Raw genomic sequence first — 57,054 nt, 5'->3', positions numbered from 1 at the left:
CTTATTTTGCAAACGTAAAAACTGCGGCCGATTCAGCCCTTACAAACTGGTTACGCCCTTGCGCCTTGGCGTTGTACAACGCCTGATCCGCCGCTTCGATCAATCCCGGCAAGTCATCCAGTTGCGCGCCTGCTGCCATCGCGATGCCAATACTCACGCTCAGGCGCCCGAACGGGCTGGCACCATGCGCGATGTTCTGTTGCTTCAGGCGGTCGAGGATGAGTTGCGCCACCACCGCGGCGCCGTCAGTGTCGGTGTCCGGCATGATGACGCCCATCTCCTCGCCACCGTAGCGCGCCAGCAGGTCTGAGGGACGTCGCACACAGTCCTGCAGCACGCGGCCAACGGTCTGCAAGCAAGCATCGCCGGCGACATGCCCGAAGGAGTCATTGAATAGCTTGAAGTAGTCGATATCGATCATCAGCAATGCCAGCGTGCTGCCGTCGCGTTGTGCCCGTCGGGCTTCCATGGCGAGGCTTTCGTCGAAGCAGCGCCGATTGGCCAGACCGGTCAGAGAATCCTTCATTGCCAGCAACTCAAGCTGACGATTGGATGAGAGCAGTTGCTGCTGCGTACCGCGCAACTGGTCCTCGGCCTGGGTACGGCGGCGGATATCCAGAATCAGAAACCAGCCGATCAGACTGGTCAGCCCGAGCAGCCCGGCCACCACCACGGCCGAGAGCCACGCCTCCATGCGCCACGCGGCCAGTGCTTCGCGCTTGCCAAGAGCGACAGTGGTGATCAACGGCAGCCGATCACTCTTGCGGAAGGCGTACAGCCGCTCAATGCCGTCCAGGCTAGAGGTAAACGACGCGGTGCCGACTGAGTGATCGACCAGATACTTCGCATAGATGGGCGACTTGGAAAAGTTGCGCCCCATGTCCTGCTCGCGAAATGGGTAGCGAACCAGCAACGTGCCATCGGTATAGGACAAGCCGATGGCGCCCTCCTGCCCGACATCGAGCTTGCCAAACAGGCGCAGGAAGTTTTCCACCCCCAGTGTCACCGCCACCACGCCGGCAAACTCGCCGCGAGCGTCGTTGAAGCGGCGGCTGAGCGTAATCACCCACTCTTGATTGGAGCGGCTCTGAATCGGCGGGCCGATGAACGTCTCGCGGGAAGGGTTATCGCGATGATGGATGAAATAGGCGCGATCACTGTTGTGCGCCCCGGCCGGAATCGGCCGGTTGGACGACATCAGCCAGCGTCCCTGAGTATCGTAGATGGTGATGCCGCTGAGCTGCGGCATCAACGGTTCCTGGCGCTTGACCAAGGCGCTCAGCCGCTCAATCTGCGCGGGGCCACTGCCCTCGGTTTCCAGACGTTCGACGAGGCCGAGCAACAGCAATGAACTCTGGCGAACGATACCTTCGGAGTAAGTCACCAAGGCCTGGGTCAGGTTCAAGCCATGGACGTTGACGTCCTCCAGTGCGCGCTCTCGAGAAGCCAATACTTTCCACACCGTCAATGACGCGAGGGAACAACCGATCACCCACAACAAAAGCACAACCAGATGAGTATCACGCTTCACATTGCTACCTTTGGGAAAGTCCGGTTTTCCGTTGCAGCGACTCATGACCGCCTCTACGGCTGCCGACTCAGGCGCTTGCCGCGAGCAAGGATACAAGCAGTCATGAAACGTTGCATGAGAACCTCTTCTCAAGCACCAGGTTATTTGCAATTGAGGAAATATTCACCGGATTCACCGCTGTGTACGCACGATGGCGGATGCGCAACGAATAACTTGTACGATGTCTTACCACGATGCTTTACTACGTCTCCCCCAACAAAAATAAAACCACGGAGATTGCTACATGGACTCATCCCTGTCCGCCAAGCCTGAAAGCCTCGACCGGGCGCAAGGCAATACCCGCCGCAGCTTCCTGAAAAAGTCCCTCGCTGTTTCCGCCACGCTCGCCACCGTCGGCAGCACCGCGCTGACCCGGATCTCCGAGGCCGCCGAGCCCTTGAGCCAGCGCTACCCTGACCCACTCATACACATCCTCGACGACAGCTTCCTCGAGCTGCGAGTTTTCAATGCCAGTGTTGAAAAGCTCGCCACCGGCATGCGTTGGGCCGAAGGACCGGTCTGGATCGGTGATGGCCGCTATCTGCTGGTCAGCGACATCCCCAATAACCGCATCATGCGCTGGGACGAAATCACCGACGCCTTCACCGTGTACCGCGAACACTCGAACTTTTCCAACGGCATGTGCAGGGATCGCCAGGGTCGCCTGATCGTGTGCGAAGGCTCCACCACCACCCGCGAAGGCCGTCGCATCACGCGCACTGAATCCAACGGCACGATCACCGTGCTGGCCGAGAGCTTCGACGGCAAACCCTTCAACTCGCCCAATGACATCGTCTGCAAACGTGACGGATCACTCTGGTTCACCGACCCGCCCTTCCAGACCGGCAACAATTACGAAGGCCACAAAATCACCCCATCCCAACCCCACGCCGTATACCGCATCGACGGCGAGAGCCAAAAAGTCACCCGGGTCATCGACGACCTCAACGGTCCCAACGGCCTGTGCTTTTCTCCCGATGAAAAAACCCTGTACGTCGTGGAAGGTCGCGCCAAACCCAATCGCCTGATCTGGGCGATTGCCGTGAAGGACGACGGCACACTCGGCGAACGCCGCAAGCACATCGAAGGGCTGGATTATGCAGCGATCGACGGCATCAAATGCGACGAAGCAGGCAATCTGTGGTGCGGCTGGGGCGGCAATGGTGACCCTAGGGCCGATCTGGAAAAACTCGACGGCGTGCGCGTTTTCAATCCGCAAGGCAAGGCCATCGGGCACATTTCGTTGCCAGAGCGTTGCCCGAACGTGTGCTTCGGAGGACGGGAAGGAAATCGGTTGTTCATGGCCGGCAGTCACTCGATCTATTCGCTGTTCGTAAACACCCGTGGGACCACGTTTTCGTTGTAAAAAAGCTCGTCTCGCGACGGTTTCGCGAGTATCGACACAGCGACGCCTTCTAGCTGTTCGCTCTTCATGATTGATCAAACCTGCGTGTGTGAGCGGGGAAGTCCGATAGCCCTCACCGAGTGGCTATCGGCACGACATTAGGGGCGCGCGCGCTGTGCCCGGCAGTTTTCCCTTCGGTTAATAGAACCCCTCCCGGTGAGAGGGGTCTGCTGTTGCATCACTCTCGGGAATCGATCCAATGTCCGCGCAACGCAGCCTTGTCATACTCGCTCGGGGAGGCTACGCCGCTCGAGGAGTGCTTTATCTGATCATCGGGATTTTCGCATTGCTGGCAGCCCATGATTCGACAAAACCCAAGGACAGCCACAGGAGCCTCGAAGCCTTGCTGGCTCAGCCATTTGGCTATTTTCTGGTGGGGCTTGTGGTGGCCGGTCTGCTCGCTTTCGCGGCGTGGCGTTTCCTGCAAGCGACCCGCGATGTCGACCATCACGGCAAGCATCTCAAAGGTCTGGTGATTCGCGCTGGTCTGTTTGCCGGCGGCCTGGTCAATGGCGCTCTGGCATTCTTTGCACTGGGCTTGCTCGTAAGCGGTATCAGAAGCTCGGGCAATTCCGGCGGGCAGACCAAAGACTGGCTGGCCCATCTCTTGTCCTGGGAATACTCGAATATGTTGGTGTACCTGATCGCGCTCATTCCGCTGGGTGTCGGAATCGCTCACATCATCAAAGGGTGGAAGGCGTCCTTCGAGAAATATTTCGAGGCCGACGAAGAGGTCATGCAGTACGTCCGCCCGGTGTCCCGGTTCGGCCTGATCGCCCGTGGCGTCGTGTTCATGGAAATTGCATTGCTGCTGGCCATCAGCGGTTCCACGTATCAAGCCATGAATCCACCGGGCATGAAGGAGGCCCTCGACGCCCTCCAGAATCTGCCGGCGGGATGGCTGATGTTGATGGTGATGGCCGCGGGACTGATTGCGTTCTCGGTTTACAGTTTCTCTGAAGCTTGCTGGCGCAAGATCAATATGGATGTGCCGGGCGTATCGAGACCGTAGGACGTCGCAAAATGGTCGATTGCCAAGAGCAAATGGCGCTCATCCAGCACGTGGTCGAAATGGCCGCGAATGTGCGCCCGGCCCCACACAACACCTGATTCTTCGTTAGCCGATTCGTGAACGCTTCAGCGTCTCGCTCGGCAACTCCTTGAACAGCGTCCGATAGCTACTGGAAAACCGCCCCAGGTGCCAGAACGACCAGCGCATCGCCACCTCGGCGACGGTGGTTTCCGTGGGCCTGCGCTTGAGCAATTCACGGTGGGCGCTGTTCAGCCGCCGCAGGCGCAGCCAGTGGCTGGGCGTCATGCCGGTGTAAGCCTTGAACGCTTGTTGCAACTGACGCAACGACACGCCGGCGACTTGCGACAGCTCCAGCAGATTGACCGTGTCCTCCGGCGAATCAGCCGCCCATTCGCCGACACGTTTCATGATGGTTCTCTCTTCCGTGCGTCGCTGCAATCCGCCAACGTCCAGGCACACGCGGGCGTTGTCGAGGATGAACAGACAATCATCCAACAGCTGTTTTGTCAGACTGTCTTTATCAAGTGGATCAATAGCTTGCGACAACTTCGTGAGAGTCGAGCTTAACCAGCGGCTGAACAAGGCGTTCTGTCCGCAGTTGAGCTGGGTCATGAACAAACCCTCGAGTTTTGCCACATCCAGACCATGCTGACGGACAAATTCGGGACCGAACACCACCGCAATTTCCTGGTAATTCTCCGGGGTGATCCAGATGTTGCGGCTCTCTTCATTGAGCAGATACAGCGCGTTGTCGCTGCGATCAAAACAGAACGCCAAAGCGCCCGACGGCGCGCTGAAATTCTGCTCGACGCGGGTGTTCATCTGCTCTTCATAGACCTCGACACCCTGCAGATCCAGATAGCGGATCTGCCCGGCGAAATGGCCTGGAGACATCTGTTGGTAATGCTGGACCCAGCCCGGTGTGGCACGGACTTGCTCGGCGACATCGGCGGTGTTGAACGCTTGGACGTGTAGCGGATTGCACGTTGTCATGGGGTGACCTTGCGCACTCTTTTGGTGCGCTTTGGTGCTGCTTAAAGTGGATAGATGGAACCGCAGGGCTCGCCCAAGATAGTCGTCAACGCGCCACAGGGGAAGGGGCGGAAGATGAAACCCGCCCTCCCCGGCGTCTATAAAACCAATAACGAGGTCTTTATGAATGCCCCTTTCGATCAGCTGTTCACATGGCTGAAAGATCACAAGATTACCGAAGTGGAATGTGTGGTCAGCGACCTGACCGGCATCGCTCGCGGCAAGATCGCACCGACCAACAAGTTCCTGCATGAGCGAGGCATGCGCCTGCCGGAAAGTGTGCTGCTGCAAACGGTAACCGGGGATTTTGTCGACGACGACATCTACTACGACCTGCTTGACCCGGCCGACATCGACATGGTCTGCAAGCCCGTCGCCGATGCGGTCTATGTGATTCCATGGGCAATCGAGCCGACCGCCATCGTCATCCACGACACCTTCGACAAGTTCGGCAACCCGATTGAACTGTCGCCGCGCAACGTGCTGAAGAAAGTCCTGCAGCTGTACACCGACAAAGGCTGGAAGCCGATTGTCGCGCCGGAAATGGAGTTCTACCTGACCCAACGCTGCGAAGACCCGGACTTGCCATTGAAGGCGCCGCTGGGCCGCTCGGGCCGCGCAGAAAGTGGCCGGCAGTCGTTCTCCATCGATGCCGCCAACGAATTCGACCCGCTGTTCGAAGACGTCTACGACTGGTGTGAACTGCAAGGTCTGGACCTCGACACGCTGATCCACGAAGACGGCCCGGCGCAGATGGAAATCAACTTCCGTCACGGCGATGCGCTGGACCTGGCTGACCAGATCACCGTGTTCAAACGCACCATGCGTGAGGCCGCACTCAAGCACAACGTCGCCGCAACCTTTATGGCCAAGCCGATTGGCGATGAGCCGGGCAGCGCCATGCACATTCACCAGAGCGTGGTGGACATCGCCACCGGCAAGCCAGTCTTTGCCGGTGAAGACGGGCAAATGAGCGAGCTGTTCCTGCATTACATCGGTGGATTGCAGAAGTACATCCCGAAGGTGTTGCCGATGTTCGCGCCGAACGTCAACTCGTTCCGCCGCTTCCTGCCGGACACCTCCGCACCGGTCAACGTTGAATGGGGCGAAGAAAACCGCACCGTCGGCCTGCGTGTGCCGACCTCCAGCCCGGAAGCGATGCGCGTGGAAAACCGTCTGCCGGGCGCCGACGCCAACCCGTATCTGGCCATCGCGGCAAGCCTGCTTTGCGGTTACATCGGCATGGTCGAAGGCATCGCTCCGAGCACCGCCGTACAGGGCCGCGCCTACGAACGCCGCAACCTGCGCCTGCCGATCACCATCGAGGAGGCGCTGACGCAAATGGAAGAATGCGAAACCGTCGCGCAATACCTGGGCGACAAATTCGTCCGTGGCTATGTCGCGGTGAAACGCGCCGAGCATGAAAACTTCAAGCGCGTGATCAGCTCGTGGGAGCGTGAGTTCCTGATGCTGAGCGTCTAACCCGAGTCTGCACCATCCCGGTGGGAGGGGGCTTGCTCCCACCAGGGATTAGCGAACCACCTGAAAAATCCAACAATTTAAGAGGTGTTGAAATGCGTCTGTTGAAAACCATGATTCCCGCCGCTCTGGCCCTGATGTGCAGCGCCGTAGCAAACGCCCAACCCCAGGTCAGCGTTTACAATTGGACCGACTACATCGGCGAAACCACCCTCGCCGACTTCCAGACCCAAACCGGGATCAAGGTGATCTACGACGTTTTCGACTCCAACGAAACCCTCGAAGGCAAGCTCCTTGCCGGTCGCACCGGTTATGACGTGGTCGTACCCTCCAACCACTTCCTCGCCCGTCAGGTGAAGGCCGGCGCGTTCCTCAAACTGGATCGCGAACAACTGCCGAACTTCAAGAACCTTGATCCGAAACTGCTTGAGTTGCTGGAGAAGAACGACCCGGGTAACGCACATTCGGTGCCGTACCTGTGGGGTACCAACGGCATTGGCTACAACGTCGACAAGGTCAAGCAAGTGCTGGGCATCGATCACATCGATTCCTGGGCCGTGCTGTTCGAGCCTGAAAACCTGAAGAAACTCACCCAGTGCGGCGTATCGATGATGGATTCCGCCGACGAAGTCTTCCCCGCCGTGCTCAATTACATGGGCATGGACCCGCGCAGCGAAAACCCTGAAGACTATAAAAAGGCTGAAGCGAAACTGCTGAGTATCCGTCCGTACATCACCTATTTCCATTCTTCGAAATACGTGTCCGACCTGGCCAACGGCGACATCTGCGTGGCCTTCGGTTACTCCGGCGACGTGTTCCAGGCCGCCAACCGGGCCAAGGAAGCCAAAAACGGTGTAAACATCGCCTACACCATTCCGAAGGAAGGTGCCAATCTCTGGTTCGACCTGCTGGCCATCCCGGCTGACGCCGGCAACCCCAAGGAAGCCCACGCCTTCATCAATTACCTGCTCGATCCGCAAGTGATCGCCAAGGTCAGCGCGTCGGTCGGTTATGCCAACCCGAACCCGGCCGCCAAGCAGTACATGGATCAGGAACTGGTCAACAACCCTGAGGTTTATCCTTCTCAGGCCGTGCTGGACAAACTCTACATCTCCTCTACCCCGCCCCAGGCCATCATGCGTCTGATGACCCGGTCCTGGAGCAAAGTGAAGTCGAACAAATGAATCAACACACTCAGGAGCACGCCCGCTCCTACTACGCCGCTTCGGCTCGGGCGAGCACAGCCTATCCGCTGCTGGACGGTGACTTGACCGCCGATGTTTGCGTGATCGGCGGCGGATTCACCGGGGTCAATACCGCCATCGAACTGGCGCAGCGCGGGCTCTCGGTGATCCTGATCGAAGCGCGGCGCATCGGTTGGGGCGCCAGCGGGCGCAACGGTGGCCAGTTGATTCGCGGCATCGGCCATGAAGTCGAAGGCTTCGCCAGGTATGTTGGTCAGGACGGCGTGCGTTATTTGCAGCACGCCGGCATTGATTCGGTTGAACTGGTGCGCCAGCGCATCGGCGACAACAACATTGAATGCGACCTGCGCTGGGGCTTCTGCGAACTGGCCAACACCCCGGCGCAATTCGAAGCCTTCAAGGCTGAGCAAGTCGAACTCGCCGAACTCGGTTACGCCCATAAGACGCGCCTGGTCGAGGCTGAGCAGATTCGCCAGCAAGTGGTCAACGCTGCCGGGTATGCCGGCGGCCTGATCGACATGGGCTCCGGCCATCTGCATCCACTGGATCTGGTGCAGGGTGAAGCACGCTTGGCGGCCTCTCTGGGTGTGCGCATTTTCGAGCAGAGCCCGGTGCTGGAAATCATCCATGGCGCCACGGTGCAGGTGCGCTGCGCCAGCGGCACCGTGCGTGCCGGCAGCCTTGTGCTGGGGTGCAACGCGCATCTGGATGAACTCGAGCAGCAATTGAGCGGCAAAGTGCTGCCGGCCGGCAGCTATATCATCGCCACCGAGCCGCTGTCCGAAGAACGCGCCGCGCAACTGATCCCCCACAATCTGGCCCTGTGTGACCAGAAAGTCGGCCTCGATTACTACCGGCTCTCGGCGGACCGGCGTCTGCTGTTCGGCGGTGCCTGCCACTATTCCGGACGTGATCCGGCGGACATCGCCGCCTATATGCGGCCGAAGATGCTCAAAGTCTTTGCGCAACTGGCGGACGTTCGCATCGATTACCAGTGGGGCGGCAAGATCGGCATCACCGCCAACCGCTTCCCGCAGGTCGGGCGACTCAAGCAGCATCCGAACGTGTTCTACGCCCAGGGCTATTCCGGTCACGGCCTGAACGTCACGCACTGGTGCGCGAAGTTGCTGGGCGAAGCGATTCATGCCGGTCACAGCCAAGGCATGGACGTGTTCAGCGGCGTGCCGCACATGACCTTTCCTGGCGGCCCGGCACTGCGCTCGCCGCTCTTGGCACTGGGCATGTTCTGGTATCGCCTGCGCGAAATCCTCGGCTGACAGAACACACAACGCTGTCGCGACCTGATCGTTGCCACGCTCGCTTGGGAACGATCAGGCGCAGGTGAGCTATTCACATTTGCTCTATCGCAAAGCGCTTCTATATTGATGAGGAGCTTTTGCGTTCCTGACGCTCAGTGCCCAATGAATTGAGGAGGACATGGATGAAGTCGTCAGCCACCGACGAGCCGCGAGCGCCAGGCCACGCCCCAGTCAAAACCCGCCGTTTTGGTATTTCACTTGTCTGGATCGTGCCGATTGTGGCGGTGCTGGTGGGTATCTCTCTGGTGATCCATAACGTCATGCAGGAAGGGCCGACCATCGTGGTCACCTTCAAGACCGGCAGCGGGCTTGTTGCCAACAAAACCGAAGTCAAGTATCGCAACGTGGTGATCGGCCAGGTCACAGATGTTGAATTGAGCGACGACCAGAAAAGTGTCAACGCGACGGTCAAACTGGCCAAGCAGGCTGAAACCTTCACCCGCGAAGACTCGCAGTTCTGGGTCGTGCGTCCGCGTATCGGCGCGGGCGGTGTATCTGGCATCGATACCCTGCTCTCCGGCGACTACATCGGCGCCGACATCGGCCAGTCGAATGCCCGGGCGAAAAAATTCCAAGGCCTGGAAAATCCGCCACCGATCACCTATGGCGAACCGGGCAAGCGTTTCATGTTGCATGCCGCGGATCTCGGCTCGCTGGACATCGGCTCGCCGGTCTACTATCGCAAGATTCCGGTCGGTCAGGTCGTCACCTACGCCCTCGACCCGGATGGCAAAGGCGTGAATATCGAAGTGTTCATCCACGCGCCAAACGATGCCTTTGTCACCGAAAACACCCGTTTCTGGAACGCCAGCGGCATTGACGTCAACGTTGGCGCCAATGGCTTTGCGGTGAAGACCGAATCCCTCTCGACCCTGCTGGTCGGCGGCATCGCCTTCCGCGCGCCGGAATACAGCCCCAACGACGTCGCCGCAGCCGATGACAAAGACTTCGAGCTGTTCGCCGACCAGAGCACCGCTCTCGCCCCGCCCAATGGCAAGGCGCAATACCTGAGCCTGCGTTTCGACCAGTCTTTGCGCGGCCTGAAGGTCAATGCGCCGGTGGAATTCCTCGGCATGGAAATTGGCCGTGTCGTGGCGATCAATCTGGATTTCGACGCGAAGAAACGCACCTTCCCGCTGAACGTCGGCATCGTCATTTATCCGCAGCGACTGGGCATGGCCTACGGCAAGATGCTCACCGCCTTCAAGCATGATCCCAACGACGAAGCTGCCGGTATACGGCTGATCGGCACTTTCATCGAAAATGGCCTGCGCGCCCAGGCCCGCAGTGGCAACCTGCTCACCGGGCAGTTGTACATCGCGCTGGATTTCTTTCCGAAAGCCGAGAAAGTCGCGTTCGACCCGGCACAGCGTCCGGTCATGATTCCAACGGTGCCGGGCAGCCTCGAACAGTTGCAGGAAAAACTCGAAGCTGTGGTCGACAAAATCAACAAACTGCCGGTCGACCGTATCGCCAGTAATCTGGACAGCAATCTGGTCGAGCTGCGCAAGGGCCTGACCCAGTTCAACACCAAGACATTGCCCGGCGTGCAGAACACCCTCGCCGACGTCAGCAAGACCTTGCAGTCAGCCAGTTCCACCCTGGCCGAAGATTCACCGCAGCGCGAAAAACTCACCGAAACCCTCGACGAACTCGGGCGCATGTCGCGCTCGCTGCGTGAACTCTCGGATTACCTTGGCCGTCATCCGGAATCGCTGATCCGCGGGCGCCCCGACAACGCCGCGCCACTGGATCTGAAAGGACCGCCACGCAATTGAGCACAGGAGCTACCTCATGGCTGTACCGCTGAAGATCACCGTGCTCGCTGCCTGCCTGCTGCTGGGCGCCTGCCGCAGCGACCCGATCAGCTTTCACACCCTGACCCCGGCGCAACCGGGGCCGGGCCGCAGCGGTTCGGACATCGTCATCGAAGGCATCACCGTGCCGCCGCAAGTCGACCGCCCGCAGATTGTCATTCGCGAAGGCAGCAGTGGCCTGGCGATCCTCGAAACCGAATGGTGGGGCGCCAGCCTCGCCGATGAGTTACGCAGTGCGCTGGTCGATCAACTGAGCAGTGCCGGCGGCCAGCAAAAAGTCTCGGTGCGCGTCGAGGTGCAACGCTTCGACTCGATTCCCGGCCAGTATGCTTTGATGGACGTCAAATGGCGCCTGCGCCCGGCCGGCGCAACCGACAGTGCGCTGCTGACCTGTCGTTCCGTATTGCAGACGCCTTCGGGGCCGAGCATCGACGAACTGGTGACGGCCCAGCAAAACAACGTCAAACGCCTTGCCGCGCACATCACTCAAGCCGCCGGCAGCGCGCGCGGCTGCCCACCCTCTTCCTGACTTCCCCCTCCCAAAACCCGCGTCGATCAGAGATCGAAGCGATCCACCGCACGCCGCCGCTCGTTGTCATCCCGGACATCGTAGTTGGCGGTCGTCTGGATATTGCTGTGATGCGCCAGCTTCTGCGCAATCGACAGGTCGTGTTCCTCGATCACGCGAGTGATGAACGAACGGCGGAAATCGTGGGGCATGATCTTCACGCCGACCTGCGTGCCGCGCTGGCGAGCGATGTAATAGATCGCGTGTTTGGTGATGCGCTCGCGGGTAATGTGGCTGCCCCGGCGAATGCGGTTGAACAGAAAGGCATCGTCAGACTCGCCTTCCTTGAGTTGTGAACGCCGCAGTTCCAGCCAGGCGTCAAGCTTGGCGAACGCCCAGGGCGGCGCGTACTTGATAAGTTGTTTGTTGCCCTTGCCGATGACGGTCAGGCTGCGCTCGGCAAAATCGACCTGATTGAGGTCCAGATCCACCGACTCCGATTTGCGCATGCCGGTGCCGTACAACAGGGCTATCACCGCCGCATCGCGCAACCCTTGCGGACGCGGGTCAGCGGCGCAGACTTCCATCAGTTCATGAATCAGCGTGCGTTTGAGGTTGCGCCCCTGAGACAGCCGCGTGCCGGCAATGCCTTTGACCGAACGCATCTTCAATAAATGGTCCTGGCTGATCAGGCTCATGCGCCACGCTTCATTCATGACGCCGCGCACGGCGTTGACGTACAACGAAGAGGTGTTCGGCGCATAACCGTCGGCGCGCAACGCGGCGACCAACGCCACGACGTCTTCCGGTTGCAGGCCATGCCAGGGAATTTCTTCGATGTCGACGTCTTCGAAGCCGAGACGGTCGGCAGCATCCTGCAAGACATAACGCATGGTCAGTTGGCTGGAAGGCGCCAGGCGCGCCAGATAAAGCGTCAGCGGATTAGTGTTGGACGGGGTGGATTCGGTACTCGACAAGTCAATCAAACGAAACGGCCTTGAATGGTAAACAGTTCAACGAAACAACTAAAAAGTGCAAAGAAACTTATATAAAGAGCAACTCTTGCGAAGGACTTTTCTAATAACAGTACCGATAAACGGAAGAAGTCTGAACGCTGGCTGTATGGCTCACAGATAGATGAATCACCGACCGCTTTTTCATGTTCCTTTCACAAAAACCGGCATAACCTTAATTACAACAGGTTGCCCCGAAAGGCCTACAACCTGCCGTCCGTGGGCATAAAAGTCAATCAGGCATTCCCCGGCCGGTCTCCCAAACCATTGAAATCAAGTGTTTTTCAGACAACTGGCTGAAGGATGGCTGTCGCCTCGAGGTTCTTATGAGTCAAGCGTTTCTGCCGTTTTCCCGCCCCTGTATCGGTCATGAAGAAGTAGCCGCCGTCGAACAAGTTTTACGTTCGGGGTGGATCACTACCGGGCCTGAATGCCAGGCGCTGGAAGAACACTTCGCCGGTTATGTCGGTTGTCGCCATGCAGTGGCACTTTCTTCGGCCACCGGCGGCATGCATATCGCGTTACTCGCATTGGGCATTGGCCCCGGCGATGAAGTCATCACCCCGTCGCAGACTTGGGTGTCGACCGCCAACATGATCACGCTGCTCGGCGCCACAGCGATATTCGTCGACGTCGACCGCGACACGCTGATGACCGACGCCGAACGCATCGAAGCAGTGATAACCCCGCGCACCAAAGCGATCATTCCCGTGCATTACGCCGGCGCTGCATTCGACCTCGATCCGCTGTACGCCCTCGCCGAAAAGCATGGCATCGCGGTGATCGAAGACGCCGCCCACGCTGCCGGCACCCGCTACAAGGGCCGCCACGTTGGCGCAACGGGTACGGCGATTTTCTCCTTCCACGCGATCAAGAACATGACCTGTGCCGAAGGCGCGATGTTCGTCACCGACAACGACGCCCTGGCCAGTCGCGTGCGCAGGCTCAAATTCCACGGCCTGGGGGGCGACGCTTATGATCGCCTGACCGGCGGCCGCAAGCCTCAGGCCCAGGTGATTGAGCCGGGGTTCAAGTACAACCTCGCCGACATCAACGCCGCCATTGCCCTCGTGCAGCTTGAGCGTCTGGACGCCATCAACGCCCGGCGTGCCGAATTGGCCAGCGCTTACCGGCAAAAACTCGAAGGCCTGCCGGTGCAGCCACTCGCCCTGCCCGCCTACCCGCAAACCCACGCCTGGCACCTGTTCATCCTGCGCATCGACAGCGAGCACTGCGGCATGGATCGCGAAGCCTTTATGAAAGGTTTGCAGGAGCAGGGCATCGGCACCGGTATCCATTTCATCGCCACCCACCTGCACACCTGGTATCGCCAGCGCGACCCCGAGCTTTACCTGCCCAATACCGAGTGGAACTCGGCGCGGCTGTGCTCGATTCCGCTGTTCCCCGACATGACCGATCAAGACCTTGATCGCGTGGTCGGCGCCATCGCCACCCTCATGGACAAACGCCTGTGAAACCGTATCCGATCCGCTGCGTGTCAATTGTCATCCCGGTCTACAACGAGCAGGAGAGCCTGCCGGAACTGCTGCAGCGCACCGAAGCGGCGTGCCGGATGCTGCGTCACGACTACGAAATCGTGCTGGTGGACGACGGCAGCCGTGATGCGTCCGCCACTCTTCTGGAACAAGCCGCTGCCCGCGAGGACAGTCCGTTCGTGGCGGTCATCCTGAACCGCAACTACGGCCAGCACGCGGCAATCATGGCCGGTTTCGAACAGTGCAAGGGCGATCTGGTAATCACCCTGGATGCCGACTTGCAGAACCCGCCGGAAGAAATCCCGCGTCTGGTGGCCGAGGCGGAAAAAGGCTACGACGTCGTCGGCACCGTGCGTGGCAATCGTCAGGACTCGGCCTTGCGCCGTTATCCATCGAAACTCATCAACCTCGCTGTACAGCGTTCCACCGGCGTCGCCATGAGCGACTATGGCTGCATGCTCCGCGCTTACCGCCGGACGATCATCGACGCGATGCTCGCCTGCCGTGAACGCAGCACGTTCATCCCGATTCTGGCCAACAGCTTCGCCCGCCACACCACGGAAATCGTCGTCACCCACGCCGAGCGCGAACACGGTGACTCGAAGTACAGCCCGATGCGCTTGATCAATCTGATGTTCGACCTGATCACCTGCATGACCACCACGCCCCTGCGCCTGCTCAGCATTATCGGTTTCGCCATGGCCGGCCTCGGCGTGTTGTTCGCCGCTGCGCTGATCGTATTGCGCCTGGTGTTCGGTGCCGGGTGGGCCGGTGATGGTCTGTTCGTGCTGTTCGCCGTGTTGTTCGTGTTCACCGGTGGCCAGTTCATCGGCATGGGCCTGCTCGGCGAATACCTGGGGCGCATGTACAGCGACGTGCGCGCCCGCCCGCGTTTCTTCATTGAAAAAGTCGTGCGCAGCCACGCCTCCAACCCCGCGCCAGCGGTCATCGTTGATGGTCTCTCCTCTACTTCCACTACCGGTCAGGTTCACTCATGAGCGCAAAAACTGTTGTCTTCGCTTACCACGATATTGGCTGCGCCGGCCTTCAAGCCCTGCTCGACAGCGGCTACGACATTGCCGCCGTGTTCACTCACGCCGATGACCCGAAGGAAAACGCTTTCTACGCCTCGGTCGCACAACTGTGCGCCAGCCAAGGCATCCCGGTGCATGCCCCGGAAGACGTCAATCACCCGTTGTGGATCGAACGGATTGCCAGGCTGAATCCGGATTACATGTTCTCCTTCTACTACCGCCATCTGCTGAGCGAGCCGCTGCTGGCCCTGGCCCGTCAAGGCGCGTTCAACCTGCACGGTTCGCTGCTGCCCCGTTACCGTGGCCGCGCGCCAGCGAACTGGGTGCTGGTCAACGGCGAGAGCGAAACCGGCGTGACCCTGCATCGCATGGTCAAGCGTGCCGATGCCGGCGCCATCGTCGCCCAGCAACGTGTGGCCATCGAGCGCAGCGACACCGCGTTGAGCTTGCACGGCAAGTTGCGCATCGCCGCGACTGATCTGCTGCGTGACACCTTGCCGGCCATGCTGCAAGGCAAAACCAGCGAAACCCCGCAGGACGAATCGAGCGCCAGCGTATACGGTCGCCGTACTCCGGCAGACGGCAAACTGCTCTGGGCAAGACCCGCCGAGCAGCTGTTCAATCTGGTGCGCGCGGTCACTCAACCGTACCCGGGCGCCTTCTGCGCCGTGGGCGAACACACGCTCATCGTCTGGAGCGCCGAGGTGGTCAAGGGCAACGACGGGCAGGCCCCGGGCCGGGTGATCAGCGTCGATCCGCTGCGCATTGCCTGCGGCGAAGACTCGCTGGTGATCCTCTCCGGCCAGCGCAATGACAACGGCTTGTTCCTCAGCGGCCCGCAACTGGCCGGCGAACTCGGTCTGGTCGACGGTTCGCTGCTGCACGGTGCCGAATCCGGGCGGGCGCCACGGCGCACCCGCGTGCTGATCCTCGGCGTCAACGGTTTTATCGGCAATCACCTGTCCGAGCGCCTGCTGCGTGATGACCGCTACGAAGTCTACGGCCTGGACATCGGTTCCGACGCCATCGAGCGTCTGCGCCGCCATCCGCACTTCCACTATGTCGAAGGCGACATCAGCATTCACTCCGAGTGGATCGAGTACCACATCAAGAAGTGCGACGTGGTGCTGCCGCTGGTGGCCATCGCCACGCCAATCGAATACACCCGCAACCCGCTGCGCGTATTCGAGCTCGACTTCGAAGAAAACCTGAAACTGGTGCGCTACTGCGTCAAGTACAACAAGCGCGTGATCTTCCCGTCGACCTCGGAAGTCTATGGCATGTCCCAGGACAAGCACTTCGACGAAGACACTTCGAACCTGGTGGTCGGCCCGATCAACAAGCAGCGCTGGATCTACTCGGTGTCCAAGCAACTGCTCGACCGGGTGATCTGGGCCTACGGCGCCAAGGGCCTGAATTTCACCCTGTTCCGCCCGTTCAACTGGATGGGCCCGCGCCTCGACCGTCTGGACTCGGCACGTGTCGGCAGCTCCCGCGCGATTACCCAGTTGATCCTCAACCTGGTCGAAGGCACGCCGATTCGCCTGTTCGACGGCGGCGAACAGAAGCGCTGCTTCACCGACATCGCCGACGGTGTCGAGGCACTGGCGCGGATCATCGATAACGATGGCGACGTCTGTAACGGCCAGATCATCAACATCGGCAACCCGGACAACGAGGCCAGCATCCGGCAGTTGGGTGAAGAGTTGCTGCGTCAGTTCGAAGCGCACCCGCTGCGCCACAATTTCCCGCCGTTCGCCGGTTTCCGCGACGTCGAAAGCAAGGCGTTCTACGGTGCCGGTTACCAGGACGTCGAACACCGCAAACCGAGCATTGCCAACGCCAAGCGCCTGCTCGACTGGACGCCGACCGTGGAAATGCGCGAGACCATCGGCAATACGCTGGATTTCTTCCTGCGTGAAGCCATGCGTGAAATGGCCGGCCTTTCGCACAAAGAGGCGAGCTGATGCGGGCCGGCCTCCGTATCGACGTCGACACCTTTCGCGGCACCCGTGAGGGCGTGCCGCGCCTGCTGGAAATGCTCGACGAGGCGCAGATCAAGGCCACGTTTTTCTTCAGTGTCGGCCCCGACAACATGGGGCGGCATCTGTGGCGCCTGATCCGCCCGCCGTTCCTCTGGAAGATGCTGCGGTCCAACGCTGCCGGCCTGTATGGCTGGGACATTCTGCTGGCCGGCACGGCGTGGCCGGGCAAGCCGATTGGCCGCGAGCTCGGGCACCTGATGCGTCAGGCCCGCGACGCCGGTCACGAAGTCGGCCTGCACGCTTGGGATCACCACGGCTGGCAGGCCAATGCCGGGCGCTGGAGCGAGGCGCAACTGATCGAGCAAATCCGTCAGGGCGTCGACACCCTGAGCGACATTCTCGGCGAAACAGTCACCTGTTCCGCTGCCGCCGGCTGGCGTGCCGACGCGCGCGTGATCGAAGCCAAGCAAGCCTTCGGCTTTCGCTACAACAGCGATTGCCGAGGGCAACGTGTGTTCCGCCCACTGCTGGCGAACGGCACGCCGGGCACGCCGCAGATTCCGGTGGATCTGCCGACGTTCGACGAAGTCGTCGGCCCCATCGTTTCGGCGCGGGACTACAACGCGTTCCTGCTCGATCACTTCCGTGCGCAACAGCTCAACGTCTACACCGTTCATGCCGAAGTGGAAGGGATTCTGATGGCAGAGGATTTTCGTCAACTGCTGGCCGCTGCGGCTCAGCGCAACATCGACTTCAAACCGCTGGGCGATTTGTTACCCGCGTTCGTCAACACCTTGCCCGTGGGTCGCGTGCAGCGTGGCGCCCTTGATGGCCGTGAAGGCTGGCTGGGAGTGCAAGGCGCATGAGCAAACGCTGGGCGCTGCCGCTCCTGTTATTGACCATCTGCCTGCTGGCTTACCTGCTGCCGTTGAGCAGTCATGGCCTGTGGATTCCCGACGAAACCCGTTACGCGCAGATCAGCCAGGACATGCTGCTCAGTGGCAACTGGGTGTCGCCGCACTTCATGAGCCTGCGCTATTTCGAGAAGCCGATTGCCGGCTACTGGATGATTGCGATCAGTCAGCAATGGTTCGGGCAGAACCTGTTCGGCGTGCGCTTGGCCTCGGCACTCAGTACCGGTCTGAGCGTGCTGTTGTGCTACCTGATCGCGCGACGCCTGTGGAACGAGCCGCGCAAAAGTTTCGCCTGCGCCCTGCTCTACATGAGCTTCACCATCGTCGCCGGTCAGGCCGGTTACGCCAACCTCGATCCGCAATTCACCTTTTGGGTCAACCTGAGTCTGGTGGCGCTGTGGTTTGCCGTCGACAGCACCACCAGCGGCAAGCGAATGGCCGGCTGGGCGGTGCTGGGTCTGGCCTGCGGCATGGGTTTCATGACCAAGGGCTTTCTCGCCTGGCTGCTGCCGGTGCTGATCGCCTTGCCGTGGATGCTCTGGCAGAAACGCTGGCGTGAGCTGCTGATGTACGGCCCCGTGGCCGTCGCCATTGCGATCCTCATCAGCCTGCCTTGGGTGCTTTCTGTGCATGCACAGGAACCGGACTACTGGCGATTCTTCTTCTGGCATGAACACATTCGCCGCTTCGCCGGTGACAATGCCCAGCACGATGCGCCGTGGTGGTTCTACCTGCCGCTGCTGATCGCCTTCAGTCTGCCGTGGGCCGGGTTGTTGCCGGCGGCGTTCAAACAGGCGTGGCAAACCCGCGCGCAGCCCAGCGTGGTGTTCCTGCTGTTGTGGCTGCTGATGCCGCTGGTTTTTTTCAGCCTGAGCAACGGCAAATTGCCGACCTACATCCTGCCGTGCCTGCTGCCGGTGGCGTTGATGCTCGGGAGTGCGCTGGCCGACCGTTTGCGTCTGGAGCAAGGCCAGGCGCTGAGCATCAATGGCTTGCTCAACCTCGCCTTGGGCCTCGGCACGCTGATTGCGCTGGTGTACCTGCAACTGACCAACCCGGTCTACGACCACGAACTGCACAGCCTGGTCCTGGTGTTCATCGCCCTGACCGGCTGGATCATCGCCAACCTGTTGCAAGCCTTCCTGCCCTTGCAATGCTGGGCGGCGCCGGCATTCGGCAGCCTGTTGCTGATTGCCATTTTGCCGGCGGCGCTGCCCAGGTCCGTGGTCGCCAACAAGATGCCGGATCAGTTCATCAAGCATCACGTCACGGAACTGGCGCAGGCCGGGCATCTGCTGAGCAACGATCTCGGTGCTGCTTCCGCCCTCGGCTGGCGTCTGAAGCGCCCGCAAGTCGCGTTGTACAACACGATAGGCGAATTGAAATATGGCCTTGCCTATCCTGACGGCATTCAACAGCGGGTCGATCCCGATCAAGTGCAACAGTGGATGCGTGAAGCGCGCCGCAGCGGTTCGGTCGGCGTGGTGATGCGCGTCAAGGGGCAGGACGAACTGGACGAAATCGACAAGTTGCCAAAGGACGGCGTCCGTTATGAACAGGGCAACCTGGTGATCATGATTCTGCCCAAGGAGGCGTCATGAGCCTGTTGCTGCTGTTGACCGCGTGCCTGCTGATCTGTCTCGGCCAGATTGCGCAGAAATACGCTGTGGAGAGCTGGCGCGGGACAGAGTCTTCGACGGTCGCCAAGCTGCGCTCGCCGTGGCTGTGGCTGGCGTTGTGCGCCCTTGGTTCGGGCCTGCTGGTCTGGTTGCTGGTGTTGCAGCGCCTGGAAGTCGGCGTTGCCTACCCGATGCTCAGTCTCAACTTCGTCCTGATTACCCTGATCGCCCGCTTCGTCTTCCATGAGCCCATCGACCGTCAGCACTGGCTCGGCATTGCGTTGGTAATTGGCGGCGTGATGTTGCTGGGGCAACAGACATGAGTCAGCGCCGTGGCATCACCTTTGCGCTGAGCAGCGTGTCGCTGGTCAGCACAGCGCAACTGGGCATGCGCTGGAGCATGACCCGACTGCCCATGCCGGACCATTGGCTGGCGATAGACAGCCTCGACCTGCGCGCACTGGCCGTGATCATCGCATCGATTTTTGCCTACGCCGTGTCGATGTTCTGCTGGCTCGCCGCCCTGCGCGACCTGCCACTGGGCCGCGCGTACTCACTGCTGAGCATCAGCTACGCGCTGGTGTACCTGCTGGCGGCCAGCCTGCCGTTGTTCAACGAATCCTTCAGTTTCACTCAATCACTGGGCGTGGCGCTGGTCATGCTCGGGGTCATCACCATCAACACTCGCCCGGCTCGTGCGCCCGAATTCAGGAGTGCTCCATGAAAATCACAGTATTTGGCAGCGGTTACGTCGGTCTGGTGCAAGCGGCTGTGTTGGCCGAGGTCGGCCACGATGTCGTGTGCATGGACGTCGACCAAAAGAAAGTCGACCTGTTGCGCCAAGGCCACGTGAGCATCTTCGAACCGGGGCTCGCCAGCCTGGTGCGCGAAGGGCTGGATTCGAAACGTCTGTTGTTCACCACCGATGAAAAACTCGCCGTGCAACATGCTCGAGTGGCGTTCATTGCGGTGGGCACGCCCTCGCGCGAAGACGGTTCGGCGGATCTGCGCTACGTGCTTTCGGTCGGGGACGCGATTGCCCGTCACCGTGAGCAACCGCTGATTCTGGTCGAGAAATCCACGGTGCCGGTGGGCACCGGCGATACCTTGCGCACGCACATCGAAAAAGCGCTGATCAAGGTCGGTCGCCTGCTGCAGTTCGATATCGTCTCCAACCCGGAGTTTCTCAAGGAAGGCTCGGCGGTTGCCGACTGCCGCCGCCCGGATCGCATCGTCATCGGCTGTGAAGGTGATGAGGTGCGCGACGTCATGCGTGATCTGTACGCGCCGTTCAACCGCAACCATGACCGCATCATGTTCATGGACCTGCGCAGCGCCGAGCTGACCAAGTACGCCGCCAACTGCATGCTGGCGACCAAGATCAGCTTCATCAACCAGATTGCCGAACTGGCAGAACACCTGGGGGCCGACATCGAATCCGTGCGTCAGGGCATCGGCGCCGACACGCGCATCGGTTACCACTTCATTTACCCGGGCTGCGGCTATGGCGGCTCGTGCTTCCCCAAAGACATGCGCGCCTTGATCCACAGCGCCGAGGAGGCCCATTGCTCCAGCGACTTGCTGCAAGCGGTCGAGGCCATCAACCAGCGGCAGAAGCACAAATTGTTCGAACGCATCAATGCGTTCTACAGGGGGGATCTGCGCGGCAAGACCTTCGCCCTGTGGGGCCTGGCGTTCAAACCCAACACCGACGACATGCGCGACGCGCCGAGCCGCGTGCTGCTGGAAGCGTTGTGGGCCGCCGGTGCCAGCGTGCGCGCGTTCGACCCGGAAGCCATGCAGGAAACCCAGAACCTTTATCCGAACGAAGCGAAACTGATGCTGATGGGCACCCCGGAATCGGTGTTGCCCGGCGCGGATGCATTGATCATCTGCACCGAGTGGCAACAGTTCAAGGCACCGGATTTCGAGCTGATCAAACAACGTCTCAACACGGCGGTGATCTTCGACGGGCGCAACCTCTACGACGCTGATCGCCTGGCACGCAATGGCTTCCAGTATTTCCCGATGGGCCGTGGCGAATCACGCAAATTGCCGATCCCGCTGCAACAGTGGCCACACGCCTCTGACGTCGCCTGACATCCACAACGGATCTGCGGTGCGGCGGGTTGACCGGTGGCTTGTGCCCGGTGAGGATGGTCGCCGCCCTCAATTATCTTGATCGCTTCCTCGCTCTGCGCGGGAATGCAGCCTGGGACGCTCCGCGTCGCACAATCAGGATCGCAGCCGGAAACAGCTCTGACATGAACATGACCATCCGTCTTGCGCGGCACGCCGACGCGGCCGCCCTCCCCGCCATCGAACGCTCGGCCGCCGGGCTGTTTCGCCTTGATCCGCAACTGGCCTGGCTGGCCGACGCCGAAGTGGCCGACGCCGATTTGCATTGCCAGGCCATCGAGCAGGCCCGGGTCTGGGTCGCCGAGCACGTTGACGGACAACTTTCCGGGTTTCTGCGGGCCGTGACGCTAGATAACCAACTGCATATAGAGGAGCTGTCCGTCAGCCGGCACTTTCAGGGTCAGGGCATCGGTCGCAAGTTGCTGTCGGCGGCCATCGAGCATGCCCGCGCGCAACAACTTTGCGCGGTGACCCTGACCACCTTCGCGGATCTGCCGTGGAATGCGCCGTTTTATCAGAAGACCGGCTTTCAGCGTTTGAATAGCGAGGCAACAAGCGGTTATTTGGTCGACGCCTTGAACGAGGAAATTGCCCAGGGTTTACCCGGTCACCGGCGCTGCGCCATGCGACTGACGCTGCCTTGAAATCAGCCCGTTGCTTTGAGGTCGACGCCCAGCGCCTGAGCGAACGCTTTCACCAGCGGACTGCGCACGGTGTTGTGCCGCAGGATCAGATTGAACGGCGTCATGATGTTGATTCGCTCGGGCAACACCGCACGAAACTGCCCGGCGGCTACCAGCGTTGCTGCGTAATGCCGGGGCAGGAAGCCAACGAAACGGCCAGTCTTGATCAACAACGCCACGGCCTCGACCTGGGTCGCTGACGCAGAAAAACTGTCGTAGCGCGCATAGTTGAGCTTGTCGCGATGGATCGCATAGCGGTGGTTGATGCACTCGTATTCCTGCAAGACGTCACTGCCCATTTGCGCTTCGGGCATGTCGAACAAAGGGTGCCCGACCGCGCAGTAGACCTCCGAGCGCTCCTCATACAGCGGGTAATAGTCGAATTCTTCGCGGCGTTGATAAACCGGAACTATTCCGGCAACCAAGCGCCCCGGAAGAACTGCGTGGCAGCTACTACGGTGCCCAGAACCTGGCAGCGTTGGGTGGTGCTCTGAGTCCAGTGATCTGCGGCTTGCTGTTAATCCACACACCAGCACCGACGATGTTCTACGCACTGAGCGCGTTGACCGCGATGGGTGGCACGCTGTGTTTTCTGAGCGGACGACGCGCCGCTTCAGTTCAAAAATAATGCACTAAATCTGCATTAATATGAATTTGTCAGCATCGACTTTGCCCGGCAAACTGTGCGCGTTCCTCCCCCAATGCTGGAACACTTCGAGGGCTTTCCGGATATGCCGGACAAGTCCTTTTTTTTGCCCGGATTTTGTAGAAGGATCAGTTTTAAATGCTTGCTCGCTGGTTGCCCGCTGCCATCAACACCCGTCCAACCGAATGGAGCCGCGCCGCCATCGGCATGGCGCTGGGCACGCTGTTCAGTGTGTGGTTTTGCGCACAGGTGTTCGGCCATGACGTGGCTTATCACTTGATCGGGCCATTGGGAGCCTCGGCGGTGTTGCTGTTCGCCGTGTCCTCCGGCGCCCTCGCCCAGCCATGGTCGATTCTCGGTGGCTATCTGACGGCGGGAATCGTCGCGCTGCTGGTCGCTCACGTGCTCGGCCGAACCCTCGGCAGCGCTTGTCTGGCGGCGGGCATGGCATTGATTCTGATGTGCTGGCTGCGTTGTCTGCACCCGCCGGCCGGTGCACTGGCGCTGACCCTGGTGCTGGCCGATCCGGCCACCATCGCCATGGACTGGAAAGCCATGGAACCGGTGATGCTTGGCGCCGCCTGCATGCTGCTCAGCGCGTTGGCCTACAACAACCTCACGCGCATTCGCTATCCGAAACGCCCCGCGGAACCGGCGCCGGTGTTGGCCCCGGTCGACAGTCAGGCCATCACCGCCGAAGACCTCAAGCTGGCCCTGGCCGACATGGAAGCCTTCATCGACATCACCCCCGAGGATCTGGAACAACTGATCCATGCCAGCGAACTGCACGCCAAGCGCCGCAGCATTGGCGATGTTTTTTCCAGGTAACCGCGGGATTTCGATCAAGGTAAAAACGCAGACAGCCCCTGCACATATCCCCGTTGTACACGGCAAATTTGCACTGTTACGATCCGGTAACGCTCGCGCGCGAGCTTCTCGAATAAAGACAATAAAAGCAGGGAGTTACTGATGACAGCTCAGGCTTCATCCCCGCGGACACCGTCCATGGATGCGATGCAAAACGACGTGCTGGCCGAGGTTCGCAATCATATCGGTCACCTGACCCTGAACCGTCCCGCCGGCCTCAACGCCATTACCCTCGACATGGTGCGCTTGCTGCAACAGCAGCTCGATGCCTGGGCGACTGACGCCAATGTTCACGCAGTTGTGCTGCGCGGGGCCGGTGAAAAAGCCTTCTGCGCCGGCGGCGATATTCGTTCCCTTTACGACAGTTTCAAAAGCGGCGACACGCTGCACGAAGCGTTCTTCGTCGAGGAATATGCCCTCGACCTGACGATTCATCACTACCGCAAACCGGTGCTTGCGTTGATGGACGGTTTTGTCCTCGGAGGGGGGATGGGTCTGGTGCAAGGCGCCGATCTGCGTGTGGTCACCGAGAAGAGTCGGTTGGCCATGCCGGAAACGGCCATCGGTTATTTCCCGGATGTCGGCGGCAGTTACTTCCTGCCGCGCATTCCCGGTGAGCTGGGGATTTATCTGGGCGTCAGCGGCGTGCAGATCCGTGCCGCCGATGCGCTGTATTGCGGGCTGGCCGATTGGTACCTGGACAGCAGCAAACTCGCGCTGCTCGATGAAAAACTCGACGCGATGGAGTGGCAGGACACCCCTCTCAAAGCGCTGCAAAACCTGCTGGCCAAACACGCCGTGCAAACCTTGCCTGACGCACCGCTTGAGGCTTTGCGCCCCGCCATCGACCACTTCTTTGCACTGCCGGACGTACCGAGCATCGTCGAGCAATTGCGCGCTGTGACGGTTGCCGACAGCCATGAATGGGCGACCAGTACGGCGAATCTGCTGGAAACCCGCTCACCGCTGGCCATGGCCGTCACCCTGGAAATGCTCCGTCGCGGCCGCCATCTGAGCCTGGAACACTGCTTTGCGCTGGAGCTGCATCTGGATCGCCAATGGTTCACCCGTGGCGACCTGATCGAAGGTGTACGCGCGCTGCTGATCGACAAAGACAAAACACCTCGCTGGAACCCGCCGAATATCGCTGCGCTGGACGCGGCGCACGTCGCGAGTTTCTTCCACGGGTTTGATGAGAGCGGGAGCTGAGCCATGCACGATCTCGAACTGACTGAAGAACAAGTGATGATCCGCGACATGGCCCGGGACTTTGCCCGTGGCGAAATCGCCCCTCACGCGCAGGCCTGGGAAAAGGCTGGCTGGATCGACGACGCGCTCGTCGCGAAGATGGGCGAGCTGGGTCTGCTTGGCATGGTCGTCCCCGAGCAATGGGGCGGGACTTACGTTGACTATGTGGCGTATGCCTTGGCCGTGGAGGAAATCTCTGCCGGGGACGGCGCAACCGGCGCGTTCATGAGCATCCACAACTCGGTCGGCTGCGGCCCGGTGCTCAACTACGGCAGCGAAGAACAGAAACAGACCTGGCTGGCGGATCTGGCCAGCGGTCAGACCATCGGCTGCTTCTGCCTGACCGAACCCCAGGCCGGCTCGGAAGCGCATAACCTGCGCACCCGCGCCGAATTGCGCGACGGCCAGTGGGTGATCAACGGCGCCAAGCAATTTGTCAGCAACGGCAAGCGAGCGAAACTGGCGATTGTGTTTGCCGTGACCGATCCGGAGCTGGGCAAGAAAGGCCTTTCGGCGTTTCTGGTGCCAACCGACACGCCCGGTTTCATCGTTGATCGCACCGAACACAAGATGGGCATCCGCGCCTCCGACACCTGCGCAGTGACCCTGAGCAACTGCACCGTTCCCGAGGCCAATCTGCTCGGCGAACGCGGCAAAGGTCTGGCGATTGCCCTGTCCAATCTTGAAGGCGGACGCATTGGCATCGCCGCGCAGGCGCTGGGCATTGCCCGTGCGGCGTTTGAAGCGGCGCTGGCGTACTCGAAAGATCGCGTGCAGTTCGACAAGCCGATCATCGAGCACCAGAGCATCGCCAATCTGCTCGCCGACATGCACATGCAGATCAACGCAGCGCGCCTCTTGATCCTGCACGCGGCGCGACTGCGCTCAGCGGGTAAACCGTGTTTGTCGGAGGCGTCGCAGGCCAAGCTGTTTGCTTCGGAAATGGCCGAGAAGGTCTGCTCCTCAGCGATTCAGATTCATGGCGGGTATGGCTATCTGGAAGATTATCCGGTGGAGAAGTACTACCGCGACGCGCGGATCACCCAGATTTATGAAGGGTCGAGCGAGATACAGCGGATGGTGATTGCGCGGGACTTGAAGAACTACCAGTTGTAATGTGTCGTCCCTTTTCCCTCACCCCAGCCCTCTCCCAGAAGGAGAGGGAGCCGACCGGGGTGTCTGGCTTGTGTATCGACCTGAAAAACCGAGTCGATTATGGATTCAATAAAGCACTTCCCGGTCGGCGCAACGCTGAAAAATCCCCCCAATCAGTCCCCTCTCCCTCCGGGAGAGGGTCAGGGTGAGGGGCTTCAAGCAGGCTCGCGAAGGCGTCAGTCAGTTCAGCGCATTACTTGCCTTGAAATGCCGCCTCACGCTTGGCAATAAACGCCGCCATCCCTTCCTTCTGATCCTGCGTGGCAAACGCGGCATGGAACACCCGGCGCTCAAAACGCACACCTTCAGTCAGGTTCACTTCAAAGGCACGATTCACGCTTTCCTTGACCATCATTGCAATCGGCAACGACTTGCTGGCAATCACTGCGGCCACTTTCAGCGCCTCATCAAGCAACTCATCACTCGGCACAATGCGCGCGACGATGCCGCAGCGCTCGGCTTCCACCGCATCGATCAAACGACCGCTGAGACACATTTCCATCGCCTTGGCCTTGCCCACCGCGCGGGTCAGGCGCTGAGTACCGCCCATGCCCGGCAGCACGCCGAGGTTGATTTCCGGCTGGCCGAATCTGGCGTTGTCGCCGGCCAGAATGAAGTCGCACATCAGCGCCAGTTCACAACCACCACCAAGGGCAAAACCGTTGACTGCGGCGATGATCGGCTTGCGCCGATTGGCCACGCGGTCGCTGTCGCTGAACAGGTCGTCCATGTAAATCTGCGGGTAGGTCAGCTCAGCCATTTCCTTGATGTCGGCACCGGCAGCAAAGGCTTTTTTCGAACCGGTGATCACGATGCAACCGATGTTGCCATCCGCTTCCAGTGCATCGAGGGCCTGGTTCACTTCGCTGACCAGTTGCGCGTTCAGCGCATTCAGCGCCTGTGGTCGGTTGAGGGTGATCAGGCCAACGCGGCCGTGGGTTTCCAGCAGAATCGTTTCGTAAGTCATGGATAAAAATTCCTTCTCAAAGATTGCGCGAAATGACCATGCGCTGAATGTCGCTGGTGCCTTCATAGATCTGGCAAACGCGCACGTCACGGTAGATGCGCTCCAGCGGGAAGTCGTTGAGGTAACCGTAACCGCCCAGGGTTTGTAACGCCATCGAGCAGACCTTTTCGGCCATTTCCGACGCGAACAGTTTGGCCATCGACGCCTCGACCAGTGCCGGTTGGCCGCTGTCACGCAGAGCGGCGGCGTAATGCACCATTTGCCGGGCGACGGCAATCTGCGTGGCCATATCAGCCAAGCGGAATGCCACTGCCTGATGCTCGATGATCGGCTTGCCGAAGGTGTCGCGCTCGCGGGCGTAATCGCGGGCGGCTTCAAACGCCGCGCGGGCCATGCCCACCGCTTGCGAGGCGATGCCAACGCGGCCACCTTCGAGGTTGGCCAAGGCGATCTTGTAACCTTCGCCCTCTTCGCCCAAGCGGTTCGCCACTGGCACTTTTACGTCCTCGAAGAGGATCTGGCAGGTGTCGGAGGCGTGCTGGCCGAGTTTGTCTTCAACCCGCGCGACTGTGTAGCCTGGCGAATCGGTCGGCACAATGAACGCGGTAATGCCGCGTTTGCCGGCGCTCGGATCGGTGACCGCAAACACGATCACGATCCCGGCGTTCTGCCCTGAGGTGATGAACTGTTTGCAGCCGTTCAGCACGTAGTGATCGCCTTCAAGGCGTGCGCGGGTTTTCAGGCTGCTGGCATCGGACCCGGCTTGTGGTTCAGTCAGCGCAAAGGCACCGAGCATGGCGCCGCTGGCCAGCGGTTTGAGGAACCGCTCGCGCTGATCATCGTTGCCGAACTTGAGGATCGGCACGCAACCGACCGAGTTGTGCACGCTCATGATCGTTGAGCAGGCGCCGTCGCCGGCGGCGATTTCTTCCAGGGCCATGGCGTAGGCCAGGTAACCGGTGTCGCAACCGCCCCACTGTTCCGACACGAGCATGCCGAAGAAGCCCAGTTCGGCCATCTCGCCGATGGCTTCCTTGGGGAAACGGTGTTCGCGATCCCACTCGGCGGCGAACGGCTTGAGGCGTTCCTCGGCGAACTGCCGGGCCATGTCGCGGATCTGGGTTTGGTCTTCGTTGGGAATCATGGTGAATCCTTAATTCAAGTCACACCGCCTGTCCCGTGTGGGAGCGGGCTTGCTCGCGAAAGCGGTGGATCAGCACAGTAAATGTTGTCTGATACGACGCCTTCGCGAGCAACCCCGCTCCCACAGTTGGAAATGCGGGTGTTTTAGTAAACGCATTCCACGGCCATGGCCGTCGCTTCGCCGCCGCCGATGCAGATCGCGGCGATCCCTCGTTTGAGGTTTCGCTGCCGCAGGGCTGACAGTAACGTCACCAGAATCCGCGCACCGGACGCCCCAATCGGATGCCCCAGCGCACAGGCGCCACCATGCACATTGAGCTTGTCATGGGGGATTTCCAGATGGGTCATCGCCGCCATGCCCACTACCGCAAACGCTTCGTTGACTTCGAAAAGATCGACGTCACCCAGCGACCACCCGGTTTTCTTGATCAACTGCTTGATCGCCCCAATCGGCGCCACCGGGAACAGGCCTGGAGTGTCGGCGAACGCGGCGTGGCCGTGGATCACCGCCAGAGGTTTCAAGCCCAGTGTCTGCGCCTGGGACTGACGCATCAGCACCAGCGCCGCCGCACCGTCGGAGATCGAACTGGAGTTCGCCGCCGTCACCGTGCCACCTTCGCGGAACGCCGGTTTGAGCGAGGCGATCTTGTCCAGTCTGGCTTTCGGTGGCTGTTCGTCGTTGCTGATCAACACCTGCTCTTTGCCGACGGTCACGGTCAGCGGGACGATTTCGTCCTTGAAGCGACCATCCTTGATCGCCTGCTGTGCGCGGGTGGTCGAGGCAATGGCAAAAGCGTCCTGCGCTTCGCGGCTGAAGTGGTTGGTTTCGGCACAGTCTTCGGCGAAGGTGCCCATCAAACGGCCCTTGTCGTAGGCGTCTTCGAGGCCGTCGAGGAACATCGAGTCGAGCACACGGCCGTGGCCCATGCGGTACCCGGCGCGGGCACGATCCAGCAGATACGGCGAGTTGGACATGCTTTCCATGCCGCCCGCGATCACCACGTCAGCGCTGCCGGCCATCAGCATGTCATGGGCGAGAATGGTGGTTTCCATGCCCGAGCCGCACATTTTGTTGACGGTGGTGCAGCGGGTCGATTTATCCAGCCCGGCGCCCAGCGCAGCCTGACGGGCCGGGGCTTGTCCAAGGCCAGCGGGCAGCACGCAACCGAACAGCACTTCATCGACCGAATCGCTGGCGACACCGGCGCGTTCAACCGCAGCCTTGATCGCCGCCGCGCCGAGTTGCGGCGCGGTCAGGCTTTTCAGTTCGCCCTGAAAACCGCCCATCGGCGTGCGCACGGCACTGACGATAACAATCGGATCGTTGGAAATAGTCATGACAAATCCTCCTTACTTCGCGGCCATGCGCAAGGCGCCGTCGAGACGGATCACCTCGCCGTTGAGCATGCTGTTTTCGATGATATGCCGAACCAGTGCAGCGTATTCGCCAGGCTTGCCCAGACGCGGCGGGAACGGTACGCCGGCGGCCAGCGAATCGCGGACTTCCGGGGTCATGCCGGCCATCATCGGGGTTTCGAAAATCCCTGGGGCGATGGTCATCACGCGGATGCCGAAACGCGCCAGTTCGCGGGCGGCCGGCAAGGTCAGGCTGGCGATTGCGCCTTTGGACGCCGAGTACGCCGCCTGGCCGATCTGGCCGTCGAATGCAGCGACCGAAGCGGTGTTGATGATCACGCCGCGTTCACCGTCAGCGTTCGCCTCTGATTCGGCAATCGCCGCAGCAGCCAGACGCAGCATGTTGAAGCTGCCGATCAGGTTGACGTTGATCACCTGGGCGAAACTGCTCAGCGCATGCGGGCCGTTCTTGCCGAGGATCTTCTCGCCACGGACGATGCCGGCGCAGTTGACCAGACCGTTGAGACTGCCAAAGGCTGCGACAGTCGCTTGCACAGCCGCTTCGGCGGCGGCTTCGTTGCTGATGTCAGCAACCACGCTTTGTGCGCCGAGACGCTGAGCCTGCGCGGCGACCGCTTCGGCGTTCATATCCACCAGCATCACTTTGGCGCCGACACTCACCAGCAATTCAGCGGTGGCCGCACCGAGGCCGGAGGCGCCGCCGGTAACGATAAAAACCTTGTTCTCGATCTGCATGACTGTACTTCCTGATTCAAGCTGAAACGTTATGCGCCGCAGCCTCTTGAGCCTTGGCGATTTCCTGGTTGCGCAAGATAAAGCGCTGCAATTTGCCACTCGGGGTCTTGGGCAATTCACTGACAAATTCGATTTCACGCGGGTACGAATGCGCGGCCAGCCGCTTGCGCACGTGTTGACGCAGTTCTTCGGCCAACTCGGGCGCGGCGCGGTATTGCGCACTGAGCACGACAAAGGCTTTGACCAGTTCGGTGCGCTCCGGGTCCGGTTTGCCGACCACCGCCGCCTCGACCACCGCCGGGTGTTCGATCAGTGCGCTTTCCACATCGAACGGGCCGACGCGGTAGCCCGAGGTGGTAATCACATCATCGCTGCGACCGACAAAACTGATACTGCCGTCCGGGTTCCATTCCACGGTGTCGCCGCTCAAGTAGTAATCGCCGACGAAGGCCTTGGTTGGCGCGCCCTGGTAGCCGCTGAACCAGCACATCGGCGATTGCGGTCGGTCGATGGCGAGGATGCCCGGCTGGCCGACGCCGAGTTCGTTGTAGTGCTCATCAAGTACGACAATGCGATGGCCCGGCGAAGCGAAACCGGCTGCGCCGAGGTGAATCGGATGGTCGAGGCCGTGGTGATTGCACAGCACCATGCCCAGTTCGGTCTGGCCGTAATGGTCGTGAATGACCACATCGAGGTTGTCGGCGAACCAGCGAATCACTTCCGGGTTCAGCGGCTCGCCGGCGCTGCTGACGATCCGCAGCTTGCCTTTGATCGACCTGGCGAACTCGTCACCGCCGGCAATCAGCAAGCGATAAGCGGTGGGCGAACCGGTGAGGTTGGTGATGCCGTACTTGTTGATCACCCGGCAGGTGCTTTCGAGGGTGAACGGGCCATCGTAGAAAGTGATCGGGTGCCCCATCGACAACGGGCCGGTGACGCCGAAATAGATGCCGTAGGCCCAACCCGGATCGGCGACGTTCCAGAACGCATCTTCCGGGCGCAGATCCACGGCGTCGCGGGTGTAGCTCTGGAACGCGACGATGGCTTTGAGCGGCACCGACAGCGCTTTCGACGGGCCGGTGGTGCCGGAGGTGAACATCAATAGGAACGGGTCTTCGCCGGTCAGCAACACCGGTTCGCAGACGTTGGAAAAATTGGCCAGTTCGGCCCAGAAACTGAAATCGCCACGGACAATGCCCTGGCCTTTGCTGCCGCCGACGGTGACGAGGGTCGGGCAATCGGCAACTTCAGAGAGCTTTGGCCGGTTGACCGCGTCGGTGACCACGACTTTGGCGCCGGAACTGCTCAGACGATGTTCGAGGGCTTTGGGGCCGAACGCGGTAAACAGCGGCTGATACACCGCACCGATGCGCCAGGTGGCGAACACGGTGATGAGCAGTTCGATGTTGCGCGGCAGCAGACCGGCGACCTTGTCACCCTTCTGCACGCCTTGGGCAAGGAGGAAATTGGCGAAACGCGCGGCTTTGTCCTGCAGATCGCTGAAGGTGTACGTCGCACTGGCGCCGTCGCGGCCTTCCCAGAACAGCGCAATGCGCCCTGGCAAGGCATGGCGGTCACAACATTCGACGCAGGCGTTGAGCGCCTCAAGCGTGCCGCTGAGTGCGGCATCCACGGTGTGCTGATAGTTGAACTGTGCGGTGGCAGACAAGTAATCGCGCATTGCCAGAATCCCTCTGTGTTTTTATTAGGCTGGGAACCGTTAACAACACAGGGATAGTCGCGCTGCCGGGCTGTGGCGGCAATGGTCAAAGCCATCAAAGTGGCTGACTGGTTTGGCCAGGGTTCAAGTGTTGAGCCGCCTGGACTGGCGCTTTCGCGAGCAGGCCGGGTCAAACAACCTCATTCAGGATCAGCGTGCGATAGTGGCCCGGATTCGACCCCGACCACTTGCGAAACGCCTTGTAGAACGAACTGGCATCGGCAAACCCCAACCGCGCCGCAATCTCGACAAAACTGATCGAAGGCTCCGCCAGCCAGATGATCGCCAATTCCTTGCGCACACTGTCCTTGAGCCCCTGATACGTCTGCCCTTCCTCTGCCAGGCGCCGGCGCAAGGTTGACGCGGACATGCACAATTGCTGCGCCAGGGCCTCGGTTTCCGGCCATTGCTCGGCAGCTAACCGGCGTAGATCCTGCTTGATGCGGCTGGCGAGGCTTTCCGGGTCGCGGTACTTCACCAGAATGTTCGCCGGCGCCTGGGCGAGAAAGCGTTTCAGCTCGTCGGTTGTGCGCTTGATCGGCAGATCCAGGCAATCAGCGGAGAAAATCATCCGCGTGCGGGGGCGGTCGAAACGCAGGTTTTCCGAGAACATCACGCGGTAGTCATCGGTGAAATCCGGTTCAGGGCAGCGCAGTTCAATGGCCAGAATCGGTATGCGTCGCCCCGCCAGCCAACAGGCCACGCCGTGGACAATCATCCAATAGGTGAAATAGGTGAAAGCCCGGCGCGGTTCCGCGTCGTCCTCCAGCAACACAATTTCCGCCAGACTTTGCTGATGCACCAACTGCGCCGGCATGCGCTCCAGCATCAGCGACAGAAAGCCCAGACCGGTATTCAAACCCGCCGCCAGCGTTGGTTGCGCCATCGCACTGCGGCACAGGAATTCCAGGCTGCCGGACTTGAGCTTGCGCGGGTCCATGCCGAAAAATTCGTCATCGCCGCGCCGCGCCAGCAACCGCCAGAGCCTGGCGTACTGCGAAGCCGGCACGCGCGCGTGCGGCGTTTGCAGCAAGCCCGGATCAATGCCGACCTTGTTCAAGACCTCTTCCGTGACCACGCCCGGGGCACAACTCTGCAGCAGCGCTTCACGCACCAGTTGAACGGCGATGGTGTCTTTTTCCGACATGGAACCCAGTGAACCTTGTTGTTTTCGAGGGACTGGCATCTTACCCCAAACACAACGCAGATCCCGTGTGGGAGCAAACCCGCACCCGCAGGTATTCGGGTGAGGCAAAAAATCAAGGTCGGTTCAGCAACTGTTCAGGTTTGTGTCAATGATTGTCATGTGAGAATGGTTGTCATTATGTTACAACTTGTAACCTCTTCGAATGACTTATTGGATGCCGAATGCTCGTTCCCTTTCTGATCATGCTGCGCGAAGGCATTGAAGCCGCGCTGATCGTTGGCATCATCGCCAGCTACCTGCAACAGACTGGCCGTGGCCAGTGGATGCCAGCCGTGTGGATCGGTGTTTTCCTCGCCGCTGCACTGGCCCTTCTGGTTGGTGGTGGCCTGGAGCTGGTCAGCGCCGAATTCCCGCAAAAGCAGCAGGAACTGTTCGAAGGCATGGTCGGGTTGGTGGCCGTGGGCATTCTCAGTTCGATGGTGTTCTGGATGCGCAAGGTCGCGCGGTCGATCAAGCATTCGCTGCAAGCCTCACTGGACCACGCGTTGACCTCTTCGAAACATCAAGTGATCGCATTGATTGCCATGGTCTTCTTCGCCGTTGCCCGTGAAGGTCTGGAAACGGTGTTCTTTCTGCTCGCGGTGTTCCAGCAGAGCGAAGGCCCGGGCGCGCCCATCGGTGCCCTGCTTGGCCTGATTCTGGCGATCATCGTCGGCTTCCTGATCTACAGCGGCAGCATGCGCCTCAACCTTTCGGCGTTCTTCAAGTGGACCGGCCTGTTCATTCTGGTGGTCGCCGCCGGGATTCTCGCCAACTCGGTACAGGCGCTGCATGAAGCCGGGCTGTGGAATCACTTGCAGACCGTGCTCTTCGATTTCAGCGCGACGCTGCCGATGGACGGCCCGTTGGGCTCGGTGCTGGCTGGCATGTTCGGTTATCAGGACGCGCCGACCGTCAGCACCCTCGGTGCCTATCTGATCTATCTGCTGGTGGCGCTGGTGATGTTCTTCTTGCCCGCGCCAAAACCAGCCACGCAATCGTCTTCCGTTTCCAGCCAATAAGGGCATTCATGTCAAAGCCTAATACGCCTCAGGCCTCCCCTCCCCGTGCCTTGCGCTGGGCGGTGGCCGGTTCGGTGGTCATCATGATCGCCGCCGGCGGCCTCTTCTGGTACGCCTCGAAAATGGCTGCGGCCAAGCGTCAGCACAACCACGACGAAGTGGTCGTGAACATTCACCCCGGCAGTTGCGAACCGAACGCACTGACCGTACCGGCGGGCCGCGCCAGTTTCCGCATCGTCAACCGCTCTGAACGCGCGGTGGAATGGGAAATTCTTGACGGCGTGCTGGTCGTTGAAGAGCGCGAAAACATTGCGCCGGGCCTGAGCCAGGTGATCAATGCCAACCTGCAGCCCGGCGACTACGCCATCACCTGCGGCTTGTTGAGCAACCCGCGCGGTACCCTGCATGTGACGCCCACCGCGGCGTCTGACGCTGCGGCCAAGGCCAGGCCGTCGATGGTTGCCTTTGTCGGACCGCTGTCGGAATTCCGTGTGTACCTGGCGAGCCAGGGTAGCGCGCTGATCAAAGCCGTGACCGCTCTCGATCAGGCAATTGCCAGCGGTGACTTGAGCCAGGCACAAGCGCTGTATCTGCCGGCCCGTGCCGCTTACCAGCGTCTGGCCCCGGCGGCGCAGCGCCTGGCCGAGCTGGACAACAGCATCAACGCCCGCGCCGATTACTTCGAAAAACGCGAGCAAGACCCGGCTTTCGTCGGCTTCCACCGCCTCGAATACGGCCTGTTCCAGCAACGCAAACTCGACGAGTTGGCGCCCGTGGCCCAGCGCCTGCTCAGCGACGTCACCGCGCTCAAACAGCAACTGCTCGCGCAGAGTCTGCCGCCAGAGCAACTGATCAACATCGTCGTGCGCAACCTCAACAGCCTCGCCGAGGTGCGCGCCGCCAGCGGTGAAGAAGAACGCTACAGCCACAGTGACCTCAATGGCTTTGCCGCCAACGCCGAAACCGCACACAAAGTCGTCGATCTGCTCCGGCCGATGTTGACCAGGTCTGCTGCCGACCTGCTGCCGAAAATCGATAAAGCGCTGACGAACTTCGACACCGAACTCAACACCTACAAGATCAAGGACGGCTACGCCCGCTACGACTCCGTCAGCGGCGAACAACGCAAGCAGATCGCCAACAAGGCCCAGGCTCTGGCCAACGCGCTTGATGGCATTGATCCCGCCCTTGGCCTCTCCGGCCTGTAAGCAGAAGACGAATACTCGATGAACGATTCAGAACCACTCAACCTGCAACGTCGCCGTGTCCTGATGGGCATGGGCGCCGCCGGTGTCGCCCTCGCCGGCTCCGCCCTGAGCTGCCCGGCCATGGCCGCCGCACCGGCACAAGTCACCGAAGCACCGAGCAGCGAAAAAACCGAAGATCGCCACGATTTCCATGGTGTGCATCAGGCCGGCATCGTTACTCCGCGGCCAGCTTCGGGCATGCTGGTGTCGTTCGACGTGCTGGCCAGTGATCGCGAAGACCTGGAGCGCTTGTTCCGCACCCTCAACGAGCGCATCGCCTTTCTGATGAAGGGTGGCCCGGTCGCGCAGATCGATCCGAAACTGCCGCCCCCGGACTCCGGAATCCTCGGCCCGAACGTCACGCCCGACAACCTGACCATCACCGTTTCCGTCGGCGAGTCGCTGTTCGACGAGCGCTTCGGTCTGGCCGACGCCAAACCCAAGCGCCTGATCCGCATGGTCGGGTTTCCCAACGATGCGCTGGACGCCGATTGCTGCCACGGCGACCTGAGCCTGCAGTTTTGCTCCAACACCACCGACACCAACATTCACGCCCTGCGCGATATCGTCAAAAACCTGCCCGACCTGCTGCTGGTGCGCTGGAAACAGGAAGGCAGCGTGCCGCCGCAAGCTCCGGCGAAACCCGGTGTGCCGGCGCAATCGGCGCGTAATTTTCTCGGTTTTCGCGACGGCTCGGCCAACCCGAATTCCAACGATGACAAAGCCATGGACAGCATCGTCTGGGTGCAACCGGGCAGCGACGAGCCGGCCTGGGCCGCTCACGGCAGCTATCAAGCCGTGCGGATCATCCGCAACTTTGTCGAGCGCTGGGACCGCACGCCGCTGCAGGAGCAGGAAAGCATCATCGGTCGAGTCAAAACCACCGGCGCGCCGATGGGCGCCCAGCGTGAAAGCGAAGTCCCGGATTACCACAAGGACCCGGAAGGCAAGCTGACCAAACTCGACGCGCACATTCGTCTGGCCAACCCGCGCACTGCCGCAAGCCAGGCCAATCTGATCCTGCGCCGGCCATTCAACTATTCCAACGGCGTGAACAAGAACGGCCAGCTCGACATGGGCCTGCTGTTCATCTGTTACCAGGCCGACCTGGAAAAAGGCTTTATCACCGTGCAAAACCGCCTCAACGGCGAACCCCTTGAGGAATACCTCAAACCGGTCGGCGGCGGTTACTTCTTCACCCTGCCGGGTGTCACGGGCGACAAGGACTTCATCGGTCGTTCGCTGCTCAATGCCACACAACCGAAAACATCTGCATAAAACAATCCCGACACTGGAGCCGCCCCCCATGAAAAAGACGCCACTCGCGTTATTGCTGACCCTTGGTTTGCTCAACACCCCGCTGTCGGCGTTTGCCGCCACAGCCCCCCTGGATCTGGTAGGGCCGGTGTCGGACTACAAGATTTACGTCACCGAGAAACTGGATGAACTGGGCAGCCACACCCAGCAGTTCACGGATGCCGTGAAGAAAGGCGACCTGGCCACCGCGCAAAAACTCTATGCACCGACCCGCGTTTACTACGAGTCGATCGAGCCGATTGCCGAACTGTTCAGTGACCTCGATGCATCGATTGACTCCCGCGTGGACGACCACGAGAAAGGCGTGAAGGCTGAAGATTTCACCGGCTTCCACCGTCTCGAATACACGCTGTTCTCGGAGAAAAGCACTCAGGGCCTGAACGAGCTGGCGGACAAGCTCAACAGCGACGTCAAGGACCTGCAGAGCCGCGTGGCCGGCTTGACCTTCCCGCCTGAGAAGGTCGTTGGTGGCGCGGCTGCGCTGCTGGAGGAAGTCGCCGCGACCAAGATCTCCGGTGAAGAGGATCGCTACAGTCACACCGACCTGTACGATTTCCAGGGCAACATCGACGGCGCAAAGAAAATCGTTGATCTGTTCCGCCCGCAGATCGAAAAGCAGGACAAGGCATTCGTCGCGAAGGTCGACAAGAACTTTGCCACGGTCGACAGGATTCTCGCCAAGTACAAGACCAAGGACGGGGGGTTTGAGACGTATGACAAGGTCAAGGATAACGACCGTAAAGCGTTGGTCGGGCCGGTGAATACGCTGGCGGAAGACCTGTCCACGTTGCGTGGCAAACTGGGTCTGAACTAGTTTTGTAGCGTTTGAGCGGGCCGCTTCGCGAGCAAGCCCGCTCCCACCATGGAATGCATTCCAACTGTGGGAGCGGGCTTGCTTGCGAAGGCTTTGTCAGCCGCGCTCAATAACGTTGTTCCTTAGAGAATCCGGTACAGCAAGCGCTCGATCCGCACCCGGCTCACCCGCTTGAGAAACTTCGCCACCCCGGCCGGATAATCCGGCAACGTCTCCAGACTCTGGAAGCTCTCGATGCGCGTCGTATGGCGGAAAATCTCTTCCAGCTCCTTCGCCCGCGGCGCCAGCCATTCCCCTTTTGGATCATCAATCAGCAGCGCATTTTCCAGATCCAGGCGGAACGCCCGTGGATTGAGGTTGTTGCCCGTCAGCAAGGTGTAACGCTGATCGATCCACATGCCCTTGAGGTGATAGGTGTTGTCACCATCGCGCCACAGATGCAGGTTCAACTGACCGCTGTCGATATTGCGCTGATGTCGCTTGGCAAAGCGGCGCAGGCTGATCTCGTACAGGTACGGCAGCGCCGCGATCACCTTGAACGGTTCGCTCGGCGGGATATAGAAGTCGTTGGCGGTCTTGTCGCCGACCACGATGTCGATCTTCACGCCACGGGCCAGGGCGCGGTTCACTTCACGAATCACGCCCAGCGGCAAGTTGAAGTACGGCGTGCAAATGGTCAGCTGCTTTTGCGCGCTGGCGATCAGTTCAAGGATCGCCCGGTTCAGCGGGTTGTTCTTGCCCACGCCAAGCAACGGGCTGACCGACAGACCTTCCCGTGCAGTGCTGCCGGCACTGGTGTCGTAGGTGGCGTATTTGAGGCGGCTGCGCAGGTCGCCGATGTCGTTGCGCAGGCTGCGCGTGGTCGGCAGGTTCGGCAGGTCGAGGCGATGCACGGCTTTCGACTCGATCAGACCGTGCTTGACCAGGTGATGCATCGAGTCGGCCAGCTCATGGCTTTGCAGCACGTGGTAGCGGTCGAACCGGTATTTATCGAATTTGTGCAGGTAGACGTTGTTCAGGCTCGCGCCGCTGTACACCACGCATTCGTCGATCACGAAGCCTTTCAGATGCAGCACGCCGAACAGTTCGCGGGTTTGCACCGGCACGCCGTAAATCGGCACTTCGCTTTGGTGCGTGCGGGTCATCTCCTGGTACCACGCCGAATTGCCCGGCTGCTTGCCGGCACCGATCAGCCCGCGTTGCGCACGCAACCAGTCGACGACCACGGCGATTTCCAGCTCCGGACGCTTGAGCTTGGCGGCGTGAAGGGCATCGAGGATTTCCTGACCGGCTTCGTCTTGCTGCAAATACAGCGCAACGATGTAGATACGCTGGGTCGCTGCAGCGATTTTCTCGAGCAGGCAACGACGGAATTCAGCGGCGCCGGACAGAATGGTCACGGCCTCGGCGGTCAGCGGAAAGCTGCGCAGTTTGGGCAGCAAGGAACGTTTGAAAAGCAACGGCATAGGGCTCGCAATGGGTCGAATCCGAAGAACCCGAGAGCTTACACCATCACATCCTTCGGGTCTTGTGAGTGTCTGTAATGGCCCCTTCGCGAGCAGGCTTGCTCCCACAATTGAAATGCATTCACCTGTGGGAGCGAGCCTGCTCGCGAAGACGATTTCACTGCTGACAAAAATACCTGCTTGACCAAGGAGAACAATCGTTCTACTGTTCGCCACATGAACGAAATCACTAGCAACGACACACGCGACATCATTCTGGATGTCACCGAAAAGTTGATCTACAAAAGTGGCATCGCTGCCACCAGCATGGATCTTCTGGTGAAAACCGCCGGCGTCTCGAGAAAAAGCATTTACCGTTATTTTGCGGATAAAGACGAACTGGTCGCCGCCGCCCTGCAACGCCGGGATATTCGTTGGATGCACTGGTACACAAGCGCCGTCGATGAGGCCGAAACCCCCGCTGACCGGCTGCTCAACCTGTTTACCGTGCTCAAGAGCTGGTTCGCCTCGGAGGGTTTCCGTGGCTGTGCCTTCATCAATACCAGCGGCGAGACGGGTGATCCGCGAGACCCGGTGCGTGTAGTTGCCAGGGAACATAAACAGAAACTGCTCGACTATGTGTGCGAGCTGTGTACCGAACATGGCGCCGAGGAACCGCAACTGCTGGCCAGGCAGTTGCTGATCCTGATTGATGGCGCCATTACCGTAGCGCTTGTGATGGGTGATCACAGTGCCGCCGATAATGCGCAATGCATGGCGCGAAAGTTATTGGACCTGTAACACCTTGATAAGCCGAAGAAGATGTTCAATCGCTCATCAGATCGGGAAACCAAACATGTCTACTGCAGCCCAGGTACGTCCGCCATTGCCGCCGTTCAACCGCGAATCAGCCATCGAGAAAGTTCGTCTGGCCGAGGATGGCTGGAACTCTCGCGATCCGCAAAAGGTGTCGCTGGCCTACACCCTCGACACCCAGTGGCGCAACCGCGCCGAGTTCGCCAACAACCGCGAGGAAGCCAAGGCCTTCCTGACCCGTAAATGGGCAAAAGAACTGGATTACCGTTTGATCAAAGAGCTCTGGGCTTACTCCGATACCCGCATTGCCGTGCGTTATGCCTATGAATGGCACGACGATTCGGGCAACTGGTTCCGCTCCTACGGCAATGAAAACTGGGAGTTCGACGAGAACGGCCTGATGTTCCAGCGCTATGCGTGCATCAACGACATGCCGATCAAGGAAAGCGAACGCAAGTTCCACTGGCCGCTGGGGCGACGCCCCGATGACCATCCGGGACTGTCCGACCTCGGCCTTTGACCTCAACTGTGGGAGCGAGCCTGCTCGCGAAGGCGTCGTGTCAGCCAACGTTAAACTCACGGTCAGACCGCTTTCGCGAGCAAGCCCGCTCCCACAGGTGTTCACACAGGATCATGATTCGCGCTGATCCCTGTGGGAGCTGGCTTGCCAGCGATGGCGTTCGATGGCTCGCCGCAACACCTGGAAATGAGTAACATGATCGCCCTCCCCGCAGATCACGTTCTGCGCCCCTGCCGAATAAGCCGATTCCATGCCTTTCGAACTCAGCGTTGACCTCACCACCCTCGCCATCCTGGCCGCTGTCGCCTTCCTTGCCGGTTTCATCGATGCCATCGCTGGCGGTGGCGGTTTGTTGACCACGCCCGCGCTGCTGACTGCCGGCCTGCCACCGCATCTGGTGCTGGGCACCAACAAGTTGAGTTCAACGTTCGGCTCGGCCACGGCCAGTTTCACTTTCTACCGCCGCAAGCTGTTCCACCCAAGACAGTGGACCCACGCCATCGTCGGCACGCTGATCGGCGCACTGACGGGCGCCGTCGTCGCCCATTACCTGCCCGCGGAATGGCTGAACAAAATGCTCCCGGTCATCGTTTTCGCCTGCGGCGTCTACCTGTTGTTCGGCGGCACGCCAAAGGCTCCGCTGGACAGCGATGCGCCGATCAAGAAGAAATGGCAATCGACCCAAGGCTTCAGCCTCGGTTTCTACGACGGCGTGGCCGGTCCCGGCACCGGCGCGTTCTGGACCGTTAGCAGCCTGCTGCTCTACCCGATTGATCTGGTCAAGGCCAGCGGCGTGGCGCGCAGCATGAACTTCGTCAGCAACATTGCGGCGCTGTCGGTGTTCGTGTTTTCCGGGCAAGTAGACTGGATCATCGGCCTGTGCATGGGCCTGTCGGTGATGGTCGGCGCGTTCTTTGGCGCGCGCACCGCGATCAGCGGCGGCGCCAGGTTCATTCGCCCGGTGTTCATCACCGTGGTGCTCGGTTTGACCGTGCGCCTAGCCTGGCAGCACTGGTTCAGCGTGGCCTAAACGCCGCGCCACATAGACGTCGATCAGGTAACGGGCAATCGATTTGGACGCCGGCAGCGGCGGCAGATCGTGCACGTTGAACCACTGGGCGTCTTCGATTTCGTCTTCCTGACAGACAATCTCGCCCCCGGCGTACTCGGCATGGAAGCCAAGCATCATCGAATGCGGGAACGGCCAGCACTGGCTGCCCATGTACTGAATGTTCTTCACCTCGATCTGCACTTCTTCGCGCACTTCACGAATCAGGCAATCCTCAGCCGATTCGCCCGGTTCGGCGAACCCGGCCAGCGTGCTGTAGACCCCGGTGACGAATCGCGGTGAGCGCGCCAACAGAATCTCGTCGCCCCGGGTGATCAACACGATCATGCTCGGCGAAATCCGCGGGTAACTGCGCAGTTCGCACGGCTGGCAATGCATCGCGCGTTCACGCGGCACTTGCGTCATCGCCTGCCCACAATTGCCGCAGAAACGATGCTCGCGCGCCCAGGTGCCAATCTGCGCGGCGTAACCGAGCACTTTGTAGATCGTGTGCTCGCCATCGAGCATGAACGCTCGCAGGCCTTTCCAGTTGCAACCCGACACTTCGCTGGCGTTGTGCAGTTCCAGCAGGTACACCGGCTCGCCATCGAGATGACCAATGCCGTGCTCGGCGAGGACTGACAAGTCCTGACGCTTGAGCCATTCCCGGGGGAAGAGCGCGCCGTTATCGTCGAACAGAAAGCCTTCCGGGCTGCGCGCCACGGCCCAGCCGCCGGGCTGATCGGTGTCCAGTACTGCGGTGGTCCAGCGAGATGTCATGGTTTCTCAATCCAGAAATTCGGGTTTCTGTTTGCTCATATGGGCGGCCATGGCCACGCGCAAGTCGGTGGATTGCAGCATGGCGGCGTTCCACGTGGCAACGTATTCGAGACCGTCGTCGATGCGATGGTCGCGCATGTAGCTGATCATTTCCTTGGTGCCGGTGACCGCAATCGGCGACTTCGAAGCGATCTCTCGAGCGATGTCGATCACTCCTTCGAGCAGGGTGTCCTTGTCGCTGTAAACGCGATTGACCAAGCCGATACTGCGCGCCTCGTCGGCACCAAAGGTGCGTCCGGTGTAAGCCAGTTCACGCAGCATGCCGTCCCCGATGATCCGTGGCAACCGTTGCAAAGTGCCAACATCGGCGGCCATGCCGATATCGATTTCCTTGATCGAGAATTGCGCGTCTTCGGCGGCGTAGCGCATGTCGCACGCGGCGATCAGATCGATGGCGCCGCCCAGGCAATAACCCTGAATCGCCGCCAGCACCGGTTTGCGGCAGTTGTCGACGGCATTGAAGGAGGCTTGCAGGGTGAGGATCTTGCGGCGCAGCAGGCGCGCATTGCGGCCGACGTCCTTGCCCAGTTCATTGGCGACGCCGGCGAGCATCATCAGGTCGATGCCGGAAGAAAAATGTTTGCCGTTACCGCTGAGCACGACCACGCGCACTTCGTCGGTGTCGTCGATCCACTGGAAGATTTCGACGATCTCGCTCCAGAACGCCGCGTTCATCGAGTTGATCTTCTCTGGGCGATTGATCTGCACATGGGCGATGTTATCGGCCAGTTCGACGCTGAAGGCGGAGTATTGAGTCATGGCAGTGATCCTTTACCGGGCGGAATTGAGGCCCAAACTATAACAAGGCATCACAGTGGCGGTTCGGCCAAATGCGGGACTGACTTCAAGAGATGTTGCGCTGGTGATGACCCCTTCGCGAGCAAGCCCGCTCCCACAGAGGGAATGCATTTCAAATGCGGGAGCGGGCTTGCTCGCCAATAGCCGCACCGCCAATCTAACTGCCCTTCACCGCCACAAACGCCGCCGTCTCATAAGGCACGGTCACCACGTCCCTGCCCCGCAACTCAGGCTCAGAGGCGATCAACCGGCAAATCTGCTCATCGACCTTCGCCCGGTGCGCCTGCGGTAATGCCGCGATAAAACTGGTGGATCTCACTCGATTGAAAATCACATCTTCCGGCGCTCCGGTGTGGCCGTGATGAAAGCGCTGCACCTGCAACGGCCCGAACGCCGGATGCGCAAACGCCTTGCGCCATTCACCGGTGTAATAACGCGGCGTGTCGCCCTCCAGCGCATTGACGATGGCATCGAGTTTCGGCACCCAGCTCACTTGAGTATCGCGCAGATTCCAGATCAACCCGAGCTTGCCGCCGGGCTTGAGCACCCGGGCGATTTCCGTGAGCGCCTCGTCACTGGCAAACCAATGAAATGCCTGCGCGCACACCACCACGTCCACCGACGCGTCCGGCAACGGCAAATCCGTCGCAGTCCCGTGCACGGCCAGCACCTGCGGCCAGGCATCCGAGAGTTTCTCCAGCATCTGCGCCACCGGCTCAACGGCAATCACTTGCGCGCCCGTCAACACCAGTCGGCCCGTGAACTTGCCGGTGCCAGCGCCCAGATCAATTACGGTCTTGTGATGATCGAGACCCAACGTCGCGCTCAGCCACTCACTGACCTGCGGCGGATAATCCGGTCGCCCTTTGACGTAAGTGTCAGCGGCAGTTTTGTAGCCTCCGGTGGAATGGTGGAGCTGATCGTTCATGGCATTTTCCCCCTCAGATACAAGCTTCGGATCAACGGCAGACGCTGACGAGCATAGCGCCGGAATTTGTGCCTGACTTGAACAGTCACTGACAAAAGCAATGAATAAAATTTCACCCTGTGGTGTTCAAAGTGAAACATAACCCCCTGTGGAGCCTTGCCCATGACAATCCGTTCCGTTATGTTCGCCGCCCCGTTGCTGCTGGCCGCCGCGATGTCCAGTCATCTGGCGTTTGCCAACGGTGATGAAGACGAACCCGTGCAGAAGCCCGAATGCCCCAAAGGCCAGGTCTGGGACAGCAAATCGCAAAAATGCGTGCTGCAAACCAGCAGCCTGTTGCCGGACGCAGACCGCACCGATTACGCCTATCGTCTGGCGAAGGCCGGTCGCTATGAAGAGGCGCTGGCGCTGCTCGATACCCTGCAACAACCGAACACCGCCAAGGCCCTCAATTATCGCGGTTATGCCACGCGCAAACTGGGACGCACCGACGAAGGCATCGGCTATTACCTGCAATCGGTGAAACTCGATCCACAGTACGCACAGGTACGCGAATACCTCGGCGAAGCCTATGTGATCAAAGGGCGCGTCGACCTGGCGCAAGAACAGTTGCAGCAGATCCAGTCGATTTGCGGCACGTCTTGCGAGGAATATCTGGACCTGGCTGAAGCCATCAACGATTCAACGAAAACCTGACCTTAACAGGTGGAGACGATCATCCTCAGCGATCAGGCCTTCAGAGCCGAACTCGGACAGCATCTGGCGCGTTTGTGGCGCTACGGTTTGCTGCTGTCGCGCAACCGGCACGTCGCCGAAGATCTGGTGCAGGCGACCTGTGTGCGCGCACTGGAACGCTCTCGCCAGTACGTGGCCGGCACGCGCATGGATCGCTGGTTGCTGAGCATTCTGCATTCGATCTGGCTCAATGAAGTGCGCGCGCGCCGGGTGCGCCATGGCTCGGGGCACGTCGATGCCGACACGCAACTGGCGTTCGACGGTGAATACGCCGCGCAAACCCATGTGATGGCCACTCAAGTGATCCGCCGCGTCGATGCGCTGCCGGAAACCCAGCGTGAAACGGTGTATCTGGCCTATGTCGAAGGCTTGTCCTACCGCGAAGTCGCCGAGATCCTGCAAGTCCCGATCGGCACGGTAATGAGCCGTCTAGCCACGGCGCGCCTGAAACTCGCCGAATACCCGCCCTTGCAAGCGGTGCCGAAAACCACCGAAGGAGACCGTTCGTGAACACACCTTCGGACGAACAACTGGTGGCGTACCTGGATGACGAACTGGACCCGGGATATCGCAGCCAGCTGGACACGGCCATCGCCGATGACCCGCTGCTCAGCCTGCGCGTGCAATGGCTGGCGCGCAGCAACCTGCCGTTCAAGAACGCCTATGACGAACTGGTGCAACAGGCACCGCTGGATCGTCTGCAGGCACGGCTGGACGCCATTCCTTCTGCGCAAAGTCCGGGGGTGAGTCGGCGCTGGTTTATCGGCGGCGCGGCGGCAGCACTGGTGGCTGGCGGCGTACTGGCCGACCGGTTGTTCCTCGGCTGGCAGGCGCAGCAAACGCATAACTGGCGCGCTCTGGTGGGCGACTACATGGCGCTTTACGTGCCGCAAACCCTTGACCACTTGCCGACTGACGAAGCGACGCAACGGGCGCAACTGCGTAGCGTCGATGCACGTCTGGGCCTGAATCTGTCACCGGCAACCTTGAAATTGCCCGGCGCCGAGTTCAAACGGGCGCAGTTGCTTGAGTACGACGGCGTGCCGATTGCGCAAATCGTCTATCTGGATCATCGACACGGGCCGCTGGCCTTGTGTGTGACCCGCTCCAACAGCGGCAGTCAGCCATTGGCCAACGAGCGCCGGCACGGGATGAACGTCGTGCATTGGGCCGAGCGCGAACACGCGTGGATGCTGATCGGCCATGTGCCGACAGCGGATCTGCAGGCACAGGCGCAGTTGTTGAGAAGTCGTTTAAGCGCCTAGCCAGCCTTGTCACTATTCTGGGCAAGTGATTTGTCCAAGGAGGATTGCACCCATGCCGATTTCGTCTCGCACTGCATTACTGGTTATCGATGTTCAGAACGACTTCATCCCCGGCGGCAGCCTGCCGGTGCCTGAAGGTGAGCGGATCGTGCCGTTGATCAACCGGCTCGCGCATCATTTCCAGCAAGTCGTCATCGCTCAGGACTGGCACCCGCCCGGCCACACTTCGTTCGCCTCCAGCCATCCTGGTCGCCAGCCTTACGACGTCATTCAATTACCCTACGGTGAGCAGACGCTGTGGCCTGATCATTGTGTGCAAGCCAGCACCGGCGCCGGATTTCACCCGCAACTGGACCTGCCCCACGCACAACTGGTGATCCGCAAAGGCTGTAACCCGGATATCGACAGCTACTCGGCGTTTCTCGAAGCCGACCGGCGCACCACCACCGGATTGGCCGGCTATTTGTCAGAACGCGGGATCGACACCGTTTACATGGTGGGTCTCGCGCTGGATTTCTGCGTGATGTACTCGGCGCTGGATGCGCGGGCGGCGGGGTTCAATACGTTCGTGGTGCTTGATGCGTGTCGGGCGATTGATCTGGATGGATCGCTGGCGACGGCAATTGAGCGGATGCAAGCGGCTGGAGTTGAGTTGATTCAGTCCAGCGATCTGATCTGATCCCACAAAGGCATCGCCGGGTTCTCAAGCGGTTGTCGGCAACCACAACCGGAACCGCGCCCCACCCAGCGGTGAACTCTCCACCGTCAACGTGCCGCCCTGCGCTTCCAGTGCGCGGCGGCTGATGGCCAGACCCAGACCAAACCCGCCGGTGGCCCGATCACGGCTGCGATCCAGTCGATAAAACGGCTCGAAAATCCGCTCTCGCTCGTCATCGGGAATGCCGATACCGTCGTCATCCACCCAAATCTCACAGCCCTCGGCATTGACCTGCACACCGATCTGAATGCGTTTTTCGCAATAGCGCATGGCGTTGCGCAGCAGGTTCTGGATGGCTCGAGCGGTCAGGCGTGGGTCCAGCGCAAAGCGTTCGAGCTGACCGTGCAGCAGAACGTCGATGACGATTTCCGGCGATTCCAGTTCTTCATCGACGCTGCCGAGAATACTGTCGATGAATTCATCCAGCGAGACTTCGATTTGCTCAGGCAGTTGTGCCGGGTTCTGCAAACGGCTGTAGGACAGCAGCTCCAGCACCAGCTCATCCAGTTCGCGGATATGCGCGACCAACCCCAGCAAACGTTCACGACTAGGGGCCGGTAAATCATCGGACAGCGCCAGCGCCAGACCGAAATCCAGGCGCGTCAGGGGCGTGCGCAGTTCGTGGGAGACCGCATTGAGCAGATCGCGTTGTTGATTCAGCAGATTTTCGATATCACCGGCCATGGTGTCGAAGACATTGGCCAGGCTGCCGATGTTCGAGCTCGGCGTGATATTCGTCCGTTCGCCGAGATGGCCCTTGCCAAAGCGTTCGGCGGTGCCCTTGAGGCGTTCCAGATCGCGCCAGTGCGGTCGCAGCCAGAGCAGCAGGCATGCCAGCAGGCTCGCGCCGATCAACACGTTGATGCTCCAGTACAACAGATTGACGTCCATCGGGTCCGGTGGCACGACCATTTGCACGGCGGTTTCGTTGTCCAGCGGCGTGACCGCCAACGTGCGCCAGCCCCAATCTCCAATGCGCACGACGTTTTCGCCACGGCGCAAACGTTCCTGTTCGAGCGCGGTGAAGTCGGCACTGTCAATGCGGGCCAGCACGATGTGCAGCGGTTGAAAATCCTTGTCCATCGACGCAGCAAGTGCCGGCCATTGCTCATGCGGTGCGGCATGAAACTGCTTGGTAATCAGCGATTGCAGGCCGCGTGAGTAGTCGAGGTTATAGGTGACGAAACGCTCGCGGAACGCCATGACCACCAGATCCGGCACCAGATAAATCGCCGCGCTGTAAGAGACGATTGTCACCAGATACAGGCGAAAGAGGATGCGAAACATCAGCTCAGCATTCCCACTCGGAACGGCTGAACAGATAACCCTTGCCCCACACGGTCTTGATCTTGCGCGCCTCACCGGCATGGTCGTCGAACTTGCGACGCAGCTTGGAAATCGCCACGTCCACCGAGCGGTCGGTGCCGTTGAATTCGATACCGCGCAGACGTTGCAGAATCTGGTCACGGCTGAGCACTTCGCCGGCGTGCCGGGCCAGCACCACCAGCAGGTTGTATTCACCGCTGGACAGTTCGACCGGCTGATCGCGCCAGGTCACGGTGCGTTCCGACAGGTCGATGCACAGGTTGCCCATGAGGATGCGGTCGTTGGCGGTCATTGGCTCGCTGAGACTGCTGCGGCGCAGCAACGTGCGCACCCGGGCCAGCAGCACACGCGGTTCGCAAGGTTTGGTGACGTAATCGTCGGCGCCCATTTCCAGGCCCAGCACTTGATCGTGGCTGTCGTCGCGGGCCGTCAGCATCAGAATCGGCAGCGTCGCCGAATCGGCTCTGAGCAAGCGACAGACTTGCAGGCCATCAAGCCCCGGCAACATCAGGTCGAGAATCACCAGATCCGGTGGATTGAGCCGCGCCCGCTCACGCACGTGGTCACCCCGGCCAATGACGCTGACGGAATAACCGTTGCGTTCGAGGTAGCTGGAAATCAATTCGGCGAGGGCGGTGTCGTCTTCGACCAGGAGGATGTTGGGCATGGAGGTGTTCCAGATATTGCTGTGGTGGATGTCAGGCCGCTTTCGCGGGCAAGCCCGCCTCACAGTCGATTTGTGATCGACGCAAATCAACTGTGGGGCGGGCTTGCTCGCGAAGAGGGCCTGACTGTCACAAAAGAACTCAAGACCAGAAGGATATACGCCCTCACCCGTCCCTGAGCAAAACCCTTACACAATTTCACACAGCGCCTACAAAGCTTCACCGCTAACCTGCGCGTCTGGTCGTAGGATGCGGCCATCAATATTGGGGGTTGTACATGTCGAACAAACTGCTGGCCGGGCTCGGCCTGATCGCAATGGCGCTGACGCTGAGCGCCTGTGACTCATCCTCGAACGCCGAAGAGCAGGCACCGCCAGCCACGGTGCGCATCGAGACCATCGAAACCCATCCTCTGTCGATCAGCAGTGAACTGAGCGGGCGCATCGCCGCACCGCGTATTGCCGAAGTGCGGGCGCGGGTCGCAGGCGTCGTGCTGCAACGGACTTTCCGCGAAGGCAGCGACGTCAAGAAAGGTGACGTGCTGTTCCGCATCGACCCGGCTCCGTTCAAGGCTGACCTCGACAGCGCCGAAGCCGCGCTGCGCAAAGCCGAAGCCAACGCGTTCCAGGCAAAATTGCAGGAACAGCGCTACGCGCAGTTGATCGATGACAAGGCCATCAGCGCTCAGGACTACGACAACGCCCGCGCCAACGCCCGGCAAACCGCTGCCGATGTGGCCGCCAACAAGGCAGCGGTCGAACGCGCGAAGCTGAATCTTGGCTACGCGACAGTCGTCGCACCGATTTCCGGGCGGGTCGGTCGTGCGCTGGTCACCGAAGGCGCGCTGGTCGGGCAGAACGAAACCACGCCGCTGGCGCTGATCCAGCAGCTCAACCCGATCCACGCCGATGTCACGCAGTCGACCCGCGAACTCAACGCACTGCGCCGCGCCTTCCGTTCCGGGCAGTTGCAGCAGGTCGGTCAGGATCAGGTCAAAGCCACGCTGATTCAGGACGACGGCAGCCTTTATCCGTTGCCGGGCAAATTGCTGTTCGCCGACATCACAGTCGACCCGGGCACCGGCCAGATCATCCTGCGCAGCGAGTTTCCAAACCCGGATCTCGATTTGCTGCCGGGCAGCTTCGTCCGCGTGCGTCTCGAACAGGCGACCCTTCAGGACGGCATCACCGTGCCCCAACGTGCGGTGCAGCGTGACAGTGCCGGCGTGGCGCAAGTACTGACCGTCGATGAGCAGATGCGCATTGCCGAGCAACCCGTACAGCTGGGCGCCGTGCAGAACGACCGCTGGATCGTCACCGGTGGTCTGAAACCGGGCGACCGCATTGTCACCGAAGGCCTGCAACACGCCCGGCCCGGCGAAAAAGTGCAGATCGACGACACCCCTCTTCCACTTGCCCAGACTTCTGGTCAGTAAGCAGGACGCTTTTTTATGCCGCAGTTCTTTATCGACCGCCCGGTGTTTGCCTGGGTCGTCGCCCTGTTCATCCTGTTGGCCGGCGCCCTCGCCATCCCGCAGTTGCCGGTGGCGCAATACCCCGACGTCGCGCCGCCGCAGATCGAAATCTATGCCGTGTACCCCGGCGCATCGGCGCAGACCGTCGACGAAAGCGTGGTCAGCCTGATCGAGGAAGAGCTCAACGGCGCCGATCACCTGCTCTACTTCGAATCGCAAAGCAGTCTCGGCAGCGCCACGATCAAAGCCACGTTCCAGCCGGGCACCAACCCCGAACTGGCGCAGGTCGACGTGCAAAACCGCCTGAAAGTGGTCGAGTCGCGCCTGCCGCAAGCGGTCAACCAGCAAGGCCTGCAGGTGGAGAAGGTGTCTTCCGGTTTCCTGCTGCTGATCACCCTGACCTCCAGTGACGGCAAGCTCGATGACGTGGCGCTCAGTGATTATCTGGCGCGCAACGTGATGAACGAGATCAAGCGTCTGGATGGCGTGGGCAAGGCGCAACTGTATGGCGCCGAGCGGGCCATGCGTATCTGGGTCGACCCGCAGAAACTCATCGGCTTCAACCTGACCCCCGCTGACGTCAACGCCGCCATCGTCGCGCAGAACGCCCAGGTATCGGCCGGCAGCATCGGCGACCTGCCGAATCCGTCCAGCCAGGAAATCACCGCGACGATACTGGTCAAGGGTCAGTTGTCGACGCCGCAAGAGTTCGCCGACATCGTGCTCAAGGCCAATCCGGACGGTTCTACCGTGCGCATCGGTGACGTCGCGCGTGTCGAGATCGGCAGTCAGGAATACCAGTTCGGAACGCGCCTCAATGGCAAGCCATCCACCGCTGTCGGCGTGCAACTGTCGCCGGGCGCCAATGCGCTGAACACCGCGACGCTGGTGCGGGCGAAGATGGATGAGCTGTCGCGTTATTTTCCGGCGGGCGTGGAATACAAGATTCCCTACGACACCTCGCCGTTCGTCAAGGTCTCGATCACCAAAGTGGTTTACACCCTGGGTGAAGCGATGCTGCTGGTGTTTGCGGTGATGTTCCTGTTCCTGCAAAACGTGCGCTACACGCTGATTCCGACGCTGGTGGTGCCGGTGGCGCTGATGGGCACCTTCGCCACCATGCTGGCGCTGGGCTTCTCGATCAACGTGCTGACCATGTTCGGTATGGTGCTGGCCATCGGCATTCTGGTGGACGACGCCATCGTCGTGGTGGAAAACGTCGAACGCATCATGGCCACCGAAGGCTTGTCGCCCAAAGACGCCACGCGCAAGGCAATGACCCAGATCACCGGGGCAATCATCGGCATCACCCTGGTGCTGGTGGCGGTGTTTATCCCGATGGCCTTCATGCAGGGTTCGGTCGGGGTGATCTACCAGCAGTTCTCGCTGTCGATGGCCACCTCGATCCTGTTCTCGGCGTTCCTCGCCCTGACGTTGACTCCGGCGCTGTGTGCCACGTTGCTCAAGCCGATTGCCCAGGGCGAGCATCACGAAAAGTCCGGGTTCTTCGGCTGGTTCAACCGTCGTTTCGAGCACCTGACTGATCGCTATCAGGGCTGGGTGGGTTATGCGCTGAAACGTACCGGGCGCTACCTGCTGATCTACGGGATGCTGCTGATCGGTCTGGGCCTGTGCTTTGCCCGGCTACCCTCCTCGTTCCTCCCGGTGGAAGATCAGGGCTACACCATCACTGACATCCAGTTGCCACCCGGCGCGACCAAGAACCGCACGGTGCAGGTGGCCGAACAACTTGAGGCACATAATGCCGGCGAGCCGGGGATCAGTGACAGCGTGGTGATTCTCGGTTTCAGCTTCTCCGGTAGCGGGCAGAACGCAGCCTTGGCATTCTCGACGCTGAAGGACTGGTCGCAGCGCAGCAGCGATGATTCCGCCGGCTCGATTGCTGATCGCGCCAATATCGCCTTGAGTCAGATCAAGGACGCCGTGGCCTTCGCCGTGCTCCCGCCGCCCGTGGATGGTCTCGGCACGTCGAGCGGTTTCGAGTTCCGCCTGCAGGATCGCGGCGGCCTCGGCCACGCGACACTGATGCGTGCGCGCAGCGAGTTGCTGGCGGCGGCGGAAAAAAGCCCGGTGCTGATGAATGTCCGGGAAAGCGCCCTGGCCGAAGCGCCGCAGGTGCAACTCGAAGTTGACCGCAAACAGGCCAATGCGCTGGGCGTGTCGTTCGCCGACATTGGCAACGTACTGTCCACTGCCGTGGGTTCGAGCTACATCAATGACTTCCCCAACCAGGGACGCATGCAGCGCGTGGTGGTGCAGGCTGAAGGCGATCAGCGCAGTCAGGTCGATGATTTGCTGAGGATGCACGTGCGCAACAACAACGGCAAAATGGTTCCGCTGTCGGCGTTCGTCCAGGCCAAATGGATTCAGGGTCCGGCACAGCTGACCCGCTATAACGGTTATCCGGCCATCGCAATTTCCGGCGAACCGGCACCGGGACACAGCACCGGTGAGGCCATGGCGGAAATCGAGCGGCTGGTGGCACAAGGGCCGAAAGGCCTGGGCCAGGAATGGACGGGGTTGTCGCTGCAGGAACGCCTGTCCGGTAGCCAGGCGCCGATCCTGCTCGGTCTGTCGCTGCTGATCGTGTTCCTGTGTCTGGCGGCGTTGTACGAGAGCTGGTCGATCCCGACCTCGGTGCTGTTGGTGGTGCCGCTGGGTGTGCTCGGTGCGGTACTGGCGGTGACGTTGCGCGGGATGCCCAACGACGTGTTCTTCAAGGTTGGCCTGATCACCATCATCGGTCTGTCGGCAAAGAACGCGATTCTGATCATCGAATTCGCCAAGAGCCTGTATGACGAGGGCCACGACCTGATCGATGCGACCCTGCAAGCTGCCCGCCTGCGCCTTCGGCCAATCGTGATGACGTCGCTGGCCTTCATCCTCGGCGTGGTGCCGCTGGCCATTGCTACCGGCGCCAGTTCGGCGAGCCAACAGGCCATCGGCACCGGTGTGATCGGCGGCATGATCACGGCCACCCTGGCAGTCATCTTCGTCCCGGTGTTCTTCGTCGTCGTTATGAAGCTGGTACAACGCTTCACCAAGCCCCACTGATGCCCTCGCACTAGCTGCCGCAGGCTGCGATTTTCTGATCTGGGACAACATCAAAAGATCGCAGCCTGGGGCCGCTCCTACAAAAGCACGTTTGCGTGCGCTAAGGTGCAGGGATTGAACGTCACGATGAGTCAGCATGCGCCTCCTCGCCCGCACCCACCCTCGCCTCTCTGCCGCCGCCCTGCTCGGCCTTGCCACCGGCCTGCTGGTCCCGGCTGATTCAATCGTCAGCAAAATCCTCATCGGCTGGAATGCCGGGGTCTGGACCTACCTGATCCTGATGTTCTGGCTCGCCATCCGCGCCAAAGCCCCAGACGTCAGGCGCATTGCCGAGGTCGAGGATGAAAACGCCGGGCTTGTGCTGTTCGTTGTCTGCATAGCCGCCCTGGCCAGCCTTGCCACCATTGCCTTGGAACTGGCCGGCAGCAAAGACCTGGAGACCACACGCAAGCTCATTCAGTACGGTTTTACCGCCGCGACCGTGATCGGTTCATGGCTGCTGATCGGGGTAATTTTCTGCGTGCACTACGCGCGGATGTTCTACACCTGGGACGGCAAGGAACCGGCGCTGCGTTTCGCCGAAGGACTGACAACCCCCAATTACTGGGACTTCCTGTACTTCTCATTCACCATCGGCGTGGCGGTACAAACCGCTGATGTCGGCGTCGCGACGCGGGATATTCGCAAGATCGTCCTGGCGCAATCGCTGATCGGCTTTGTGTTCAACACCGCGATCCTGGGCTTCTCGATCAATATCGCCGCTGGTCTGTTTGGCTGACATACCTGTCAGGTCTGACAGTTATGCAGATCAGCGCTTCGCCGTACCCTCAGAGCTTCGAGATTCCGCTCGGTGGATCGAGTCACGGAGACGTGCGATGGAAAACATGATGCAAGCCTATGTCAATTATTTTGTTGTCGATTATGTTGGCGATAGCGAATTCGCAATAAGGAAAATCGACAACCAATTCAGAGTGACTTCCCGTGATGTTCTGGGTGATACCGGTAGTCACTACATTGACTTTTATATACCCGACAGCATTGCCGACGATGGGACGGAACAGACATTGGTGTTGGTGAGCAATCCGGATGGATCACCTGCACAGGCAAGAGCTGTATATGCCCGTTACATTTCGGGTGGAGCGAGTACATATATCTCTTCAAGCGGCACACTCACACTGAGCTACGACTGGAAACTTGCCCGTATGCGAGGCACATTCGAATTTGCGTTCCGGCTGGCCGGACAACTGCACATGGTAGAGCGTGGCTCGTTTGATATCACTGGAGTCTCCGATGGCCTGTCTGACAAGGCGGAATTCAAACGAGTTGCGATTACCGCCGCTGACATCGAATCTACGGCAACTGCCAGCGGCACCTTCAAGGCTTTCAGTCATTGGGGTAGCTTCACTGCGGATGAAGTCAGCAGGAAGTTCAAGGCAATTCCTCCGGATAATGAGCAGTACTGGGAACTTGTCGGTCGCATGGAAAAAGACGGCGACTTACCACCTTTGCCTGCACAAATCACTGTTTTCTTCAAAGAGGACGTGGGGCCCGGTGTACACGACTTGAAGGATAACGAGGATGTCTGGATTACTTACCTCAACCGCGGTGTGATCTATCAAGCCAGTGCCGGCACCCTGAGCATTATCGATCACCCCAAAGACGGTCGGGCGACAGGTACGCTATTGGCATCCTTCCCGGGCGACGGCGGCGATGGCCTCGTCAATGGCGAATTTGATATTGCCGATTAGCGCGGCCCCGTCACCACGTTGATAGCCGCGGCCACTCAAGGGTGACCGCGGTTTTACAATCGTCTGACCGAATGCCACCTTTCCCGTGAATCCTGCGTCCTCAGCAGCCCATGACCAAGACGCCAAGCTGTTTCCTTCACGCAAAAAAATGCCCCGACAACGTCGGGGCATTTTTTTGTTTAACAGAGGGCTCGTCAGAAGAAATAGCTTACTCGAAGGCTGCCACTCCAGTCCTGACTGACCGTTGAGCCTTTGCTGCCGCCCACCTGGCCGGAGACCTGCCATGTGCGTTGCGCCGGTGTCCACTTCAGTCCGGCGCCATATTCGATGGAGCTGCTGGCGCGGTCGTCATCGAAACCTTCGTCGTTGATCTTGACCTCATTGGACTTCACGAACTCGTGGTTGACTGCGGTCGACAGGCTTGGCTCCAGCAGACTGCCGTTTTCCAGCGTGAAGACCCGACCACCACGAACACCCACCTTGCCCTGGAAGGAGCGCATGGTATCGACGTCGACCCTCAGACCGTTGTCGAGGCGGTAGTCATCGCTTTGAGTGACGCCCATGGAGAGCTGCACTTGCGGCTCGACGAAGTAGTCGTCCTTGAGGCGTACATGTTTGCCAACCGCCACCGACCCACTTGCACCCAGCGCTTTGTAATCACCCTTGGCGCGGGAACCGTCACTCATGGACACCTTGGCTTTATTGTCGAACCGGTTGACCTTGGCCATGAGATTGACGAACACACCGCTCTCAACATCGAAGGTGCTGCCATAAGCACCGACACTCAGGCTATCGACAATCGCGTTGGAGCCGTATTTCAGATCGATGTTGGTACGGCTTGCGCCGACGAACCCGCCCACGACCCAGTCGCGGCCGCCCAGGTCAACAACGGAGTCAGCACCACCGGTGATACCGGTCTGATTCTGCGTATAGCCATCGCCATAAGCATTGTCGACGCTGTACTGGTTGCCATAGCTGCGAACCCAAACGCTGTTGCTCAGTTTCACCGAGCTGTCATCCATAGACCGTAACGAGGCATCCGGGCGAATGCTCAGACTGCGGTCGCCCAGTTGATCACTGAGCATCGCCGCTTCGGCGTTCAGGACGCTGCGGGCACTGCCGGCCAGAGCCAGTGCGGTGTTACTCGAGGTGCTGACGGTTTCCTTGTCCGGATTCAGATATAAACCCTCACCTTCCTTGGCCAGTCGGTAGACGAATGCACCCGCGTCCACGGTCTCACGACCGCCGAGGGAGAAGCTCGCATCGCCGGCCGCGATATTGCCGATTTTAACCGCTTCAGCCGAAACCGGTGTGGTGCCTGTGGCAGAGATTTTCAACTGATGTTGCCCGCTCGCGTTACCGGTGACGTTGAGAAAGTCGGTTTGGCCGTCGCCCAGGTCAGTGCCCATGACAAACGTGCCGTTGCCGGAAAGATCCCCAATGTTCAGTTGCTGGAACTGCTCGTTAGTACCCATTTGCACTACACCGCCATTGAAGGCGAGCCTTTGCACACTAGCGTCAGCGGTCATCAGCCATCGTGAGGCAGTGTTGATATTGACGTTGCTCGAGTTGTTGATCAGCCCGGTCAGTAGCGAACCGTTATCCAGAAGCACGCTGCCGTCGGTGGCCGCGTTGACGTCACCGGTCATGCTGCTGCCATTGTTCAACACCAGGCTGGAAACGTTTCCGATATTGCCAAAAAGCTCAGAACGATTGTCCAGCGACACGTTGCCGGTAGTTGCCGCGCTGACGTCACCCGTCAAGCGGCTGCCATTGTTCAATACCAGGCCGGAAACATTGTCAACATTGCCATGCAGTACAGAACCAGTGTCCAGCGATACTCGACCGTTAGTATCCGCGCTGATATCACCGGTCACGCGGCTGCCATTGTTCAACACCAGGCTGGAAACGTTTCCGATATTGCCAAAAAGCTCAGAACGATTGTCCAGCGATACGCG

General features: G+C 60.3%; 50 protein-coding genes and 2 pseudogenes. 35 read left to right on the top strand and 17 right to left on the bottom strand.

Annotated elements, in window-relative coordinates:
* Position 1 precedes the first annotated feature (1 nt).
* Positions 2 to 1,531 (bottom strand): sensor domain-containing diguanylate cyclase, encoded by a 1,530-nt coding sequence (locus tag AACY19_RS22175; protein WP_339453749.1) that lies wholly within the window; start codon positions 1,529 to 1,531, stop codon positions 2 to 4.
* Positions 1,532 to 1,814: 283 nt separating this feature from the next.
* Between AACY19_RS22175 and AACY19_RS22170 the strand changes: the two genes are divergently transcribed.
* Complete coding sequence (locus tag AACY19_RS22170) at positions 1,815 to 2,936, top strand: SMP-30/gluconolactonase/LRE family protein (RefSeq protein WP_339453748.1); 1,122 nt, start codon at positions 1,815 to 1,817, stop codon at positions 2,934 to 2,936.
* A 238-nt stretch (positions 2,937 to 3,174) separates the two neighbouring features.
* Positions 3,175 to 3,987: a DUF1206 domain-containing protein gene (locus AACY19_RS22165; RefSeq protein WP_339453747.1), complete on the top strand. Its 813-nt coding sequence runs from the start codon at positions 3,175 to 3,177 to the stop codon at positions 3,985 to 3,987.
* A gap of 105 nt (positions 3,988 to 4,092) precedes the next feature.
* Here the strand turns inward: AACY19_RS22165 and AACY19_RS22160 are convergent, their stop codons facing one another.
* Positions 4,093 to 5,001 carry a helix-turn-helix domain-containing protein gene (locus AACY19_RS22160; RefSeq protein ID WP_339453746.1) on the bottom strand — a complete coding sequence of 303 codons (909 nt, stop codon included), beginning with the start codon at positions 4,999 to 5,001 and terminating at the stop codon, positions 4,093 to 4,095.
* Positions 5,002 to 5,163: 162 nt separating this feature from the next.
* On the opposite strand from AACY19_RS22160, the gene AACY19_RS22155 reads away from it, so the two are divergent.
* From AACY19_RS22155 to AACY19_RS22135, 5 genes are all read left to right on the top strand, one after another.
* The gene (locus AACY19_RS22155) at positions 5,164 to 6,522 is read left to right on the top strand and encodes a glutamine synthetase family protein (RefSeq protein WP_339453745.1); all 1,359 of its coding nucleotides are present in this window, start codon (positions 5,164 to 5,166) and stop codon (positions 6,520 to 6,522) included.
* A 92-nt stretch (positions 6,523 to 6,614) separates the two neighbouring features.
* Positions 6,615 to 7,703 (top strand): polyamine ABC transporter substrate-binding protein, encoded by a 1,089-nt coding sequence (locus AACY19_RS22150; RefSeq protein ID WP_339453744.1) that lies wholly within the window; start codon positions 6,615 to 6,617, stop codon positions 7,701 to 7,703.
* Entirely contained in the window at positions 7,700 to 9,001 is a 1,302-nt protein-coding gene (locus AACY19_RS22145; protein ID WP_339453743.1) for an NAD(P)/FAD-dependent oxidoreductase, read from the top strand. The genes AACY19_RS22150 and AACY19_RS22145 overlap by 4 nt, the downstream gene beginning before the upstream one ends.
* Positions 9,002 to 9,165: 164 nt before the next feature.
* Positions 9,166 to 10,821, top strand: coding sequence for a PqiB family protein (locus AACY19_RS22140; protein WP_339453742.1), 1,656 nt, complete (start codon positions 9,166 to 9,168; stop codon positions 10,819 to 10,821).
* Positions 10,822 to 10,837: 16 nt separating this feature from the next.
* Positions 10,838 to 11,389, top strand: coding sequence for a PqiC family protein (locus AACY19_RS22135; RefSeq protein WP_339453741.1), 552 nt, complete (start codon positions 10,838 to 10,840; stop codon positions 11,387 to 11,389).
* 26 nt (positions 11,390 to 11,415) lie between these two features.
* Here the strand turns inward: AACY19_RS22135 and AACY19_RS22130 are convergent, their stop codons facing one another.
* Positions 11,416 to 12,261, bottom strand: coding sequence for a site-specific integrase (locus tag AACY19_RS22130; protein WP_339453836.1), 846 nt, complete (start codon positions 12,259 to 12,261; stop codon positions 11,416 to 11,418).
* Positions 12,262 to 12,707: 446 nt separating this feature from the next.
* Between AACY19_RS22130 and arnB the strand changes: the two genes are divergently transcribed.
* The 9 genes from arnB (at position 12,708) to AACY19_RS22085 (ending at position 22,212) form a co-directional block, all read left to right on the top strand.
* Positions 12,708 to 13,856 (top strand): UDP-4-amino-4-deoxy-L-arabinose aminotransferase, encoded by a 1,149-nt coding sequence (arnB, locus tag AACY19_RS22125; RefSeq protein ID WP_339453740.1) that lies wholly within the window; start codon positions 12,708 to 12,710, stop codon positions 13,854 to 13,856.
* The gene (gene arnC, locus AACY19_RS22120; protein ID WP_339453739.1) at positions 13,853 to 14,875 is read left to right on the top strand and encodes an undecaprenyl-phosphate 4-deoxy-4-formamido-L-arabinose transferase; all 1,023 of its coding nucleotides are present in this window, start codon (positions 13,853 to 13,855) and stop codon (positions 14,873 to 14,875) included. The genes arnB and arnC overlap by 4 nt, the downstream gene beginning before the upstream one ends.
* Positions 14,872 to 16,878 carry a bifunctional UDP-4-amino-4-deoxy-L-arabinose formyltransferase/UDP-glucuronic acid oxidase ArnA gene (gene arnA, locus AACY19_RS22115; RefSeq protein WP_339453738.1) on the top strand — a complete coding sequence of 669 codons (2,007 nt, stop codon included), beginning with the start codon at positions 14,872 to 14,874 and terminating at the stop codon, positions 16,876 to 16,878. The genes arnC and arnA overlap by 4 nt, the downstream gene beginning before the upstream one ends.
* Complete coding sequence (gene arnD, locus AACY19_RS22110) at positions 16,878 to 17,762, top strand: 4-deoxy-4-formamido-L-arabinose-phosphoundecaprenol deformylase (RefSeq protein WP_339453737.1); 885 nt, start codon at positions 16,878 to 16,880, stop codon at positions 17,760 to 17,762. Before arnA ends, arnD begins: the two co-directional genes overlap by 1 nt.
* A complete protein-coding gene (gene arnT, locus AACY19_RS22105) occupies positions 17,759 to 19,411 on the top strand; it encodes a lipid IV(A) 4-amino-4-deoxy-L-arabinosyltransferase (RefSeq protein WP_339453736.1) in 1,653 nt (550 codons plus the stop codon). Before arnD ends, arnT begins: the two co-directional genes overlap by 4 nt.
* Entirely contained in the window at positions 19,408 to 19,752 is a 345-nt protein-coding gene (gene arnE / locus AACY19_RS22100) for a 4-amino-4-deoxy-L-arabinose-phosphoundecaprenol flippase subunit ArnE (protein WP_339453735.1), read from the top strand. Before arnT ends, arnE begins: the two co-directional genes overlap by 4 nt.
* Positions 19,749 to 20,153: a 4-amino-4-deoxy-L-arabinose-phosphoundecaprenol flippase subunit ArnF gene (arnF, locus tag AACY19_RS22095; RefSeq protein ID WP_339453734.1), complete on the top strand. Its 405-nt coding sequence runs from the start codon at positions 19,749 to 19,751 to the stop codon at positions 20,151 to 20,153. The genes arnE and arnF overlap by 4 nt, the downstream gene beginning before the upstream one ends.
* Positions 20,150 to 21,529, top strand: coding sequence for a UDP-glucose dehydrogenase family protein (locus AACY19_RS22090; protein ID WP_339453733.1), 1,380 nt, complete (start codon positions 20,150 to 20,152; stop codon positions 21,527 to 21,529). The genes arnF and AACY19_RS22090 overlap by 4 nt, the downstream gene beginning before the upstream one ends.
* 164 nt (positions 21,530 to 21,693) lie before the next feature.
* Positions 21,694 to 22,212 carry a GNAT family N-acetyltransferase gene (locus AACY19_RS22085; protein WP_339453732.1) on the top strand — a complete coding sequence of 173 codons (519 nt, stop codon included), beginning with the start codon at positions 21,694 to 21,696 and terminating at the stop codon, positions 22,210 to 22,212.
* Between the two features lie 2 nt (positions 22,213 to 22,214).
* Here AACY19_RS22085 and AACY19_RS22080 read toward each other — a convergent pair.
* A pseudogene (locus AACY19_RS22080) lies at positions 22,215 to 22,691 on the bottom strand (LysR substrate-binding domain-containing protein); the annotation flags it as partial.
* Here AACY19_RS22080 and AACY19_RS22075 point away from each other — a divergent pair.
* From AACY19_RS22075 to AACY19_RS22060, 4 genes and pseudogenes are all read left to right on the top strand, one after another.
* A pseudogene (locus tag AACY19_RS22075) lies at positions 22,661 to 22,879 on the top strand (MFS transporter); the annotation flags it as partial. The pseudogenes AACY19_RS22080 and AACY19_RS22075 sit on opposite strands and share 31 nt — an antisense overlap.
* Before the next feature lie 156 nt (positions 22,880 to 23,035).
* Positions 23,036 to 23,725: an HPP family protein gene (locus AACY19_RS22070; protein ID WP_339453731.1), complete on the top strand. Its 690-nt coding sequence runs from the start codon at positions 23,036 to 23,038 to the stop codon at positions 23,723 to 23,725.
* A gap of 141 nt (positions 23,726 to 23,866) precedes the next feature.
* Positions 23,867 to 24,973, top strand: a complete 1,107-nt coding sequence (locus AACY19_RS22065) for an enoyl-CoA hydratase/isomerase family protein (protein WP_339453730.1) — start codon at positions 23,867 to 23,869, stop codon at positions 24,971 to 24,973.
* A 3-nt stretch (positions 24,974 to 24,976) separates the two neighbouring features.
* Entirely contained in the window at positions 24,977 to 26,128 is a 1,152-nt protein-coding gene (locus tag AACY19_RS22060; RefSeq protein ID WP_339453729.1) for an acyl-CoA dehydrogenase family protein, read from the top strand.
* 232 nt (positions 26,129 to 26,360) lie between these two features.
* Here AACY19_RS22060 and AACY19_RS22055 read toward each other — a convergent pair whose 3' ends face one another.
* The 6 genes from AACY19_RS22055 to AACY19_RS22030 form a co-directional block, all read right to left on the bottom strand.
* Positions 26,361 to 27,134: an enoyl-CoA hydratase gene (locus tag AACY19_RS22055; RefSeq protein WP_339453728.1), complete on the bottom strand. Its 774-nt coding sequence runs from the start codon at positions 27,132 to 27,134 to the stop codon at positions 26,361 to 26,363.
* A 16-nt stretch (positions 27,135 to 27,150) separates the two neighbouring features.
* Complete coding sequence (locus AACY19_RS22050; protein ID WP_339453727.1) at positions 27,151 to 28,278, bottom strand: acyl-CoA dehydrogenase; 1,128 nt, start codon at positions 28,276 to 28,278, stop codon at positions 27,151 to 27,153.
* A gap of 143 nt (positions 28,279 to 28,421) precedes the next feature.
* The gene (locus AACY19_RS22045) at positions 28,422 to 29,615 is read right to left on the bottom strand and encodes an acetyl-CoA C-acyltransferase (RefSeq protein ID WP_339453726.1); all 1,194 of its coding nucleotides are present in this window, start codon (positions 29,613 to 29,615) and stop codon (positions 28,422 to 28,424) included.
* A gap of 12 nt (positions 29,616 to 29,627) precedes the next feature.
* Entirely contained in the window at positions 29,628 to 30,389 is a 762-nt protein-coding gene (locus tag AACY19_RS22040) for an SDR family NAD(P)-dependent oxidoreductase (RefSeq protein ID WP_339453725.1), read from the bottom strand.
* A gap of 16 nt (positions 30,390 to 30,405) precedes the next feature.
* Positions 30,406 to 32,070, bottom strand: a complete 1,665-nt coding sequence (locus tag AACY19_RS22035; RefSeq protein ID WP_339453724.1) for an AMP-binding protein — start codon at positions 32,068 to 32,070, stop codon at positions 30,406 to 30,408.
* Between the two features lie 169 nt (positions 32,071 to 32,239).
* Entirely contained in the window at positions 32,240 to 33,256 is a 1,017-nt protein-coding gene (locus AACY19_RS22030) for an AraC family transcriptional regulator (RefSeq protein ID WP_339453723.1), read from the bottom strand.
* Positions 33,257 to 33,477: 221 nt separating this feature from the next.
* Between AACY19_RS22030 and efeU the strand changes: the two genes are divergently transcribed.
* Genes efeU through efeO (AACY19_RS22010) form a run of 4 tightly spaced genes read left to right on the top strand, consistent with a single transcriptional unit; the run spans position 33,478 to position 37,695 of the window.
* Positions 33,478 to 34,317, top strand: coding sequence for an iron uptake transporter permease EfeU (gene efeU, locus AACY19_RS22025; RefSeq protein ID WP_339453722.1), 840 nt, complete (start codon positions 33,478 to 33,480; stop codon positions 34,315 to 34,317).
* A gap of 8 nt (positions 34,318 to 34,325) precedes the next feature.
* Positions 34,326 to 35,525, top strand: coding sequence for an iron uptake system protein EfeO (efeO, locus tag AACY19_RS22020; protein WP_339453721.1), 1,200 nt, complete (start codon positions 34,326 to 34,328; stop codon positions 35,523 to 35,525).
* 18 nt (positions 35,526 to 35,543) lie between these two features.
* Positions 35,544 to 36,842 (top strand): iron uptake transporter deferrochelatase/peroxidase subunit, encoded by a 1,299-nt coding sequence (efeB, locus tag AACY19_RS22015; RefSeq protein ID WP_339453720.1) that lies wholly within the window; start codon positions 35,544 to 35,546, stop codon positions 36,840 to 36,842.
* Between the two features lie 28 nt (positions 36,843 to 36,870).
* Positions 36,871 to 37,695 (top strand): iron uptake system protein EfeO, encoded by an 825-nt coding sequence (gene efeO, locus AACY19_RS22010; RefSeq protein WP_339453719.1) that lies wholly within the window; start codon positions 36,871 to 36,873, stop codon positions 37,693 to 37,695.
* A 122-nt stretch (positions 37,696 to 37,817) separates the two neighbouring features.
* Here the strand turns inward: efeO (AACY19_RS22010) and pssA are convergent, their stop codons facing one another.
* Entirely contained in the window at positions 37,818 to 39,161 is a 1,344-nt protein-coding gene (gene pssA / locus AACY19_RS22005; RefSeq protein ID WP_339453718.1) for a CDP-diacylglycerol--serine O-phosphatidyltransferase, read from the bottom strand.
* Positions 39,162 to 39,377: 216 nt separating this feature from the next.
* On the opposite strand from pssA, the gene AACY19_RS22000 reads away from it, so the two are divergent.
* The 3 genes from AACY19_RS22000 (at position 39,378) to AACY19_RS21990 (ending at position 41,506) form a co-directional block, all read left to right on the top strand.
* Positions 39,378 to 39,941 carry a TetR/AcrR family transcriptional regulator gene (locus AACY19_RS22000; RefSeq protein WP_339453835.1) on the top strand — a complete coding sequence of 188 codons (564 nt, stop codon included), beginning with the start codon at positions 39,378 to 39,380 and terminating at the stop codon, positions 39,939 to 39,941.
* A 55-nt stretch (positions 39,942 to 39,996) separates the two neighbouring features.
* Positions 39,997 to 40,476, top strand: coding sequence for a nuclear transport factor 2 family protein (locus AACY19_RS21995; protein WP_339453717.1), 480 nt, complete (start codon positions 39,997 to 39,999; stop codon positions 40,474 to 40,476).
* A 250-nt stretch (positions 40,477 to 40,726) separates the two neighbouring features.
* Positions 40,727 to 41,506 carry a TSUP family transporter gene (locus AACY19_RS21990; RefSeq protein ID WP_339453716.1) on the top strand — a complete coding sequence of 260 codons (780 nt, stop codon included), beginning with the start codon at positions 40,727 to 40,729 and terminating at the stop codon, positions 41,504 to 41,506.
* Here the strand turns inward: AACY19_RS21990 and nudC are convergent.
* The 3 genes from nudC to AACY19_RS21975 form a co-directional block, all read right to left on the bottom strand.
* Positions 41,474 to 42,304 carry an NAD(+) diphosphatase gene (gene nudC, locus AACY19_RS21985; protein WP_339453715.1) on the bottom strand — a complete coding sequence of 277 codons (831 nt, stop codon included), beginning with the start codon at positions 42,302 to 42,304 and terminating at the stop codon, positions 41,474 to 41,476. The two genes, AACY19_RS21990 and nudC, sit on opposite strands and share 33 nt — an antisense overlap.
* A gap of 6 nt (positions 42,305 to 42,310) precedes the next feature.
* Positions 42,311 to 43,123: a crotonase/enoyl-CoA hydratase family protein gene (locus AACY19_RS21980; RefSeq protein ID WP_339453714.1), complete on the bottom strand. Its 813-nt coding sequence runs from the start codon at positions 43,121 to 43,123 to the stop codon at positions 42,311 to 42,313.
* 196 nt (positions 43,124 to 43,319) lie between these two features.
* The gene (locus AACY19_RS21975) at positions 43,320 to 44,090 is read right to left on the bottom strand and encodes a class I SAM-dependent methyltransferase (RefSeq protein ID WP_339453713.1); all 771 of its coding nucleotides are present in this window, start codon (positions 44,088 to 44,090) and stop codon (positions 43,320 to 43,322) included.
* A 162-nt stretch (positions 44,091 to 44,252) separates the two neighbouring features.
* Between AACY19_RS21975 and AACY19_RS21970 the strand changes: the two genes are divergently transcribed.
* The 4 genes from AACY19_RS21970 to pncA all read left to right on the top strand — a co-directional run bounded on the left by AACY19_RS21970 (position 44,253) and on the right by pncA (position 46,769).
* Positions 44,253 to 44,786 carry a tetratricopeptide repeat protein gene (locus tag AACY19_RS21970; protein WP_339453712.1) on the top strand — a complete coding sequence of 178 codons (534 nt, stop codon included), beginning with the start codon at positions 44,253 to 44,255 and terminating at the stop codon, positions 44,784 to 44,786.
* A 63-nt stretch (positions 44,787 to 44,849) separates the two neighbouring features.
* On the top strand, positions 44,850 to 45,335 hold the full coding sequence (locus AACY19_RS21965) for an RNA polymerase sigma factor (protein WP_445262320.1): 486 nt from the start codon (positions 44,850 to 44,852) through the stop codon (positions 45,333 to 45,335).
* Positions 45,332 to 46,090, top strand: coding sequence for an anti-sigma factor family protein (locus tag AACY19_RS21960; RefSeq protein ID WP_339453711.1), 759 nt, complete (start codon positions 45,332 to 45,334; stop codon positions 46,088 to 46,090). Before AACY19_RS21965 ends, AACY19_RS21960 begins: the two co-directional genes overlap by 4 nt.
* Before the next feature lie 52 nt (positions 46,091 to 46,142).
* Positions 46,143 to 46,769, top strand: a complete 627-nt coding sequence (pncA, locus tag AACY19_RS21955) for a bifunctional nicotinamidase/pyrazinamidase (protein WP_339453710.1) — start codon at positions 46,143 to 46,145, stop codon at positions 46,767 to 46,769.
* 24 nt (positions 46,770 to 46,793) lie between these two features.
* On the opposite strand, the gene AACY19_RS21950 is transcribed toward pncA, so the two are convergent.
* Positions 46,794 to 48,095 (bottom strand): ATP-binding protein, encoded by a 1,302-nt coding sequence (locus AACY19_RS21950; protein WP_339453709.1) that lies wholly within the window; start codon positions 48,093 to 48,095, stop codon positions 46,794 to 46,796.
* Positions 48,096 to 48,099: 4 nt separating this feature from the next.
* The gene (locus AACY19_RS21945; RefSeq protein WP_339453708.1) at positions 48,100 to 48,801 is read right to left on the bottom strand and encodes a response regulator transcription factor; all 702 of its coding nucleotides are present in this window, start codon (positions 48,799 to 48,801) and stop codon (positions 48,100 to 48,102) included.
* Positions 48,802 to 49,076: 275 nt separating this feature from the next.
* On the opposite strand from AACY19_RS21945, the gene AACY19_RS21940 reads away from it, so the two are divergent.
* The 4 genes from AACY19_RS21940 to AACY19_RS21925 all read left to right on the top strand — a co-directional run bounded on the left by AACY19_RS21940 (position 49,077) and on the right by AACY19_RS21925 (position 55,096).
* Positions 49,077 to 50,234: an efflux RND transporter periplasmic adaptor subunit gene (locus AACY19_RS21940; protein ID WP_339453707.1), complete on the top strand. Its 1,158-nt coding sequence runs from the start codon at positions 49,077 to 49,079 to the stop codon at positions 50,232 to 50,234.
* A gap of 15 nt (positions 50,235 to 50,249) precedes the next feature.
* A complete protein-coding gene (locus AACY19_RS21935) occupies positions 50,250 to 53,348 on the top strand; it encodes an efflux RND transporter permease subunit (RefSeq protein ID WP_339453706.1) in 3,099 nt (1,032 codons plus the stop codon).
* A gap of 136 nt (positions 53,349 to 53,484) precedes the next feature.
* On the top strand, positions 53,485 to 54,126 hold the full coding sequence (locus AACY19_RS21930; RefSeq protein WP_339453705.1) for a DUF1345 domain-containing protein: 642 nt from the start codon (positions 53,485 to 53,487) through the stop codon (positions 54,124 to 54,126).
* A gap of 97 nt (positions 54,127 to 54,223) precedes the next feature.
* Positions 54,224 to 55,096, top strand: coding sequence for a hypothetical protein (locus AACY19_RS21925; RefSeq protein WP_339453704.1), 873 nt, complete (start codon positions 54,224 to 54,226; stop codon positions 55,094 to 55,096).
* Positions 55,097 to 55,290: 194 nt separating this feature from the next.
* On the opposite strand, the gene AACY19_RS21920 is transcribed toward AACY19_RS21925, so the two are convergent.
* On the bottom strand, positions 55,291 to 57,054 hold a 1,764-nt coding region (locus AACY19_RS21920; RefSeq protein ID WP_339453703.1), incomplete at its 5' end, for an autotransporter outer membrane beta-barrel domain-containing protein.

This window comes from Pseudomonas sp. EA_5y_Pfl2_R50, from assembly GCF_963970475.1.
GTDB lineage: Bacteria > Pseudomonadota > Gammaproteobacteria > Pseudomonadales > Pseudomonadaceae > Aquipseudomonas.
The sequence above is the reverse complement of the archived record's forward strand: the minus strand, read 5'-3'. Positions and strand labels throughout refer to the sequence as shown.

What these genes read in the sequence shown, in the direction of transcription:
- AACY19_RS22170 (WP_339453748.1), top strand. Translation starts at nt 1,815, where the DNA reads ATGGACTCATCCCTGTCCGCCAAGCCTGAAAGCCTCGACCGGGCGCAA.
- AACY19_RS22165 (WP_339453747.1), top strand. Translation starts at nt 3,175, where the DNA reads ATGTCCGCGCAACGCAGCCTTGTCATACTCGCTCGGGGAGGCTACGCC.
- AACY19_RS22160 (WP_339453746.1), bottom strand. Translation starts at nt 5,001, where the DNA reads ATGACAACGTGCAATCCGCTACACGTCCAAGCGTTCAACACCGCCGAT.
- AACY19_RS22155 (WP_339453745.1), top strand. Translation starts at nt 5,164, where the DNA reads ATGAATGCCCCTTTCGATCAGCTGTTCACATGGCTGAAAGATCACAAG.
- AACY19_RS22150 (WP_339453744.1), top strand. Translation starts at nt 6,615, where the DNA reads ATGCGTCTGTTGAAAACCATGATTCCCGCCGCTCTGGCCCTGATGTGC.
- AACY19_RS22145 (WP_339453743.1), top strand. Translation starts at nt 7,700, where the DNA reads ATGAATCAACACACTCAGGAGCACGCCCGCTCCTACTACGCCGCTTCG.
- AACY19_RS22140 (WP_339453742.1), top strand. Translation starts at nt 9,166, where the DNA reads ATGAAGTCGTCAGCCACCGACGAGCCGCGAGCGCCAGGCCACGCCCCA.
- AACY19_RS22135 (WP_339453741.1), top strand. Translation starts at nt 10,838, where the DNA reads ATGGCTGTACCGCTGAAGATCACCGTGCTCGCTGCCTGCCTGCTGCTG.
- AACY19_RS22130 (WP_339453836.1), bottom strand. Translation starts at nt 12,261, where the DNA reads ATGCGTTATGTCTTGCAGGATGCTGCCGACCGTCTCGGCTTCGAAGAC.
- arnB (WP_339453740.1), top strand. Translation starts at nt 12,708, where the DNA reads ATGAGTCAAGCGTTTCTGCCGTTTTCCCGCCCCTGTATCGGTCATGAA.
- arnA (WP_339453738.1), top strand. Translation starts at nt 14,872, where the DNA reads ATGAGCGCAAAAACTGTTGTCTTCGCTTACCACGATATTGGCTGCGCC.
- arnD (WP_339453737.1), top strand. Translation starts at nt 16,878, where the DNA reads ATGCGGGCCGGCCTCCGTATCGACGTCGACACCTTTCGCGGCACCCGT.
- arnT (WP_339453736.1), top strand. Translation starts at nt 17,759, where the DNA reads ATGAGCAAACGCTGGGCGCTGCCGCTCCTGTTATTGACCATCTGCCTG.
- arnE (WP_339453735.1), top strand. Translation starts at nt 19,408, where the DNA reads ATGAGCCTGTTGCTGCTGTTGACCGCGTGCCTGCTGATCTGTCTCGGC.
- arnF (WP_339453734.1), top strand. Translation starts at nt 19,749, where the DNA reads ATGAGTCAGCGCCGTGGCATCACCTTTGCGCTGAGCAGCGTGTCGCTG.
- AACY19_RS22090 (WP_339453733.1), top strand. Translation starts at nt 20,150, where the DNA reads ATGAAAATCACAGTATTTGGCAGCGGTTACGTCGGTCTGGTGCAAGCG.
- AACY19_RS22085 (WP_339453732.1), top strand. Translation starts at nt 21,694, where the DNA reads ATGAACATGACCATCCGTCTTGCGCGGCACGCCGACGCGGCCGCCCTC.
- AACY19_RS22070 (WP_339453731.1), top strand. Translation starts at nt 23,036, where the DNA reads ATGCTTGCTCGCTGGTTGCCCGCTGCCATCAACACCCGTCCAACCGAA.
- AACY19_RS22065 (WP_339453730.1), top strand. Translation starts at nt 23,867, where the DNA reads ATGACAGCTCAGGCTTCATCCCCGCGGACACCGTCCATGGATGCGATG.
- AACY19_RS22060 (WP_339453729.1), top strand. Translation starts at nt 24,977, where the DNA reads ATGCACGATCTCGAACTGACTGAAGAACAAGTGATGATCCGCGACATG.
- AACY19_RS22055 (WP_339453728.1), bottom strand. Translation starts at nt 27,134, where the DNA reads ATGACTTACGAAACGATTCTGCTGGAAACCCACGGCCGCGTTGGCCTG.
- AACY19_RS22050 (WP_339453727.1), bottom strand. Translation starts at nt 28,278, where the DNA reads ATGATTCCCAACGAAGACCAAACCCAGATCCGCGACATGGCCCGGCAG.
- AACY19_RS22045 (WP_339453726.1), bottom strand. Translation starts at nt 29,615, where the DNA reads ATGACTATTTCCAACGATCCGATTGTTATCGTCAGTGCCGTGCGCACG.
- AACY19_RS22040 (WP_339453725.1), bottom strand. Translation starts at nt 30,389, where the DNA reads ATGCAGATCGAGAACAAGGTTTTTATCGTTACCGGCGGCGCCTCCGGC.
- AACY19_RS22035 (WP_339453724.1), bottom strand. Translation starts at nt 32,070, where the DNA reads ATGCGCGATTACTTGTCTGCCACCGCACAGTTCAACTATCAGCACACC.
- AACY19_RS22030 (WP_339453723.1), bottom strand. Translation starts at nt 33,256, where the DNA reads ATGTCGGAAAAAGACACCATCGCCGTTCAACTGGTGCGTGAAGCGCTG.
- efeU (WP_339453722.1), top strand. Translation starts at nt 33,478, where the DNA reads ATGCTCGTTCCCTTTCTGATCATGCTGCGCGAAGGCATTGAAGCCGCG.
- efeO (WP_339453721.1), top strand. Translation starts at nt 34,326, where the DNA reads ATGTCAAAGCCTAATACGCCTCAGGCCTCCCCTCCCCGTGCCTTGCGC.
- efeB (WP_339453720.1), top strand. Translation starts at nt 35,544, where the DNA reads ATGAACGATTCAGAACCACTCAACCTGCAACGTCGCCGTGTCCTGATG.
- efeO (WP_339453719.1), top strand. Translation starts at nt 36,871, where the DNA reads ATGAAAAAGACGCCACTCGCGTTATTGCTGACCCTTGGTTTGCTCAAC.
- pssA (WP_339453718.1), bottom strand. Translation starts at nt 39,161, where the DNA reads ATGCCGTTGCTTTTCAAACGTTCCTTGCTGCCCAAACTGCGCAGCTTT.
- AACY19_RS22000 (WP_339453835.1), top strand. Translation starts at nt 39,378, where the DNA reads ATGAACGAAATCACTAGCAACGACACACGCGACATCATTCTGGATGTC.
- AACY19_RS21995 (WP_339453717.1), top strand. Translation starts at nt 39,997, where the DNA reads ATGTCTACTGCAGCCCAGGTACGTCCGCCATTGCCGCCGTTCAACCGC.
- AACY19_RS21990 (WP_339453716.1), top strand. Translation starts at nt 40,727, where the DNA reads ATGCCTTTCGAACTCAGCGTTGACCTCACCACCCTCGCCATCCTGGCC.
- nudC (WP_339453715.1), bottom strand. Translation starts at nt 42,304, where the DNA reads ATGACATCTCGCTGGACCACCGCAGTACTGGACACCGATCAGCCCGGC.
- AACY19_RS21980 (WP_339453714.1), bottom strand. Translation starts at nt 43,123, where the DNA reads ATGACTCAATACTCCGCCTTCAGCGTCGAACTGGCCGATAACATCGCC.
- AACY19_RS21975 (WP_339453713.1), bottom strand. Translation starts at nt 44,090, where the DNA reads ATGAACGATCAGCTCCACCATTCCACCGGAGGCTACAAAACTGCCGCT.
- AACY19_RS21970 (WP_339453712.1), top strand. Translation starts at nt 44,253, where the DNA reads ATGACAATCCGTTCCGTTATGTTCGCCGCCCCGTTGCTGCTGGCCGCC.
- pncA (WP_339453710.1), top strand. Translation starts at nt 46,143, where the DNA reads ATGCCGATTTCGTCTCGCACTGCATTACTGGTTATCGATGTTCAGAAC.
- AACY19_RS21950 (WP_339453709.1), bottom strand. Translation starts at nt 48,095, where the DNA reads ATGTTTCGCATCCTCTTTCGCCTGTATCTGGTGACAATCGTCTCTTAC.
- AACY19_RS21945 (WP_339453708.1), bottom strand. Translation starts at nt 48,801, where the DNA reads ATGCCCAACATCCTCCTGGTCGAAGACGACACCGCCCTCGCCGAATTG.
- AACY19_RS21940 (WP_339453707.1), top strand. Translation starts at nt 49,077, where the DNA reads ATGTCGAACAAACTGCTGGCCGGGCTCGGCCTGATCGCAATGGCGCTG.
- AACY19_RS21935 (WP_339453706.1), top strand. Translation starts at nt 50,250, where the DNA reads ATGCCGCAGTTCTTTATCGACCGCCCGGTGTTTGCCTGGGTCGTCGCC.
- AACY19_RS21930 (WP_339453705.1), top strand. Translation starts at nt 53,485, where the DNA reads ATGCGCCTCCTCGCCCGCACCCACCCTCGCCTCTCTGCCGCCGCCCTG.
- AACY19_RS21925 (WP_339453704.1), top strand. Translation starts at nt 54,224, where the DNA reads ATGGAAAACATGATGCAAGCCTATGTCAATTATTTTGTTGTCGATTAT.